The sequence below is a fragment of the Cupriavidus sp. HE11 genome (assembly GCF_056097175.1).
The window spans coordinates 287,063-344,733 of record NZ_CP184464.1 but is presented as its reverse complement, the minus strand read 5'-3'; the positions used below and the strand labels follow the sequence as shown (position 1 = coordinate 344,733).

51 protein-coding genes and 1 tRNA gene (1 of these 52 cut by a window edge) are annotated in these 57,671 nt (G+C 61.5%); 33 read left to right on the top strand and 19 right to left on the bottom strand.

Annotation, left to right across the window (positions count from 1 at the left end; all coding sequences use genetic code 11):
• Both ACOABP_RS01565 and ACOABP_RS01560 read left to right on the top strand, forming a co-directional pair.
• Positions 1 to 517: the 3' portion of a phage adaptor protein gene (locus ACOABP_RS01565; RefSeq protein WP_474226678.1), read on the top strand. Its footprint begins 161 nt before the window's first position; 517 of the gene's 678 nt are visible here — the last part of the coding sequence; its start codon lies off the left edge, out of view; the stop codon is at positions 515 to 517.
• Positions 514 to 741, top strand: coding sequence for a hypothetical protein (locus tag ACOABP_RS01560; protein WP_474226677.1), 228 nt, complete (start codon positions 514 to 516; stop codon positions 739 to 741). The genes ACOABP_RS01565 and ACOABP_RS01560 overlap by 4 nt, the downstream gene beginning before the upstream one ends.
• Before the next feature lies 1 nt (position 742).
• Here ACOABP_RS01560 and ACOABP_RS01555 read toward each other — a convergent pair whose 3' ends face one another.
• Positions 743 to 1,243 carry an endonuclease VII domain-containing protein gene (locus ACOABP_RS01555; RefSeq protein ID WP_474226676.1) on the bottom strand — a complete coding sequence of 167 codons (501 nt, stop codon included), beginning with the start codon at positions 1,241 to 1,243 and terminating at the stop codon, positions 743 to 745.
• Between the two features lie 152 nt (positions 1,244 to 1,395).
• Here ACOABP_RS01555 and ACOABP_RS01550 point away from each other — a divergent pair, with 152 nt between their 5' ends.
• The 11 genes from ACOABP_RS01550 (at position 1,396) to ACOABP_RS01500 (ending at position 15,245) form a co-directional block, all read left to right on the top strand.
• Positions 1,396 to 1,779, top strand: coding sequence for a hypothetical protein (locus ACOABP_RS01550; protein ID WP_474226675.1), 384 nt, complete (start codon positions 1,396 to 1,398; stop codon positions 1,777 to 1,779).
• A 416-nt stretch (positions 1,780 to 2,195) separates the two neighbouring features.
• Positions 2,196 to 2,678 (top strand): hypothetical protein, encoded by a 483-nt coding sequence (locus ACOABP_RS01545; RefSeq protein ID WP_474226674.1) that lies wholly within the window; start codon positions 2,196 to 2,198, stop codon positions 2,676 to 2,678.
• Positions 2,668 to 2,871: an HNH endonuclease gene (locus ACOABP_RS01540; RefSeq protein ID WP_474227885.1), complete on the top strand. Its 204-nt coding sequence runs from the start codon at positions 2,668 to 2,670 to the stop codon at positions 2,869 to 2,871. Before ACOABP_RS01545 ends, ACOABP_RS01540 begins: the two co-directional genes overlap by 11 nt.
• Positions 2,868 to 3,176: a hypothetical protein gene (locus tag ACOABP_RS01535; RefSeq protein WP_474226673.1), complete on the top strand. Its 309-nt coding sequence runs from the start codon at positions 2,868 to 2,870 to the stop codon at positions 3,174 to 3,176. The genes ACOABP_RS01540 and ACOABP_RS01535 overlap by 4 nt, the downstream gene beginning before the upstream one ends.
• The gene (locus ACOABP_RS01530; protein WP_474226672.1) at positions 3,169 to 4,419 is read left to right on the top strand and encodes a hypothetical protein; all 1,251 of its coding nucleotides are present in this window, start codon (positions 3,169 to 3,171) and stop codon (positions 4,417 to 4,419) included. Before ACOABP_RS01535 ends, ACOABP_RS01530 begins: the two co-directional genes overlap by 8 nt.
• Positions 4,420 to 4,422: 3 nt before the next feature.
• The gene (locus tag ACOABP_RS01525) at positions 4,423 to 7,743 is read left to right on the top strand and encodes a hypothetical protein (RefSeq protein ID WP_474226671.1); all 3,321 of its coding nucleotides are present in this window, start codon (positions 4,423 to 4,425) and stop codon (positions 7,741 to 7,743) included.
• On the top strand, positions 7,743 to 8,933 hold the full coding sequence (locus tag ACOABP_RS01520) for a hypothetical protein (RefSeq protein ID WP_474226670.1): 1,191 nt from the start codon (positions 7,743 to 7,745) through the stop codon (positions 8,931 to 8,933). The genes ACOABP_RS01525 and ACOABP_RS01520 overlap by 1 nt, the downstream gene beginning before the upstream one ends.
• 69 nt (positions 8,934 to 9,002) lie before the next feature.
• On the top strand, positions 9,003 to 9,593 hold the full coding sequence (locus ACOABP_RS01515; RefSeq protein WP_474226669.1) for a hypothetical protein: 591 nt from the start codon (positions 9,003 to 9,005) through the stop codon (positions 9,591 to 9,593).
• A 180-nt stretch (positions 9,594 to 9,773) separates the two neighbouring features.
• On the top strand, positions 9,774 to 12,194 hold the full coding sequence (locus ACOABP_RS01510; RefSeq protein WP_474226668.1) for a hypothetical protein: 2,421 nt from the start codon (positions 9,774 to 9,776) through the stop codon (positions 12,192 to 12,194).
• Positions 12,187 to 13,353, top strand: coding sequence for a hypothetical protein (locus ACOABP_RS01505; protein ID WP_474226667.1), 1,167 nt, complete (start codon positions 12,187 to 12,189; stop codon positions 13,351 to 13,353). The genes ACOABP_RS01510 and ACOABP_RS01505 overlap by 8 nt, the downstream gene beginning before the upstream one ends.
• The gene (locus ACOABP_RS01500; RefSeq protein ID WP_474226666.1) at positions 13,353 to 15,245 is read left to right on the top strand and encodes a hypothetical protein; all 1,893 of its coding nucleotides are present in this window, start codon (positions 13,353 to 13,355) and stop codon (positions 15,243 to 15,245) included. Before ACOABP_RS01505 ends, ACOABP_RS01500 begins: the two co-directional genes overlap by 1 nt.
• A gap of 333 nt (positions 15,246 to 15,578) precedes the next feature.
• Here the strand turns inward: ACOABP_RS01500 and infA are convergent, their stop codons facing one another.
• Positions 15,579 to 15,800 carry a translation initiation factor IF-1 gene (gene infA, locus ACOABP_RS01495; RefSeq protein ID WP_474226665.1) on the bottom strand — a complete coding sequence of 74 codons (222 nt, stop codon included), beginning with the start codon at positions 15,798 to 15,800 and terminating at the stop codon, positions 15,579 to 15,581.
• 27 nt (positions 15,801 to 15,827) lie between these two features.
• Complete coding sequence (locus ACOABP_RS01490; RefSeq protein ID WP_474226664.1) at positions 15,828 to 16,091, bottom strand: isochorismatase; 264 nt, start codon at positions 16,089 to 16,091, stop codon at positions 15,828 to 15,830.
• A gap of 871 nt (positions 16,092 to 16,962) precedes the next feature.
• On the opposite strand from ACOABP_RS01490, the gene ACOABP_RS01485 reads away from it, so the two are divergent.
• From ACOABP_RS01485 to ACOABP_RS01460, 6 genes are all read left to right on the top strand, one after another.
• On the top strand, positions 16,963 to 17,166 hold the full coding sequence (locus ACOABP_RS01485) for a cold-shock protein (protein WP_027693588.1): 204 nt from the start codon (positions 16,963 to 16,965) through the stop codon (positions 17,164 to 17,166).
• A 1,199-nt stretch (positions 17,167 to 18,365) separates the two neighbouring features.
• Positions 18,366 to 20,234: a hypothetical protein gene (locus tag ACOABP_RS01480; protein ID WP_474226663.1), complete on the top strand. Its 1,869-nt coding sequence runs from the start codon at positions 18,366 to 18,368 to the stop codon at positions 20,232 to 20,234.
• Entirely contained in the window at positions 20,234 to 28,150 is a 7,917-nt protein-coding gene (locus tag ACOABP_RS01475) for a PLxRFG domain-containing protein (RefSeq protein ID WP_474226662.1), read from the top strand. Before ACOABP_RS01480 ends, ACOABP_RS01475 begins: the two co-directional genes overlap by 1 nt.
• A gap of 147 nt (positions 28,151 to 28,297) precedes the next feature.
• Positions 28,298 to 28,513 (top strand): holin, encoded by a 216-nt coding sequence (locus tag ACOABP_RS01470; protein WP_474226661.1) that lies wholly within the window; start codon positions 28,298 to 28,300, stop codon positions 28,511 to 28,513.
• Complete coding sequence (locus ACOABP_RS01465; protein ID WP_474226660.1) at positions 28,494 to 29,036, top strand: glycoside hydrolase family protein; 543 nt, start codon at positions 28,494 to 28,496, stop codon at positions 29,034 to 29,036. The genes ACOABP_RS01470 and ACOABP_RS01465 overlap by 20 nt, the downstream gene beginning before the upstream one ends.
• Positions 29,033 to 29,542 carry a hypothetical protein gene (locus ACOABP_RS01460; RefSeq protein ID WP_474226659.1) on the top strand — a complete coding sequence of 170 codons (510 nt, stop codon included), beginning with the start codon at positions 29,033 to 29,035 and terminating at the stop codon, positions 29,540 to 29,542. Before ACOABP_RS01465 ends, ACOABP_RS01460 begins: the two co-directional genes overlap by 4 nt.
• Positions 29,543 to 30,785: 1,243 nt before the next feature.
• Here ACOABP_RS01460 and ACOABP_RS01455 read toward each other — a convergent pair.
• The 6 genes from ACOABP_RS01455 to ACOABP_RS01430 all read right to left on the bottom strand — a co-directional run bounded on the left by ACOABP_RS01455 (position 30,786) and on the right by ACOABP_RS01430 (position 35,793).
• A complete protein-coding gene (locus ACOABP_RS01455) occupies positions 30,786 to 31,127 on the bottom strand; it encodes a hypothetical protein (protein WP_474227895.1) in 342 nt (113 codons plus the stop codon).
• Positions 31,091 to 31,774 carry a nucleotidyltransferase domain-containing protein gene (locus tag ACOABP_RS01450; protein WP_474226658.1) on the bottom strand — a complete coding sequence of 228 codons (684 nt, stop codon included), beginning with the start codon at positions 31,772 to 31,774 and terminating at the stop codon, positions 31,091 to 31,093. The genes ACOABP_RS01455 and ACOABP_RS01450 overlap by 37 nt, the downstream gene beginning before the upstream one ends.
• Positions 31,775 to 31,779: 5 nt before the next feature.
• Entirely contained in the window at positions 31,780 to 32,808 is a 1,029-nt protein-coding gene (locus ACOABP_RS01445; protein WP_474226657.1) for a pentapeptide repeat-containing protein, read from the bottom strand.
• Positions 32,809 to 32,868: 60 nt separating this feature from the next.
• On the bottom strand, positions 32,869 to 33,357 hold the full coding sequence (locus tag ACOABP_RS01440) for a hypothetical protein (RefSeq protein WP_474226656.1): 489 nt from the start codon (positions 33,355 to 33,357) through the stop codon (positions 32,869 to 32,871).
• An 11-nt stretch (positions 33,358 to 33,368) separates the two neighbouring features.
• Positions 33,369 to 34,484: a HigA family addiction module antitoxin gene (locus ACOABP_RS01435; protein ID WP_474226655.1), complete on the bottom strand. Its 1,116-nt coding sequence runs from the start codon at positions 34,482 to 34,484 to the stop codon at positions 33,369 to 33,371.
• A gap of 199 nt (positions 34,485 to 34,683) precedes the next feature.
• The gene (locus tag ACOABP_RS01430) at positions 34,684 to 35,793 is read right to left on the bottom strand and encodes a site-specific integrase (RefSeq protein ID WP_474226654.1); all 1,110 of its coding nucleotides are present in this window, start codon (positions 35,791 to 35,793) and stop codon (positions 34,684 to 34,686) included.
• A 102-nt stretch (positions 35,794 to 35,895) separates the two neighbouring features.
• On the opposite strand from ACOABP_RS01430, the gene dusA reads away from it, so the two are divergent.
• The 3 genes from dusA (at position 35,896) to ACOABP_RS01415 (ending at position 38,207) form a co-directional block, all read left to right on the top strand.
• Positions 35,896 to 36,924, top strand: coding sequence for a tRNA dihydrouridine(20/20a) synthase DusA (gene dusA, locus ACOABP_RS01425; RefSeq protein WP_474226653.1), 1,029 nt, complete (start codon positions 35,896 to 35,898; stop codon positions 36,922 to 36,924).
• Between the two features lie 821 nt (positions 36,925 to 37,745).
• Positions 37,746 to 38,006: a hypothetical protein gene (locus ACOABP_RS01420; protein ID WP_066733608.1), complete on the top strand. Its 261-nt coding sequence runs from the start codon at positions 37,746 to 37,748 to the stop codon at positions 38,004 to 38,006.
• A 125-nt stretch (positions 38,007 to 38,131) separates the two neighbouring features.
• Positions 38,132 to 38,207 (top strand) — tRNA-His (locus tag ACOABP_RS01415).
• A 125-nt stretch (positions 38,208 to 38,332) separates the two neighbouring features.
• Here ACOABP_RS01415 and ACOABP_RS01410 read toward each other — a convergent pair.
• From ACOABP_RS01410 to ACOABP_RS01400, 3 genes are all read right to left on the bottom strand, one after another.
• Positions 38,333 to 39,028: a hypothetical protein gene (locus ACOABP_RS01410; protein ID WP_474226652.1), complete on the bottom strand. Its 696-nt coding sequence runs from the start codon at positions 39,026 to 39,028 to the stop codon at positions 38,333 to 38,335.
• 121 nt (positions 39,029 to 39,149) lie between these two features.
• Positions 39,150 to 42,224, bottom strand: coding sequence for a family 78 glycoside hydrolase catalytic domain (locus ACOABP_RS01405; RefSeq protein WP_474226651.1), 3,075 nt, complete (start codon positions 42,222 to 42,224; stop codon positions 39,150 to 39,152).
• Between the two features lie 88 nt (positions 42,225 to 42,312).
• A complete protein-coding gene (locus ACOABP_RS01400; protein ID WP_474226650.1) occupies positions 42,313 to 42,699 on the bottom strand; it encodes an acyltransferase family protein in 387 nt (128 codons plus the stop codon).
• A gap of 549 nt (positions 42,700 to 43,248) precedes the next feature.
• On the opposite strand from ACOABP_RS01400, the gene ACOABP_RS01395 reads away from it, so the two are divergent.
• The 3 genes from ACOABP_RS01395 to ACOABP_RS01385 all read left to right on the top strand — a co-directional run bounded on the left by ACOABP_RS01395 (position 43,249) and on the right by ACOABP_RS01385 (position 45,487).
• On the top strand, positions 43,249 to 43,485 hold the full coding sequence (locus ACOABP_RS01395) for a hypothetical protein (protein WP_474226649.1): 237 nt from the start codon (positions 43,249 to 43,251) through the stop codon (positions 43,483 to 43,485).
• A 370-nt stretch (positions 43,486 to 43,855) separates the two neighbouring features.
• Positions 43,856 to 44,905 carry an acyltransferase family protein gene (locus tag ACOABP_RS01390; protein WP_474226648.1) on the top strand — a complete coding sequence of 350 codons (1,050 nt, stop codon included), beginning with the start codon at positions 43,856 to 43,858 and terminating at the stop codon, positions 44,903 to 44,905.
• Positions 44,906 to 45,232: 327 nt separating this feature from the next.
• On the top strand, positions 45,233 to 45,487 hold the full coding sequence (locus ACOABP_RS01385) for a hypothetical protein (protein WP_474226647.1): 255 nt from the start codon (positions 45,233 to 45,235) through the stop codon (positions 45,485 to 45,487).
• Between the two features lie 272 nt (positions 45,488 to 45,759).
• On the opposite strand, the gene ACOABP_RS01380 is transcribed toward ACOABP_RS01385, so the two are convergent.
• Positions 45,760 to 45,933, bottom strand: coding sequence for a hypothetical protein (locus ACOABP_RS01380; protein ID WP_474226646.1), 174 nt, complete (start codon positions 45,931 to 45,933; stop codon positions 45,760 to 45,762).
• Positions 45,934 to 46,086: 153 nt separating this feature from the next.
• Positions 46,087 to 46,743 carry a transcriptional repressor LexA gene (gene lexA, locus ACOABP_RS01375; protein ID WP_029051057.1) on the bottom strand — a complete coding sequence of 219 codons (657 nt, stop codon included), beginning with the start codon at positions 46,741 to 46,743 and terminating at the stop codon, positions 46,087 to 46,089.
• Between the two features lie 235 nt (positions 46,744 to 46,978).
• On the opposite strand from lexA, the gene ACOABP_RS01370 reads away from it, so the two are divergent.
• The 8 genes from ACOABP_RS01370 (at position 46,979) to ACOABP_RS01335 (ending at position 52,887) form a co-directional block, all read left to right on the top strand.
• Positions 46,979 to 47,989 (top strand): asparaginase, encoded by a 1,011-nt coding sequence (locus tag ACOABP_RS01370; RefSeq protein ID WP_474226645.1) that lies wholly within the window; start codon positions 46,979 to 46,981, stop codon positions 47,987 to 47,989.
• 116 nt (positions 47,990 to 48,105) lie between these two features.
• Positions 48,106 to 48,480: a 30S ribosomal protein S6 gene (gene rpsF, locus ACOABP_RS01365; protein ID WP_029051059.1), complete on the top strand. Its 375-nt coding sequence runs from the start codon at positions 48,106 to 48,108 to the stop codon at positions 48,478 to 48,480.
• 20 nt (positions 48,481 to 48,500) lie between these two features.
• A complete protein-coding gene (gene priB / locus ACOABP_RS01360; protein ID WP_474226644.1) occupies positions 48,501 to 48,800 on the top strand; it encodes a primosomal replication protein N in 300 nt (99 codons plus the stop codon).
• A 3-nt stretch (positions 48,801 to 48,803) separates the two neighbouring features.
• Positions 48,804 to 49,082, top strand: coding sequence for a 30S ribosomal protein S18 (gene rpsR, locus ACOABP_RS01355; RefSeq protein ID WP_006163606.1), 279 nt, complete (start codon positions 48,804 to 48,806; stop codon positions 49,080 to 49,082).
• 30 nt (positions 49,083 to 49,112) lie between these two features.
• Positions 49,113 to 49,565, top strand: coding sequence for a 50S ribosomal protein L9 (gene rplI, locus ACOABP_RS01350; protein ID WP_066733498.1), 453 nt, complete (start codon positions 49,113 to 49,115; stop codon positions 49,563 to 49,565).
• Between the two features lie 128 nt (positions 49,566 to 49,693).
• Complete coding sequence (locus ACOABP_RS01345; RefSeq protein WP_066733496.1) at positions 49,694 to 51,085, top strand: replicative DNA helicase; 1,392 nt, start codon at positions 49,694 to 49,696, stop codon at positions 51,083 to 51,085.
• Between the two features lie 151 nt (positions 51,086 to 51,236).
• Entirely contained in the window at positions 51,237 to 51,863 is a 627-nt protein-coding gene (locus ACOABP_RS01340; RefSeq protein ID WP_474226643.1) for a DUF47 domain-containing protein, read from the top strand.
• A gap of 13 nt (positions 51,864 to 51,876) precedes the next feature.
• Positions 51,877 to 52,887, top strand: coding sequence for an inorganic phosphate transporter (locus ACOABP_RS01335; RefSeq protein WP_474226642.1), 1,011 nt, complete (start codon positions 51,877 to 51,879; stop codon positions 52,885 to 52,887).
• Between the two features lie 56 nt (positions 52,888 to 52,943).
• On the opposite strand, the gene ACOABP_RS01330 is transcribed toward ACOABP_RS01335, so the two are convergent.
• The 5 genes from ACOABP_RS01330 to ACOABP_RS01310 form a co-directional block, all read right to left on the bottom strand.
• Entirely contained in the window at positions 52,944 to 53,657 is a 714-nt protein-coding gene (locus ACOABP_RS01330) for a C40 family peptidase (protein ID WP_474226641.1), read from the bottom strand.
• 80 nt (positions 53,658 to 53,737) lie between these two features.
• Complete coding sequence (locus ACOABP_RS01325; RefSeq protein ID WP_474226640.1) at positions 53,738 to 54,238, bottom strand: hypothetical protein; 501 nt, start codon at positions 54,236 to 54,238, stop codon at positions 53,738 to 53,740.
• Between the two features lie 169 nt (positions 54,239 to 54,407).
• On the bottom strand, positions 54,408 to 56,105 hold the full coding sequence (locus ACOABP_RS01320; RefSeq protein ID WP_474226639.1) for a PhoH family protein: 1,698 nt from the start codon (positions 56,103 to 56,105) through the stop codon (positions 54,408 to 54,410).
• Between the two features lie 386 nt (positions 56,106 to 56,491).
• The gene (locus ACOABP_RS01315; RefSeq protein ID WP_474226638.1) at positions 56,492 to 56,953 is read right to left on the bottom strand and encodes a peroxiredoxin; all 462 of its coding nucleotides are present in this window, start codon (positions 56,951 to 56,953) and stop codon (positions 56,492 to 56,494) included.
• Positions 56,954 to 57,158: 205 nt separating this feature from the next.
• Positions 57,159 to 57,545, bottom strand: coding sequence for an Mth938-like domain-containing protein (locus ACOABP_RS01310; protein ID WP_474226637.1), 387 nt, complete (start codon positions 57,543 to 57,545; stop codon positions 57,159 to 57,161).
• Positions 57,546 to 57,671 lie beyond the last annotated feature (126 nt).

The window sequence follows — 57,671 nt, the reverse complement described above, 5'->3', positions numbered from 1 at the left end:
TTGCCAGATCGCGGTGGAGGCGGAGCGCTCGACCTACCCGCTGCACGAAGCGCTGTTCGAGCTGACCTACGTCGGTTTCCTTGATGCCGGCGCGTTCAGGTCGCGCACGATCCGCCTGGTGTCGACCGAGTGGCTGGACGCCAGCATCCGCGAATGGCGCACGTGTCGCGGGTATCCGCAGTACGCCGTCCAGTCGGACAAGGGGCTGCGGCTGGTTCCGATGCCGTCGGCGCCCGGCAAGCTGGTCCTGGAAGGCTACCGGCTGCCGCTGGTGGCCATGGACCTGCAGAAGAAGGACGAGGATGAACCCGAGATCGGGCAGGCGCACCACCCGCATCTGGTTCATTGGCCGCTGCATCGTGGCTTCAGCGTGCCCGACATGGAGGCATTTGATGCACGGCGCGCGGGGGAGGCGGAGGCGGCATTCACTGCCTACTTCGGCTTCCGGCCTGACTCGGACCTGCGGCGCATCACGCGGGAGGATGTGCCGCATCACGTAGAGGCGTTTTGGCCATGACCAAGCTGGCCGTTGATCTGAGAATCGGTGAGGTGCTGACGATCGGCACCGCCACCGTGCGGCTGGAGAAGAAATCCGGCCAGCTTGCCCGGCTGGTGGTCATCGCCGACGAGCACACCCCGATCGTTACCCCAAAAGCAAGGCGGGAAGCCGCCGGCGAAGCGCGCATGAGTGCGCTCCAACCTGACATGGAGCCCACCTATGGCCGTCCTCTGCCTCTATAGCCTACTCGCTTGGTTTGTGCTGAGCCAGGTAGGCCAGCGCCGCGCCCAAGCGTTCGGGATCATCGTTGAAGAGGCCGAGAGCGGTATTGCAGCGCGCACAGAGCAGCCCACGTATCGACCCGGTCGCGTGATCATGGTCTACCGCAAGGCTCTTTGTGCCACCGGTCGGTGTCTTCATGGTGCAGGCGCCCTTACAAATCGCGCATACGCCGCCTTGTTTGATAAACATGACGTCGTATTCCTCTGGCTCAATACCCAAGCGCTTGCGGCGATGAACGTTGTTTGCTGTTCGGTTCGCTTTCTCTCGGTTTTTCGCACGCCATTGCGACTGTTTGACTCTCCCGCAGGCGCGGCAGAAGGACTGAAGCCCGTCGATTTGCCTGGAATTTCCGAAGAACTGCTCGACGGGTTTCAGCGTGCCACAAGTACCACACCACTTGGTTCCATCGGGCGCTTCCGGGCCTCTCTGTGCTGTCCGGTTGTGTCCGCGCAAGTAGTTCAAGGGTTCGCCCTTGACCCATCCCAGGGCCGCCTTGTTCCTGGGAGCAATCCGCGTAGATCGGCCGCAGCCGCATTGGCACATGCCTTTCGGTATTTCGGTAGTCACGCTTCCCTGTCCCTCCTTGAACTCCAACTTAGCAAAGGTAAAGCGTAATGGCCAACACTTTGTTCGATTACTGTCGTCAGCGCTTCCTGGAAGGCCAGCTCAACTGGCTGACCGACACCGTCAAGGTGTACCTGGTCGACACCGGCGCCTACACCCCGCAGACGGCGGTTCACCAGTACCTGTCGGACATTCCGACGTCGGCGCGTATCGCTGGCCCGGTCACGATCACGTCGAAGACCACCACCGGCGGAGCGGCGGACGGCGCTGATATCACGTTCACGAGCGTGTCAGGGGCCAGCATTGAGGCCATCGTGATCTACAAGGACACCGGCACCGAGTCGACCAGTCCGCTGATCGCGTATATCGACACGGCCACTGGCCTGCCGATTACCCCCAACGGCGGTGATAAACGAGATGTCACCCTGCACTGAGAGGTGCAGAAAAAAACCGGGAGAATTGCTGGAAACCCCTGAGAGCCTTCACCCCACAACGCAGCCTGGAAGGGCAGTCGTGACGGGCGGAAAAGTTGAAGGATTGGGCAATCAGCAGCCGAGCCGCCAGACCGGCGGAAGGTTCAGAGACTAGGCGTAAGCCGTAGGCCCAAGCGGGCCGAAGTACCCGGCCCCTGCAAATCGGCAGGGTGAAGATATAGCCCGATCTGCAGCGAAAGTTGCAGCAGCCGAAAGGCGGCATAGGTGTAGCGAGCCAATGCGAACATGATCGATCATCGTTACCTGGGACAATGGAACCAACAAGATCTTCAGAGTTTGAGTCCATTGTCCCGATTGTTGCGGTTCTCTTTCGTATGTCACGATGGAGCTTCAAATTCAGTTAGGAGCTTTCCATCGTGACCGCCTTGCGTCAGCTTCCAGACCTGCATTGCGCAGGGTGCGGAAAGAAATTCCGACCGCGCCGCGCTGAGCAGAACTACTGCACAAGAGAATGCTGGTACTCCCGTATCAGAATGAACGTGAAGCCGTGTGCTGCATGTAGTGAAACGTTCAAAGCTCGCTATGCGCAGCAGAAGTACTGTTCGGTTCAATGCAAGATCAAGGCAACCACTAAAGACAAAACCTGCGTCTGTGCGCAGTGCGGTGCAAGCTTTAATAGGCCGCATGGAAAGACGCGCGCCTACTGCTCGCGCGTGTGCGCAATCGAAGCGCGACGAGCCGGGCTATCCAAGCCGGAGACTGCTTTGGACGGGCGGGAAATTGGCGTCAGAACAAAGACGACGCACGGCTACTACACGGTGCGTGTCGAAGGAAAAAAGGTCTTGGAGCACCGAATGGTGATGTCGAAGGTTTTGGGGCGGCCAACTTCTGGAGAATGAGCGTGTTCACCACAAGAATGGCGATCGAGCAGATAACCGTCCCGAGAACCTTGAACTGTGGACTGGTGTGGGTACGAGCAAGAAAGATCCCCATGGGGTTCGACTTGTCGACCAAGTCCTGGACATGATTGAGTCATTAAGCAAGGCCGAGCGGAAGCGGGTCGCTCACAGACTGGAGGACATGGACGCATGACCGTTGAGAAGAAGCCACCACCCATCGTCGTCGGTGTCAGCGGTATTGAGCCGCGCAAGCAGGATGTAGCGCCCGCTGCTGCGATTCCATGGGGCCGCGTCTGCAGCCTTCCTGCGTTCGAAATGTTCGTCGCGGAGCGCAGCGGGCGGCCGCTGGCCAACGTCGCCGATGCGATGCGCCCCTTCATGGCGGAGCAGATTGCGAAGCTGGGGGAGCAGGGCCTGTTTGACGCCTATGGCCAATGGCACAAGGAAAAGGGAATGTGGCCTGGAGAAACGCCGCTTGGGGAAGTGGCTGATGCCTAAACGACTGGTCGGGATTTTCTATAACGAGACGATTGCTGGGCGGATTGTCCATTTGCGCCAAGGCCTCGACCCGGTCGCGAAGTTGGATGTCAATCCGGAGTACAACGTCTCTGGCAATGGCAATTCGTTTGCGATTGCCCCGGATGGAAGTGCCGCTGTTGCCGGGGCAAATCTAAGCAGCGGCAACATGCGGTATTACTCGGATCCGGCCAACCTCGGATTGTCTTTTGTCCCGTCCGCCAGTTTCGCTGGTGGTGTCACGTGCTGTGCGATCAATGCTACGCTTTATGCATTTGGCGGTTCGTCGCCGTTTCTCTATGTATTCGACCGCGCAACGCACACGCTCAAGACTTTGAGCACGTCGGGCTTGGGGACTGTCTATGCGATGGATTTTTCGCCAGATGGCACCAAGTTGGCGGTGACGCATTCGGTCACTCCGTTTGTTCGAATCTACAACACGTCGGACTGGTCGATAGTCAACGCTGCCACGGCGGCGCCTAACGCGCCTTATGGCTGTTGCTTCTCCAAGGACAGCAGCAAGCTGGTGGTGTTCAATTCCGTTTCGCCTTATGTCAGCGTCTACAACTCCACGATGGGAAGCCGTGATGTTGCGCTGACTACGGCTGGATATGCCATAAATACCGGCACAGTTGGCACACGCGCGTTGCGATCTCCGTTGCCGGGCGACAACCGCATTTTCTTCTGCGTGACAACTTCGGGCTGGATTGCCACATTCGACACGGTCACCAATGCGCTGACCCGTTGGGCCGGCCAAAGTCCGGACATATCCTATGTCAACCACATTGCTGTAGATCCGGACCCGGATGCCGACACACTTTATGCGGTCCATTACATCGGCAACACCAGCCCGTCGCGCACGTTGACCGCGTACAAAATCTCGACAGGCACTGCATATCCTAATATTCCGCCTATCTTTCGAAATTTGCTCTATGGAGCAGGCAACAATCCTTACAATGCACTAGGCGTCGTGCAGACTGATATGCATACCCTTACCGGTACCGTGCGCAACATCAACAATGCGCCGGCTGCACGGGTGGTGCGTGCTTATAGCCGGGCCACCGGTGATCTGCTGGCACAAACGACGTCGGATGCGACCACAGGCAACTACACGCTGAAGGTGTACGACGCTGGGCCGTACGACGTTCAGTTCATGACGGCGGACGGGGAGTTGCTGAACGACCTGTTCTTCGCGCGGGCAGAGCCACAGGCTGTGAGCGGGTAACGCATGGCCGACTATGTGGCGCCGGCGGGGACGCTGAGCCCATCCTGGTCGGGCAAGAACGCCTATCGAGGGCCGGTCACCCGGCTGAATCCATCGTGGGCGAGCCCGCTGCAGACGATTACGCCCGTCGGCTGGTCCGCACTGCAGCCCGGCGCGATCACGCTGGTGCCCCAGCAGGTTGCAAGGCCTGCTGGGCTGGATTCGTCGGCTTTCGGTCCTACCTGGGCGCTCACGAGCCGGTTCAACTATCGGCCGCCCCAGTATCGAATCAATGGCGCGTGGGCAGGCGCGCAACGGTACACGCGGCCTACGGGCACGCTGAACGTCACCTTCGATAACGCCGTTGGCTACATCTCGCCAAACGGCTACGACGCATCCGACTTCGGAGCGACAACGGTATTCGGCACGCAGTTCGTCCGGCCCGCGGGTTTCGATCCGCTGGCCATGGGCACGGCGGTCTATGCGCTCTTCAGCTACCAGTACGCACCGCCACAGTGGACCATCACGGCTTCATGGGTAGGGAAGGGCAAGTACACACCGCCGCGCGACACGCTGAATGGTGCCTGGACGCTGCCCATCGAAGCGAAGATTGTTGCGCTGACGGGCTGGGTGGATGGCGCGATCGGCGGCGTCGGACTCTACAACCGGACGCAGTACGCGATTCCCCCGGGCATTGCTCCGGATGCAGTTCCTGCACCGGTCGTCGCCAATGCCGCGCGTGCGCTCCTGCCAACCGGCTTCAACGGCTTGGCCATGGGCTCGCAGGTGGTCAGCGCGGCCACACGCACGCTGTCGCCGGCTGGTGTCAATCTGCTCGGCATCGGCGCTCTGACCGCGCAACTGCAGCATCGGCCAATTGCGCTGGCCGGGTTCGACAGCCTGGCTGTGGCAAACACCTTGTCGGTGGCCAACCGGAACCGCTATGTGGCTGCGGGAAACATCGGCACCGCGGCCTACGGCACGCCGTCGGTGGTTCTGTTCTCGCGCTACCTGCTGCAGACGGGCTTTGTTGCCACCGGATACGGCGTGCTGCGCGTCAGCCACGGCAAGCAGACCGTGCTGGTGCCCAGCATCGCGCCGCCGGCGCTGGGGACGGCGTGGGTCAGCATGTCGCCGCGCATCATCGAGACGGCCGGTCGCGACACGGCAGCAGTCGCGATTCCGCTGGTAGGCGGCACGCGCTATCTGCTGCCGGCTGGCATCGATGGGCTGGCGTTCGGTACGCGGATCATCCCGGAATCGCAGACCGTGGCGCCGCTGGGCTTCCGTGAGCAGTGGGGCCAGCAGGAGATCAAGAACCGCCTGACCTACGCGGCGCCGAAGGGCTTCCAGACCACGGGGCAGGAGGAATTCCGCTGGGGCCGCGCCAACGTCTGGAACCTGCGGCAGTACGTCACCATGGTGTACGACCCAGACAGCGCGCTGAACCCGCCGCCGTGGTCGCAATGGACGCTGATTGAGAACCGGAATCGAGTGGTGGGCGCCATCGGCGTGACGCCGCCGGCGTGGGGTTACACCCAGATCGACAACAATGCCCGCGTGATCCAGCCGGCCGCGATGACCCCGCCTGGCTATCCGGGCAACGACAAGGTCGGCATGGTGGCCTACGGCGTGCGCCGACTGCCGATCGACGGGGTGGAGCCGCCGCTGATCTCGACATGGCACGCCGTCTTCAATGCCGCGAAGGTGCTGGCGCCGCCCGGGGCAGCCACGGCGGCCTTCGGCACGGCCGCGCTGGAAAACAATCGCCGGTACTTCGACCGAATCGGCAATTTCGACTCGGCCACGATCGGCACGGCGTTTATCGACTTCGCCATCCGCACGCTGGCCATCGAGCCGCGGTACAGCATCGCGCCGCCGGACGTGAAGCTGCCCGAGGTGAAGCTGTACACGCGCTACCTGGAGCCGCGGGGCACCGACATGCTTGGCGTCGGCCTGGCCGCGCTGTCGATCCACTTCAACAAGATCGAGCCGAAATGGGTCCATCGCGACCTGGTCGGCGAGCCGAGCGCGTACAACGTGACGCCGGAGATGCGCGGCTACGGTTGGAACTCCGAAGAGTTTGGCGATGCCTTCGTGCGCCTGCAATGGCGGCCCGTGAAGGTCGACGGCACCAGCATGCAATTGTTCGGCCAGGCCAAGATTGCTGACAAGAAGCAAGGCATCACAGTCGCGGGCACCAACCTGATGAAGCTGGGCGACAAGCTGGTGGTCACGAAGACCGGTGCGCCGCCGAATACGCCGCAGACCATCGAGGTGGACACCCTGGTGAACTCGGAAAGCGTCTTCGGCACGCCAGGCCTGAATCAGTACGTGCTCTATACCTTCGGCGTCAGCCCGCCGGATACCGGCAGGCCGGCGGTGCGCATCATGGGCGCCACCGTTGACGCGGGTATCAAGGTGGACGGCTACGGCACGCCGACGGTCGGCCTGAAGAACCGGGGCATTACCGTGCCGGCGTGGGATGACGCGCAGGTCTATGATCCAGGCCGGCCCATCATGAGCCCGCTGACCATCTGGGCGGTGAAGGAAGCGCCGGCACAGGCCAAGGCGAATCACCCGGTGCCCAACCTGCACTATGTGGGAGAAACGAACATCTACCCGCCGGGCGAGCGCTTCGGCACGGCGCGGATCAGCACCTACCGGGGCATTCTTCAGCCCACGACGGTGGGCAGCATGGTGTTATTCGGCGTTCAGAGCGTCTACCTGAAGCGGCGCTACATCTTGCCGGAAGGGCTCCAGGCGTATCGCATGGGCTGGGTGAACGTCGGGGACGGCAAGCAGACCCTGACCCAGTTCGGTGGCGCCGATTCAATGCTCACTGGCAGGCCGACCGTGGCGCGTGCGCCGTACACCGGGCCGCAGACGGTCGCGGCCGCAGGCATCGCGTCAATGGCGTTTGCGTCCACGAACTGGGTTTCGCCGCTGCATCGCACCTACCAGTTGACCGGCATCAACGCGCTGGTGATGGGCAGTTCTCGCGGCGACTCGCCGTACCAGTGGCAGACGCTGCACGTGGGGCCGCTCATGCCGACCATACCAGCGGGTTTCGATGCGTCGCAGTTCGGCGCGACCTGGGTGTCGCTACGCGTGCGTGGCCTGGAGGCCAAGGGTTTCGAGACGTTCAGCATGGACTACGACCCGGCGCGCTTCGCCGATCGCCTGCGGGTGCGCAACGCCTTCGTGCCGCCGGGTCCGGCGGGGCAGGCGATTACGGCTGTAGGTGTAGACGCGCTGAGCGCCGGGGTGCCCAATGTGCGGCCAGGCGTCCACTACATCCGGCCGGATGGCGACGCCGACCAATTCCGCAAAGGAGCCTTCTGATGGCCGGAACTTCCCTGATGCCGCTGGCGGGCATCAACACCGTGGCCGAAGACGCGGCGCTAAAACAGGGCGGCGACAACCCGAAACTGTATCTCCGCGATGCGCTGAATGTGGACCTGTCGCCGGCCGGCAAGGCAAGCCTCCGATCCAGCACGCGCCGCGTTTCCGACCAACCATTCCGTCATATCTGGCAAAGCCCTCTGCATGGGGACGCCTTTGGCGTGCTGGGCGACCAGTGGGGCAGGCTGAATACCGGTGATTGGTCCTTGGAGCCTCTGGCGCGGATCGGTGATGGCGATGTGTCGCACGAGATGCTGAACAACCTAGTGTACGTCGCTGGCCCTGCGGGCATTTTCGCTTTCAACGGTCAGCGGGCGGAACGCATGACGCTGGAGACGCCAGCGGCGCCGCTGGTGCTGGCCGGCCAGGGTTCGCTGAGCCAGGGTACCTACGGCGTGGCTGTTGCATGGCTGCGCGGCCAACTGGAATCGGCACCCTCAGCCATCGCTTTCGCGGACATGGGCGACAGCGGCGGGCTGGAGATCACGCTGCCCATGTGCCTCGACGCGAGCGTGACCGGTGCGCGGCTCTATCTGACCCGCGCGAACGGCGGCGAGCTGCTGCTGGCCGGCGACTACCCAGTCGGCGCACCGCCGATCGCCATGCCTACGCTGCCCGAACTGGGGCGGCCGACGCAGTTCCGCAATCTGTCGCCGATGCCTACAGGGAAATTCCTGAAGTACTGGCGCGGCCGGCTAGTGACTGCTCGCGCCAACGTGCTGCGGTTCTCCGAGGCACTGGCGTACCACCTGCACGACGAACGCTATGGGTTCGTTCAGATGCCACAGCGCATCACCTTCGTGCAGCCGGTGGACGGCGGCATCTGGGTGGGGCAGGTGGATCATGTGGCATTCCTTGGTGGCACCGAGCCCGGGAACCTGTCTATCGCGCGCCGGCAGTCGCGGGCGCCGGTGCCAGGCAGCGCCATCCTGGTGGCAGCCGAGATCGTCGGCACCAACGCTTCGCCGGACGGATCACCCGTGGTCGTCTGGCTGGCGGAAAATGGCTATGTCATGGGCACCAGTTCGGGTGCCATCGCCGAGGTGCATGCGTCGGTGCTGGCCGGCATCACCGGCCGGGCTGGAACCTCTGTAGTGCTGGATCGCCGTCTGCTGACGGCAGTAACCTGAACCATCCCGATCATCCGGGCCTTCAATCGCTGCGCATGAGTGCGGCATAGGAAAACTGGAGTGAAACCTATGCAACGCATCAGCAAAGCCCTGCGCATCGAAATGGCCACCGCACTGGCGGCTGGCAACTTCAACGTCACCGAAGCCGGCATCGTCTTCCCGCAGCTTTCGGCCCTGGCCGGCGGCGAGTACTTCGGCCGCGTCAACGGCGCCGAGTGGGAAAAGGAAGGCGACAACCTGATCCCGACCGAGGGACTGGCGCACATCCTGAACGTCGCGCTGGGCGGCAAGGCCAAGGCTTCGTGCTTCCTGGCCCTGTTCTCCGGCAGTGCTGCGCCGGCGGCCAACTGGACGGCGGCCAACTTCGCCGCGGTGGCGTCGGAAATCACCAGCCTGACCGAGGGCTACACCAGCGCGACGCGCCCGGCGTGGACGCCTGTCGACACTGCCACCGGCTCCATCGACAATATGGCCGCGGTAGCTTCGGTCACTATCGCGACGGCGTCGCAACTCAACGTGAACGGCGCGGCGCTGCTGACGAACAGCACGAAGGGCGGCACCACCGGCGCGCTGGTTTCGGCATCGAAGTACGCCGCCACCCGCGTGTTCCAGAGCGGCGACACCTACGACATCGGCTACCGGCTGAATCTGACCGTCTAAGCGATGCTGTCGCCGCGCCCTTACGGACGCTTCGCAGAGGATGCGGAGCTATCCGTTGTCGATGCCGCTGCCGTCGAGCTGCTGGCCAGGAACCTGACGAACTTCAAGCAGGCGTCTGATCTCGCCAACCTGAAGCGCGTCATGGATCTGCCCAGCGGCCGGCAGGCGGTGGCCACCGACATGGGCGGCGTGTTCCGGATCCTGATCCTGGAGCGCCACGAGCACCCTGAACACCAGTTCGAGGGCGTGGCCGAGACCAACATTCCCATGCTGTTCTGCGGGGTCGTCACGAAGGCGCAGGTGCTCACACAGGGGGAAGGCGTAGGCCTGCGGCTCACCGAGCAGACCCGGCGCCGGCTCGTGGCGTACAGCGGCGACGTGGCGCTGCCGCCCAAGGATGTGGCGCTTCAGCGGTTCAAGATCGATTACGAAGCGCGCTTCCAATACTTCCAACCGACCAATCCGGGCATCTACACGTTCACCCAGTACGTAAAGCAGCGGCCGACCTGGTATAGCGGCGCGATGGCGGAAGTCATGCAGGTGGCGGGCGGCTACGGGCGCCAGAATCTGCAGGAACTTCCCGAGGACGACATTGAGCGCGCGCGCATGCTGGTCCCCGAGAGATATATGCGGCTGGTGCGCCAGCAGCTTGGCAACGTCCGGCTGCCCGGCTATACCGGCTTCCCGGATCGGGAGGGGCAATTCAAGTGCGAGTACGGCGCCAGCCAATGCAACAACGTTGCCTTCGACACGTCCGGCGGCCCGTGGCTTCTTCAGGTGAATGCACGCGGCGTCTATGCCATGCCGCTGCCCGTGGTGCCCGCGACGACCACCGCGGCGTTTCGCCGGTATGTCATGGACGTGGGCGACGGCGAGCTGCTGAAGCTGCTCGATCGCTTCGGCGGCATGCCCACAGGCGAAGGGTTCCCGCAGTCAGAGGGCGATTTTGAGGCGTGGCGCCGGGCCGGCGTGATCATCCAGGTGTGCGATACCGCGGATTTCTACAGCTTCAGTGCGATGTATTCGGCGGGCGGCTGGGCGATGAATCGCAGCGGCACCGAGGGCTTCAGTACCTGCTGGGGCTACGACGGCGCTGGGCTGATGCAGGTGCATGCCTACAAAATGAACCTGTACTTGGCGCCAGCGCTGGAACAGGGGCGGCTGCGCAACACATGGGAGTACGACCACCCCGAGGACGCGCGCAGGCTCAACGGCTACCTGTCGAAAATCTATGAGACGTTGAAGGCAGGCACCGCGCGCGAACTGGCCATCAAGTACAAGATTCGCCGTGTCCCGGTCGGCGAGATCCTGGCGCGCGCGCAGAGCAGCAGCGGCGCCGATCTGGACTACTGGGAAAACCTTGAACTGCCGCCCATCGCGGCGCACGCCGGCCGTGTCTCGCGCGTGGGCACGGGGCCGTTCTACTGGTTGTCGAAAAACCCGCAGTCGTGCATCCGGCTGAAGTTCCCGGAACTGACGGGGCAGGGCTGCGAGTCGTTCATTCATGTGTCGCCGGACTATATGGGCGACCCGGTGAAGTGCGACACCATCGTTTTCGGCTGTTACGTCGAGGACCAGTTGCGGGTGATCAAGTACTTCTACGACGAACGGAAGTTCAAGCGCGAGACGCAGAGCACCTTCGAGAAGAACATGATTGTCGGCCAGTGGGAGAAGACGGAAACGACCGGCAACAGCGGCCTGATGGGCTACTTCTACACCACCGATTTTGACGATCGGCAGGAGCAGCCGCCCGTGACGACGCACACGAATATTGTCGGCACTGACATGGGCTACGGCAACCCCATGTACCGCACGCCTGGGATTCTGGAGTGCGTCGGCAGTGTCAGCCGGGCCCGCTATTACATGCACCGCACGACAGTGGACACCACTCCGTCGTTCAGCATCGATGTGGCGGCGCTGGTGCCCGTGTTCGAGCGTGACTGCATCTTGTACGCCTATCAGGACCACACGGCGGGCCGCACCCGGTCGGAAGAAACGTCCCAAGGGTCCGTGGCTGACCCGACGTCCTATCAGCTATGGTGCTATGACAGCATCTTCCACTACATCGGGCGAACGAATAACAACAATCGGGGCGAGCCGCCGTCGGTGAATGGGGTGCCCGTCTACGTCGATACCCTGGTCTATGCCCCAACTGAGGTTAGCGACTTTGCCGAAAGCGGCAACTGGTTGCAGTTGCCCGGCGGCGGGTTCCTTGACGTGACCAGCATCTGCGGGCCGTACACGGCGCGCGGGTCACCGCACAACGCCAATGGCGTGATCATCGGCGGCGAGGCGCCGGGATTCAACCCGTATTCGAACACAGTGAAGTACCCGGACACCAGTTCCGGGCAACTCAGTGTGAGCCTGGCTGTGGCCGGCGCCACGGTCGTCAGTCGCGACATGCCGCACACCTGGTACTGGGGCTTCTCGCCGGCGAACGATTTCTATTTCTACCGCGACGCTGTGCATAACGCCATCGGCGACGCCGACTACGCCAGCATCTACGAGACCGCGCCGGACGGCCTGCGCCGACGCTGGGGATACACCACGCTGGCTGACAACAAGACTGCGCATCACTTCATAGGCGTCATCAATGAGTAAATACCGCGACGATTCGAACGACACGGCCGTGGCAAGGGACTCGGTCTGGATCGGCCTGAAAGCGATAACCGAGGGCACGGCGAGGATCACCGAAACCGTGCTGTTCGGCCTGCTGGTGCTCCACGCCGCCGCCGCCGTGGCGGCAGACCAGGTCATCGACTGGCCAGCGCACATGCTGGCGGATCAGGCCCGGGTCAGCGACGCCGCAAGCGATCTCCTGCACGCGCGCTTGCTCATTGCCGAGGCCATCACGATCGGCGAGCGCATCACCGGCACGCTGCGGGTCATGCACAGCGACAGCGCCGGCGCGACCGATGCGGTTGTCGACCGCGTGCGAGGCCTGGCCGTGGATGGCGCGCGCGCGGCCGAAGACGTGCTGGCCAGCCGCCGCGTGCGCACGCTTGCGACGGACACCGCGCGCGTCGGCGACAGCACCGGCCAGGCCACCGCCGTGCTGGTGGTCGATACGGCCACGATCGGCGAGGACGCCACCGGGCGACTGCGCGCCCGAGCGCTGCTGGTGGATACAGCCGTGCTGGCCGATGAGGTGACCGACGGCCATCAGGCTGTCGCGCCGCTGCTGATCGATACCGCGCGCGTGGCGGCCGCGGTGGTCGATCACCTCGCGGCGCGTGACCTGGTTACCGACTTGGCGCTGATCGAGGACGCCCCAGTGGGCGGCGACCAGAACACCGGGCAGGCATGGACAGCCAACGTAGATAGCTGGGCCATGAGCCGGTACGCGCCGTACACGTTCACTTCGATGGCTGTGATCGACGGAAGGCTCTACGGCCTGGCGCCGGATGGCGTCTATGCGCTGGACGGCGGCGAGGAACCGGTAGCTGGCGCGCTCGTGACCGGCAAGATTGACCTGAGCAAGGGCACGCTGGTGCATCCGGTGGCCGCCTATCTGGAATACGAACTGGATGCGGACGGGACGGCCGTCATGGACGTCACCACCACGCAGAGCGGCGTGCAGGCGGACACCTACAGCTATCCGCTGGAGCGAGAGCCGGCCGCCGTCCTGACCAACGGACGATTCAAATTCGGCCGCGGCCTGCGTGGGCGCCATTTCAGCTTCGCGCTTCGTCTGACGGGCAAGCACGCCTATATCAATGACCTGCGCGTCGAATCGGCGCCGACCAAAAGGGGAGTGTGATGGGTATCGCACCAGACAGCATCCTTGGCGTGGCGGTGGATACCGTCACCGAGAAAATCAGCAGCTTGGACAGCCTGGCGCGCACGTACAGCACGCAACTGAGCCAGGCGCTCGCCCAAATCGGCGACATCACCGTGGCCGACGTGCCGGCGCCGACGCGCCCGGATGCGCCCGTAGCGGCGCCCGCGCCAGTGTCACTGGACAACCAGCCAACCTACAGCCCGTCGCCGCTGGTGCTGCCGGACGCGCCGGGCGGCCTGAACATTGACGACCTGCTGAAGGATCTGGACGTGGGCGACATGGACGACCTGCCCGACGCCCCGACCATGATCCCCATCAACATCCCGGATGCACCAAGCATGGCGGTGATCCAGGCGCCGGAGCGGCCGGACATCGACACGAAGGTGGAGATTCCCGAGCCGCCGCAGATTGTCATGCCGGACATGGAGGCGCTGGAGAAGATCACGCTTCCGGATTTCGTGTTCCCGGATCTGCCGACCTTCGATGCGACGCCACCGGATGCCAGTGGCATCACCGTCCCCAATGTCTTTATCAACTGGGCCGAGCCGGTCTATGCGTCCGAGGTGCTGGACGACCTGCAAGCCAAGGTCAGGGAGATGATGGCCGGCGGCACCGGGCTGCCGGCGCCGATCGAGGCCGCGCTGTTCGCCCGCGCGCGGGAGCGCGATAGCGGCGAGACATCGCGGCAGGTTCAGGAGGCAGTGGATACCTGGGCTGGCCGCAACTTCTCGATGCCGCCGGGGATGCTGGCCAAGCAGGTCGACGTGGCGCGCGAGCAGGGCAGGCTGAAGGCGGCCGAGTTGAATCGCGACATCCTGGTGCAGGCCGCGACGTGGGAGATCGAGAACCTGCGTTTCGCGGTCCAGCAGGGCCTGGCGCTCGAACAGTTGACCGAGAACATGCACGAGAACGCGGCCAAGCGCCTGTTCGAGGTTGCCCGCTTCCACGCGGAAAGCCAGATCAACGTGTTCAACGCGCAAGTCAGTCTCTTCAACGCCCAGAACGCCGCCTTCCAGACCCTGGCGCAGGTGTACCGGACCAAGCTCGACGCAGCAATCTCGAAGCTCACCGCCTACAAGACTGCGGTGGAAGGGCAGGTGGCGCTGGGCCAGATCAACCAGCAACGTGTGGACGTGTTCAAGGCGAAGCTGCAGGCGGTGCAGTCCAACGTCGAGGTGTACAAGGCGCTCATGCAGGGCGCATCATTGCGTGCGGACACCATCAAGAACCAGTTCGATGCATACCGGGCGGACGTGCAGGCCTATGCGGAGCAGATCGGCGCAGAGAAGGTGAAGTTCGACGCCTACGAAGCCCGCCTGAAGGGGGAATCGGCCAAGGCCGATGTTCTGGATTCTCAGGCGCGCGCCTACGCGTCGACCATCCAGGGGCTGGCCAGCAAGGCGGACATCAAGGTGAAGGGCGCCCAGATCAGGATGGAGGCGGCGCGCACCAAGGTGTCGAAGTTCCTGGCCGACGTCGACGCGTACAAGGCTGCCTTGCAGGCAAATCTCAGCAACGTGCAGTACGGCACGTCGGTGTTTCAGGCACGGGTGGAGGCCTGGCGCGCCGGCGCCAGCGCCAACGTGGCGAATGCTGAGATGCAGAGCCGCTTCGCGGACATGAATAGCCGGACGAACATCGCCTACGCCGAAATGCAGATCAGCGAGTACACCGCGAAGATGCAGAACGCTGTCCAGCAGGCTCAGATTGCGCTGGAAGGCGCGAAGGCGCTGGGGCAATACACGGCCCAGCTTGCGGCGGGCGCGATGTCGGCTGCGCACGTGTCAGCTAGCATCAGCGGTTCTGGCAGCGCGAACACATCGGAGAGCACGAGTACAAGCACCTCCACCGGCTACAACTATCAGTACTAGGCAAGTCCCGCAGCTCTCTTGTCAGAGGACCGTGGGCTGGCTGGCAGTCGCAGAACGACCGTGGATTCAATGACTCGATGCGCGACAGGACAGCCGTTTTGCATGTAACTCCGGACGGTGACTTATTGGATTGCTAGGCGGGGCTGTCCCAGCGGGTCCCTAGATCGCGCCAAACCGAGGGCTGACTAAGCGGCAAGGCAGTGGTCTTCTTCTCCGGTGAAGGCATAGAAGTCCGTTCCTTGGATGCGCTGCTGCCAGTAGTCCAGCCGGTGGGAGTGAGATGCATCTCTTCCCACTCGTCGTTGATAGACATCTTAGTGTCTCCCTTGACAATCAAGACTTGTGGCGATAGTTGATGCGCCCCTTTGTGAGGTCATATGGCGACATTTCCAATGTGACACGATCTCCGGCGAGCACGCGTATGCGGTTCTTTTTTAGCCGACCTGAGGAGTAGGCCCAGACCGTGAAGCCGTTTTCGAGTATGACGCGAAAGCGGTTGTCCGGAAGCACTTCCGAGACCCTGCCACCAAATTCCACCAGTTCTTCTTTAGCCATGTACGCCTCGATAAATGCTACGTTTTCTCACGCGAGCGGTGTGGAGAGGTACCCGCGGCGCAGCCCGTATGATTGGGGTTGCAAATGCGCGACCGCGCGGTTGCCGGCGTAGCGAGCCGCCTGCTTGGCCTTTGACTCCGAGCCATAGGTGGTATGGCGCATCGAAACGTTTGCGACGACGCGTTCAGCGCCGTCTCGATACTCCGAAATCATGTAGTTCGCGAACCACAGACCTGGTTCTTGCTGAATTGGGAAGACGGAAACGGTGAAGGGGGTGTATTCGTAACTCAAATTGTTCTCTGTTCGGCAACACGGCGAACGTGTACAAAAGTGCCGAGTCATGTTGACTGTCACTGATGCCGTGGTGTTTGTAGTGAAAAAACGGATGGCGCCGCCGAAGCTTCGTTTTTGTGGAAGCAGAGAGGCAAAGACGCAATCGAGACCGTACTTTCGCGAGTCAGCGCTTTCTGTACATACGCTGGCTGCGGTGCGGCTCTGCCGCTGGTCGGATAGGTTAGGGTAAGAGGCTACCCACAAAATCCGGTGTACACCGGAGTGGCCGATAACGCTCTTCTAGTCATGATGTCGCTTCGGCGCGGCTGTCGAACTTTGTCGACAACAGGGATATCGTAACACCTTTAATCGATATCCGCTGCGGCGACGATCGATGTGAGGGCATGGCGAGCGTTGCCCGGCTACAAGATCAAGGCTAGCGCCTCACTGCAACTGCAAGCACCTACGCTTTTTTACCAAGCACCGACCGCTGCATTGCACACTTGCGGACGGTCATGTGCAGCGGCAAAAGCGAGCTTTACCGTACAGCGTTCTTCGATTTTGCAGCGAACGAGCGCGGCCGGACGGTTCGACATTCCTATGGGATCGTGTCCGCAACCGCCCGCCGAAAGGCACCTTTCTTCTTCAGCGCGTTTGCGGAAATTTGGAGAGCCATCCCGTACTCAATGGCAACCAGAACGACAGAGCGGCTAGAGTTTTTGATTGACCGCGTACGACTGCACCTGTATAACCGACCTCGCAGGATCTTCAAGCTAGTCTCGCAGCGTCAGTTGCACCCCGTTAGGGCCACTTTCTCTCCATGTATCTTCCTTGATTGTCGTGCCTCGTCTGCATCCTTCGCTGGCGAGAATCTCTAAGGAGTCCTCACATGGAAACCGGTACTGTAAAGTGGTTCAACGATTCGAAAGGCTTCGGCTTTATTTCCCCCGATGCAGGGGGCGAAGATCTTTTCGCACATTTTTCTGAAATTCAGGGCGGTGGTTTCAAGAGCCTCCAGGAAGGACAGAAGGTTCGTTTCGTAGCAGGCAAGGGCCAGAAGGGTCCCGCAGCAACCAAGATCGAGCCAGTCTAATCAGGTTTGCTAGATTGATGAAAAACCCCGCCAGCAATGACGGGGTTTTTTATTTCCTTTGTCCCGAGTGCAAACACCGGTTAAGTGATCGGCTCTCTTTTGCACTGCGTCGGACCGATTGAAGTTTTTTTGGTCCATAGGAAGCCTAACTAGGCGTGCATCAGGCGAGCACCCTTTGAAGGCGTGGAAATCCGGCCCGCCGCCTTCCCTTTGATCGCCGAAATTGATTGACCATTGGAACGGATGGCGACTGAAGCTCAGGCCACTCCGCATTGACCTTGCTATGCGAGTCGATGAGCGTTGTCACAGCACTGTGAAGGCGAGTCGCCGCAAGGCGGATGAAGGCAAATCGATTTCCTCCGGGCTTCTTCAACGACATGCGGCCTGGGCGGTGTCGCATCAGTGGCATCAACTCCACGTGTCGATAGTTGAAAGTAATGGCGCGGGTAGGCATTGCAAATCCTTCTTTGTTAGCGCGCAGTCTCTCATGTGACGAAGTCGCATGATTTGGTCGTTCGGATGACCGCTGATCGACGACGGCAACGGGGAACGTGTACTGGTCTGGCAGATGATTCACCGTCGGAGCATACGCCCCAACTCTACTGTGCGAGGTAGCCGTAAGAGTCCTGCACCGAATAGGCTGGAAGCCGGGCGAGCAAGGCATTCGAACTCCGCCCCCAGACATGTCGGAGACTAAGATGAAGTCACGAGGCAGAAGCAGGAATCGCTAAATGCACCTGGCGGCATTGAAAGCGCATGTCAAATTGTAGGTGGCTGTGGCTTGGCGTCATAGGGCACTTACAAGTTAGAGCAAGAGGGTCTCCCCGTGTCCCCTGTGAGGCGCTCACCTCGCGACGCGCACCGCGCCAAAGTCGCACCGCATCTCGTTGCCGCAACAGAGCGTGGCCGAAGTTCGAGGAACGGAGCTGCAAATGGCCGCTGCATGCCATATTTCAGTCGTCAAGCTTCCGATGTTGATAACTGGCCGATCTTAGACATCGGCGCGCCCGGTAGAGTCCACATGCACGGATAGCGGCGACTGCCGCTGGTACGGATCCACAGTAACGAATTCGCCCCCTCGCCTCTGAATTTCGTCCCATCAGCGGACTATATGTCACTACCCCTGTAGGGCTGGCCCCTCTGACGAAGGGCACAGAAGATCGCCGGGTATCCGGTCGAAATTCACTCAGGGGCATCCCATGCATGGATTCAAGAAGGGCGCCAAACCGCCCAAGGCGCAGAACTATGCCGGCGGCGGCGAGGTCCAGGGGCCAGGCACGGGCACGTCCGATGATGTACAGGCCACGGTCCCGAACGGCAGCTATGTCATGCCCGCCGACTCCACCGCGCAGATCGGCAGTGACAAGCTGGCCGCGATGGGAAAGGGTGCCCCGGTCGACGTGAACCTCAGCAATGGGGAGAACGTGCTGCCGCCCGAGCAGGTGCATGCCATCGGCGTCCAAGCGCTCGATGCCATGAAGGGCGCCACCCATGCGCCGGCAGGGCCGGCGAGCCTGGGCTTCGCCGCCCAGCCTCAGACGGGCGGCAAGCCTGAACTGTTCTTCGCCGACGGCGGCGTGGTTGATGACCCGAGGAAGTCGCGCGGTCTCACGGGTGTGCCCGCCGCTCCGGCTGTCAATCCGACAGTGGCCGCGGCGCTTTCGCAGCCGGTGACCACATACCCGGCGGATCCTCGCGCCTCGACGTCCACGCCAGCCGTGCCGACAGCGCCAGCCCCCGCGCGCGCCGCGGCGCCGACGGGAGCACCCACGGCAGCGCCTGCACCGGCGCCAGCGGCCTCGCAATCGTCCTTCGGCTTCGTGCCGCAGATGCGGACGGAAGGATCCGGCTGGCGCACGGACTCGGTGCTGCGCGGTACCGGCGACGACGTGGCCAGCCAGTGGGCCAGCGGCGAATATGCCCGCGGCCTTGGCACGCTGGTTCGCGGCACGGCCGCGGTAGTGCCGGCGGCGCTCGCAGACGCCAGTGAAGACCTGTACAACGTGGCCGGCCGGCCACTGATGAATTTCGGCAGTGGGCTGCTTGGCCTTGACCAGCAGGCCGCTGCCGCAACTGCACCCAAGGCGCCGGCAGCCAGTCCAGCCCCATCCACGACGCGCGCCGGCGCGTCGGGGCAGGCGCCTGCGCCAGCCGCTGCCGCGCCAAGCGCGCCAACGCCTGCCCCGACGCCCCAACAGACCGGCAATGGCTTCTCCCCGACTGGCGTTGCCGGTGTTGTCGGAAAGCGTGAGGCGAACGGCACGTACTCGTTCACGAACGACGCAAACACCGTCGCAGGCGCAGCAGGCGGCAACCTGGGGTTCAAAGGCGCCGGCGGGACCGTCAGCACGGTTCCTGCCATGACCGCGAGCGCGCCCAGCACCGGCGCTGGCTTTGCCCCGGAAGGCTTCCCCGCCTACTTCGAGGCAGGCCGCAATGACGACGCGCGCACCAGGGCGCTGGCCGCCGCATCGACTCCCTACCGTGGCTCCCCGAATGGCCAGCTCACCGCCAGCCAACTGCGGGTGCTGGCCGGCCTGCAAGAGAACGATGACAGGACCGCACTCGCCCGCGAGCAGAACGCTTCCGGCATCGCGCGCGAGCAGATCCAGCAGCAGGGTGCCAACCAGCGCGCCGCGGCGCAGGAACTGGGTCAGAACGCTCGTTTCGCTGCCAGCAACGCGCTGGATCAGCAGCGCACGGCGTCCGACGTCGAAGCGCGCGGCTTCCAGACCCGCAACGCCCAGCGGATGGAAAAGCTGTACCAGCAATACGACGCCGCAAAGCCTGAGGACCGCAGCGCTATTGCCGAGCAAATCCGCATGCTGACCGGCAAGGACGCACCGAATCGCTTCACCGTCGTGCCTGGTGGCCAGGAGTACGACCCGCAAGCCATGTCGGTGGTGACACGCCCATCGCGTGTCATCAACAACCAGACAGGCCAATTCATGGACCAGTCGAGCAGTGCGGCCGCCGCCCGGGGCTCCCCGCAGATCGGCAGCGTGCGCGGTGGCTACAAATTCAAGGGCGGTAACCCCGCCGATCAGAAGAATTGGGAGAAGGTTTAATGTCCGATCAGAAGCCGTGGGAAGACTTTGCGCAACAGCCGGCCGCTAGCGCTGCACCGAAGGCAGCACCGAAGCCTTGGGAGGAAATCGGCGGTACCACCCAGCCCGAAGGAAAGGGCGTGCTGGGCCATGCGCGCGACTTCGGGCTGTCCGTTGCTCAGGGTGTCGTAGGTGTTCCCGAAGCGGCTGTCGGCCTTGCTGACATCGCCACCGGCGGCCAGGTAGGCAAGTTCCTGGAGAACCAAGACGGCGCCATCGGCTTCCGGCCCAAGCAGACGCGTGAGTTCCTTGGCTCGCTGATGACGGACGCGTCCAAGCAACAGCAGCAGGAATTCCAAGATGCCGACGGCGTGATCGACAAAACCAAGGTCGCGCTCTCGAATCCGTCGCTCATCACCAACGCCGTTGGGCAATCTCTGCCGCTGATGGGGGCGGGCGGTGTGGCTGGCCGTGCCGTGAGCATGATCCCGCGAATTGGCGGCGCGGTTGCGGGTGCCGTGGGCGAAGGCATCGCCGGCGCAGGTTCGGCGGCAGAACAGATTCGCCAAGAGACCGACGACGGCCTGCTCACGGGCAAGCAAGCCGGGCTGGCCGCAGCATCCGGCGCGGGCACGGCGCTGTTCGGCGCCGTTGCCGGCAAGGCCGCCCAGCGTCTGGGCATCGGCGACATCGATACCCTGCTGGCCACTGGCGGCCCGTCCGCCGTGGCGGCGACCGCGCGAACGGCTTCCAAGAGTCTGCCGCGAAAGGCGCTGGAAGGCGCGATTTCCGAGGGCTTCCTGGAAGAACTGCCGCAGTCGCTGTCCGAGCAGGTGTTGCAAAACCTGGCACTAGACAAGCCGTGGACCGAAGGTCTCAGCGATCAGGCGGTGATGGGCGTACTGTCCGGCGGCCTGATGGGCGGCATCGCCGGCCCGATCCATGGCAGTGCCCCCGCTGCGGCGGCGGCGCCGACCCTGGCCCCCGCGCAGAACGAGCAGCAGCGCCCCGTTGCGTTGCTGCCCCCGCCTGTCTACGACGTCGGCGCTGACGGTGTGGTGCGGACCACTGAGGACCGGAACACGGCACTGGATCGGGCTCGCCGCGGTGAGTTCACCGACGTGACGCCGATGCCAGCGGAACCGACGATCGCTGAACAGCCGCCGCTGCAACTGCCGGCGCCGGTTTACCAGGCAGATGCTGATGGCGTCGTGCGTACGACCGGCGATCTCAACAATGCCACTCAGGCTGCAGCACAGGCCAGAGCAGATCGCCTGGGCCGCATTCGCCGCGGCGACATTCTCGACGTGACGCCGATCGAGGGCGCGCCAAGCCCGTCCGAGCAAATGGGCCTCAACCCGGCGGCCGGCCCGATGTCCACCGCGGCCGCGCTCGCCGTCGACAACGGGGCAAGCCAGCACATGGCGCAGCAGACCGCGCTGCAACAGGCGGCGGACGTAGCGCAGGAGCAGGACAAGGGCACGAAGGGCAACAAGATCGACCCGGAAACGGGGGAGATCACCGGGGCTCAAGGCAGCCTGTTGGCCAACGATCCGGCCACCGAGTTGCAGGGCCGCCTGCACTTCATCCAGCAAACGGCGCGCGCCAACGGCTGGGACATGCGCCTGGTCGCCGAGCGCGACCGCGTGCAGGCTGAACTGGCGAAGCTACGGCCCCAGCAGGAGCAGCAGGCCAAGTCGTCGGCCGCCTCGCAACAGGCGCCGATCACCACGCAGGAAGGTGCCCGGCAGGCTTCGGCCGTGCCCGCGGCAAACACCAATGCAACGCCAAGCGCGCCGAATCTGGAGGCAGCAAATGCGGGCCAACCCCAGCAGCAACCGCAAGCAGCGCCGCAACCTGAAGCTGCTGCGGCGCAATCGCAACCAGCACCTGCCACGGCCACGCCTGCCGCTCTTACCCCGGCTGATCCGAAGCCGGCCAATCTAAAAGAGGGCATCGCTAAGGCTCGTCAAGCCAAGGCAGCGCAGCAGAACGCAGGCCAGGCCGCTGTGCCGCGGCAGGGTCTGGTCGGCGACAAGCTCGCTTCAGGCGAGGCGGTGCTGACAACTTCGGGCCGGCAGACCACGCCGTTCCCGAAGGTGAACATGGGCACGAATCGCCAGGCGTCGCGGACTGCCAAAGCGGCCGCCCAGTGGCTGATGCAGAACGCCCTGGACGAAGCGCGGTCGCGTGGCGACGACTTCAATGCCCGGCAGTTCGAGGCGAATCTGGCGAAGCCGCAGCAGGCAGACAAGGACTCTGCCGAGGAATATCTGTTTGGCACTCCGCTGGCCGTTCAGCCGAAGGCGCTCAAGCCGCTGGCTCCGCAGAGCCCTGCGTCGGCGCAGATCGAGGCCGCTGCGCACGAGGCCGCAACCAGCCAGCAGAACGACCGTCCGGAGCCGACCGACGCGCAGAAAGAAGCCGGCAACTACGCTAAGGGTCATATCCGCGTCCAGGGCCTGGACATAACGGTGGAGAACCCGCGCGGTTCCGATCGCACGGGAAAGCGCCCAGACGGCACCGAGTGGCGCCACACCATGAGCGATCACTACGGCTACATCAAGCGCACCGAAGGGGCGGACGGCGAGCAGGTCGACGCCTATATCGGGCCCAATCCCGAATCACGTCATGTGTACGTTGTAGATCAGCTGGACCAGCAGTCCGGTGGCTTCGATGAACACAAGACGATGCTTGGCTTCGATCAGGAAGCCGATGCCGTTGCGGCGTACCGCTCCAACTTCGATGCTGGCTGGAAGGTCGGACCTGTTCGTGCTATGAGCATGGACGAGTTCAAGTCGTGGCTGAAGGACGGCGACAACCTGTCGCCGGCGACCGATGCTGCGGCCGGCACTCCGGACGAGGCGCAGGAGAACAGGGGCACCCGGAAGGCAAAGCCGGCTCGGGGCGTACTGGCAAAGAAGGCCAAGGACGATGCCCCGGCGCGCGCGAAGACCCGGGCGCTGGAGCAGTCCACTTCTGCACCATCACCGCGTGCAGCATCCGCGAGCGTCGAGGCCGTCCAGTTCTCGTTTGCTGGCCGCAGTGCCCGGGGCGCTGACCTGCATGCTCTGGTGTCGGCGCAGCAGCGGCTGGCAGCCGGCGAGGACGGGGAAGCGGTGCGTCGGGAGACGGGCTGGCACTTGGGCGCTGACGGAAAATGGCGCTTCGAGATCAGCGACCACCTGGCCAGCATTGCTGTGCCGGGTAGTACGGCACGCTCCGTTGTGGACGCAGCGCGCGTCAATGCGATCAACTCGGGGCGGAGCGGTCCGATGATTTCCGACGTGCTCGTGCATCCGCGCTTGTTTGCGGCATACCCGCGACTGGCGCGCATTCCCATCGCCATGATGCCGGCCAATGCGACTGCCGATGCCCGTATCCGACATCTGGCCACTGGCCCAGTAGTGGAGGTGCAGCCGAGCATGCAGCGCGACATGCTCGCATCAGCGATCCTGCACGAATTGCAGCACGAGATCCAACACGCCGAAGGCTTCGCAAAGGGTGGCTCGGTGGACCGATTCACCAGCGACTTCGACAAGACCGGTGCGGTGACGTACCGCCGTCTGGCCGGCGAGGTGGAGGCCCGCAACACGCAGGCGCGCATGCGCATGACGCCGCGCCAACGGCTCGAAATCTCGCCCGAAGAATCGGCAGACATTCGCGCAAGCCGTGTGCTCGTGACGTTCAACGGCCGCGACATTGTCGATGGCGAACTGCCGCAGAACATCAACGGCCTGCCGCTGATGGATACGCAGAAATTGGTACGCGCCTTCGATTTGCAGTATCCGCAGCTTGGCAAGGCGGTGCGCGTGATGCTGGAGCGCGGCCGACGTGGCATGCGCGGCGGCGTCGTGATGATCGACAACAACGATCCCCTACAGATCGCAAATGCCTTCGCAACCAAGACAGGCACTGCGCTGACCAGTGCCATCCAGAAGTTCGAAGACGGCGGCCTGATCAATGGCTTCTACGATTCGAAGTCCGGTCTGACGTTCCTGGTAGGGCCAAACCTTGACCCGATCACGGCACCGGCAGTCCTGCTGCACGAAATGACGCATGGCCAACAGCGCAAGAAGCTGGACCAGCACGCCGCCGACATGCTGAGCAAGCGCGCCACCGTACGGGACCGATCGCTGCGCGAGTTTCTTGACCGCGCTGCCGGCCGGATGGCAGCCGCTGGCGAGGAAGGCAACAGCCGGGAAGCGGCTGCCTACATTGTTGAGCAGGCAGTTATCGAAGGGCGGAGCCAAGGCTTCTCCTTCGCTGACAGCCGGTTTCTCGCGTGGGTCGACCAGACCATCGGCCAGCGCGTCGGTGACCTCCTGCGCAGCTTCCTGGTCACGATCCGTCAGTGGATGCTGCGAAACGGCGTGGGCCTACGCCAGGTCAGCGTTGATGATCTGGTCGGATATGCGATGGTCGGCATGGAGCGCGCGGCGCGCGGCGACGTTCGCGGCGAGGGCGTGGCCCTGAGCCAAGACGATGCCCGCAAGGCGCGAGTACTGCAGGGCGCGCCCGTGGCGGTGCTGACGGGGAAGGAAGCGCCGATCGGCTTTGCGGCAGTGCGGGAATGGGCAACGAACCTGTTTAAGGAGCAGGGTGGGCAGGCAGTGAGTCCGGATCTGGGCGAGGTGGTGCTAGACGGCCGTGCGGTGCGCGATTCGATGGCACATGGCAAGGCCAGCCCGTACAAGTTCGCCGCCTTCGCCGCAGTCAAAGACGTGCTGGAGCGTGGCGCGCTGGTGCATCAGGCGCAGTATCACAAGGGGGAGAGTTTCTACGTGTCGGCACCGGTGGTGATCGACGGGAAGGACGACATTGTGACCGTCCTGGTGCGGCGCGACTCGAACATGCAGCGCATGTATCTGCATTCGGTAGCCACAAAAGAATATCTCCTGAAGAGTCAAGTATCCGGTGCTGATACCGCGAGGGTAGAGCAGCCTTCCGGCTCGTCCAATTCAGGAGACGTGGCCAGTGTACTCCACCGGTTGCTGAATGCAAGGGTGGGTGATGAATCCGACACTGGGCCGCAGTTCAGCCGTTCCGGGATGCGGGCAACGGCGGGCCGGGCCGTACAGGAACTGAACAAGACCTTCAGCGCGCCGGGTGGCCTGTCCTGGTGGCACAAGACGATCGGCACGATGTACAACCTTGCGCAGCGTTCGCCCGCCTTCCGGCCGGTGTTCGAATCGGCGCAAGGCTTCATTGACGACGTTTCGCACTATGCAAACGACGCTGCCGACATGGCGCCGAAGCTGCTGCCGAAGCTGGACACGTGGCGCGATATCGCCAAGGCGCCGGTCAGTGCCGCGGATAACAAGGCCGTGGCCGCACCGATCTTCGAAGGAACCCTGTTGTGGACGCGCGACACGTCCGGCAAGCCGGCGCGCGTTGCCGACCTGGCCGAGGCCGCGGCGCGCCTGAGCACCGAGGACAAGGCCGCCATCCTGCTGGAAAACGGCAAGATCCCTGAGGGGATGCTACGTGCCTGGCGTGGCCATTCGGACGAACAGTTTGCGCGGTTGATCGACAGCCGTTTCGAGTCACAGTTGCTGAAGGCCGGCATCGTCTGGACGGACGCCGAACTGCGCAGCCAGTTCAAGCTGAGCGACGCGCAGGTGGCGCTGTACCACGAGTTCCGTGCCGCGACCGATCGTAGCCTGGACACCATGGCTCGGGCGGACATGCTGCGCTACGCCGGCGACGACGTGAAGGAGCTGCGCGACCGGGTAATGGATGCGCCCGACGTGCGGGCGGCCGCTACGATCCTTCGTGACCATCTGGCGGAGATGGCAGACGCCCGCCCAGACCGCGCAAAGCACCTGATGGAACTGGCGCACGGGGTGATGGACCGGGCCGAAAAGGTGACCCAACTGCAGGCGGAGGGGTACGCCCCACTGTCCCGATTCGGCAAGTACACCGTCGACGTGGTCGATCAGGCCGGCGAGCGTCAGTACTTTGGCCTGTTCGAGACGCGGCGCGAGGCAAATCAGATGGCTGAGCAGATGCGCGGCGCTTTCCCCGATGCTGCGGTCAACCAGGGCACGCTGTCTGAAGAGAGCTACAAGCTGTTCGCCGGCATCACGCCGGAGACGCTGGAGCTTTTCGGGAACGCGCTGGGATTCGATTCGCAAGGCGATAGCGAGCGAGACCAGGCCTTCCAGGAATACCTACGGCTGACGAAGACCAATCGAAGCGCCATGCGCCGGCTGATTCACCGCAAGGGGATTGCTGGCTACAGCGAGGACGTGGGCCGCGTGCTGGCTTCTTTCATCTACAGCAACGGCCGCCAGACAGCGGCAGGCCTGCACATGGGCGACCTGTCGGAAGCCGTCGATGCCATCCCGAAGGAGCAGGGCGAGCTGAAGGACGCTGCCGTCAGGCTGGCCGACTACATCAAGAATCCGCAGGAGGAAGCGCAAGCCGTCCGCGGCCTGCTGTTTGCCCAGTACCTTGGTGGATCCGTGGCGTCGGCGCTGGTCAACATGACCCAGCCGGCCGCGGTAACCTTCCCGTGGCTCAGCCAATTCGGTGGTGCGCGCAAGGCCGCCGCGGAGCTTGGCCGGGCGGCCCGGCAGATGGCCACGAAGGGCTTCCAGTACGAGGCTGACCTGGCGCGTGCGCTGCACGATGCCGAAGAAGATGGCACGGTCAGCCCTCAGGAAGTCCACCAACTCATGGCGCAGGCGCGCGGCAGCGGCTCGCTGCGCGCCGGTGACGGCACGCGTCGGGGCGATGCTCGCGCACTGGGCTCAAACTCGCTGTCGCGCCTGTCTGTCGCGTGGGGCAAGTTGTTCGGCGCCGCCGAACAGGTGAACCGCCGTGTGACGTTCATTGCGGCGTACCGTATGGCCAAGGCGCGAGACATGGCTGATCCTGCTGCGTTCGCGCGCCGGGCCGTCACTGAGACTCAATTTGTCTACAGTAAGGCAAGCAAGATGCAATGGGGTCGGGGCGCCGTCGGCGGCACGCTGTTGACGTTCAAGACCTATTCCATTGCATACCTGGAGCTGATGAGCCGCCTGTGGAGCCAGGGCGAAGCTAGGTCGCAGGAACGGAAGGACGGCCGCAAGGCAGCGCTGCTGATGCTGGCCACGCTGATGCTGCTCGGTGGGGCCGGCGGCCTACCGTTCGCGGAAGATGCGGACGACCTGGTCGATGCCATGGCGCAGATCGCCGGCTACAACTTCTCTGCGAAGAAGGCCAAGCAGGAATTCCTGGAAAGCGTGTTTGGCCGTGATATCGCGTCCTTCATCGACAAGGGCATCACGGGCCTGCCGGGCATGCCGCTGGACGTCTCCGGCCGCCTTGGCATGGGGAACCTGATCCCCGGCACCGGCCTGCTGCGGGAGAGTAACGACCACACCCGCGATGTGTTGGAGATCGTCGGCCCGGCCGGTGACTTCGCCAACCGCATCGTGTCCGGCGCGCGCAAGGTGGCGGGCGGCGATATCGGAGCGGGGCTGCTCGACGCAGCGCCGACAGCCGTGCGCAACCTGGCCAAGGGCGCGGACATGGCGGCAACGGGGATGTACCGTGACACGAAGGGCTACAAGGTGCTCGACACCAACGCCCTCGAAGCAGCGCTGAAGGCCGTCGGGTTCCAGCCGTCCAGCGTGGCCACCATCCAGGAAGCCAACGGCCTGAACCAGCAGGCCAAGGCGTTCTACAACCTGCGGGCGCAGGAGATCCGGGCTCTGTGGGCTCAAGGCATTTTCGAGAAAGACCAGGCGAAGGTGCAGGAAGCCCGCGACGCAGTTGCGGATTGGAACTCGAAGAATCCGGATCAGCAGATTGTCGTGCGCATGCCCGACGTTCTCCGCCGCGTGCGTGAAATGGCGAAGCCGAAGGACCAGCGCATTGCCGATACGGCACCGAAGGCGATGCGTCAGCAGATGCGGGAGGACGTTGCGCGGGCGCGCGCCGATCTTTAGCGCCACCCCTGTAAGTCTTGGCCGTCGAAAGCTGATGGCCAAGACTTCGGTTCCATTGATGGGGGTGCAGCAGCCCCCTTACTTTGGACGGGACGGGGAGCTATGTCGGAAAGAGCCGATCTTGCGATTGAAGTGGTTGGGGCATCGATGGCCAACAAAACGACCGTGGCCGGCGCAGTCACTGGCGCCGTGGGCTGGTTGACTGATATCAACTGGGTGGGGCTGATCGGCGTGCTGGTCGCCGTGATCGGCCTGGTGGTGAACATCTACTTCCAGATCCGCCGCGACCGGCGTGAGGCCGCGGAAAGCGCGGCACGAATCGCAGCGATCAAGGGGCAATTCGATGTCGGACAGCATTCGTAAGCGCTTCGCTGTCACGGCCCTGTCCGTAAGCCTCGCTGGCATCGGCGCTTGGATGAATTCGGAAGGCTTCGCCGATAAGCCCATGATCCCTACCAAGGGGGACCGGCCGACGATCGGTTTCGGTTCCACCCGCTACGAGGATGGGCGGGCCGTCAAGCTGACCGACCCGCCTATCACCCGCCAGCGCGCCGAGCAGCTTGCACGGAACCTGATGTCGAAGGACGAACAACGGTTTCGGGCATCGCTGGGGGACGTCGAACTGTTCCAGGATGAGTACGACCTCTACCTGAATTTCGTCGGTCAGTTCGGTAGCGGCAACTGGCAAAAGCCAAAGTCGCCGCGCACGTGGTTGCTCAAGCGGGAGTACCGCAGCGCCTGCGAAGCACTGTTGAACTGGCGATTCCAGGCCGAGCGCGATTGCTCGCTGCCGAAGAACTGGGGGCCGCAGGGTTGCAAGGGCGTCTGGACCCGGCAACAGGAGCGGCACGCCAAGTGCATCGCAGCGCAAGGGGGTGGGGCATGAAGGACTGGCTTTCCAACGCATGGAATGTAGCGGTGTTGCTGATGCTCATCGCGCTGGCCACCTCGACGCTGACGTACCGGCACCTCTACCAAGATTCCGACCTGGCCCTGACCACGCTGCAAGGCCAGGTGAAGCGCCAGAACGAAGAGGCCACCGCAAAGCTGGCCACGCTGACCACGGAACGCAATGCAAAACAGGCGGCGCTCGAAAGGGCGGCCGCGGCTCAGGAGAAGAAAGATGCTGAAGCAAAGGCTGAAATTGCTCGTCTTGGTGACGAGCTTCGCAACCGCCCTGTGCGCGTGCGAATCGTTGCCGCAGGTGGGGGCGGTAGTGGAAGCGCCGCAGGTAACGGAGCCCCCGCCGCCGGTTCTGGTGCAGAAGACTCCGGCGCGTCCTACGGGGTATTGGCGCCAGAGAATTCTCGACGCCTTGCAGATGCCATAGTCGACATTGAAACGCTAAATGCAGCGTATTCGTCGTGTCGAGCCCGCCTGATCCCCGGGTGACTAGCGTTTGAAGCGCTCACGCGGCGCCGGACCGCTTGATTTTTGCCAGCCCTGCGAGCGGGCAAAAAAAATGCCGCAGCGCAGGGACGCCGCGGCGAACGATTTAGGATTAAAGGTGCTGTTTCCAGCAGCGCAATGCTGCTTGATTTCGCTTAGGCCTGGGAGCACCCTTTTGGGGTAGGTGTTTGTCCTACACCCGGAACCCAAACGCTCGTTGTGTCTTCCTCAACTCCATCACGTACTGATGGAATTGTGACTTTCCATGCGCTGTTCATCTTCCGTATCGCGTCGATCGACTTATCGCGCTCGGTTCGCAATGCTGCCAGCGCTTGCCGCATGCTTTTTATATAAATGCGCGCGCGGGAAGCGTCCCCTCCGCGCGATTCCAGCTTCGCAATGTAGCGCGCCAGCCGTTCCACTTCCCGCGAAACGTCCACGATGTATCTCTCCGTCGCGAGCAAGTGCTGAAAAATGTCCGGGGCCAACTTCTGTCTCCACCCTATTTTTTTTCAGCGTAGTTACTTGGATAAGCGATCGGTGTAGGAAGAGATCTGATTTCATCGACCGTCGGTTGCGCTGCGCATGCCAGCCTTCTCCCTGATGGGTTCTGCAGATCGGATCAGTAATAACCCTAGTTCGCTGACCTGCCGCCTCGATACTATTTTGAAAAATCCATGCTCTTTGGAGAAATTGTATGGACACGAAAGTAACTTTCAGGGCACTTGCGATCGCTGATCGGAACATTCGTGAGGTCTCGGCCAAGGTCGATCTTCAGCGCCAACTCGTCGCCCAATTGGAAGAGGAAGGCGGGGACGCGGCGCTGGCGCGACGCAGCTTGGAGTCTATGATTGGCGCGTTGGAGGCGCTAAAAACTCGCCGAGATGATGTGCGTTTGTCCCTGGCGCGCCGAGATCGAAAGGGCGAATCAGACAATCGCCTTGACTCAGGCTCTCGATCGCTGGGGGCCGCAAATCAGACGGACACTGACGTCTCCGATTCCGTGCGGCGACTAGGGTAGAAATACACCGGTCTCCATCAGATCCCCCGATGGAAACTCTTTGGCCCACCTCGCAGTGGGCCTTTTTGTGACAAGGCAGGCAACGTCACAGAGGTCGAAAATTCTCGACGCCTTGCAGACGCCATAGTCGACATCGAAACGCTCAATGCGGCGTATGCTTCATGCCGCTCGCGGCTGATCGCCAGATAGCCTGCGCTGGTTCGCCCGATGTCAGTTGGCAAAATCCTATCTCACGGCAAGCATCCGCTCGAGGTTTGAAATTGCGTCTTGGATGCTTGTTGCCGGGTGAAGTTTGCCATCCTCGAAAACGTCACGGCTTTTGTCCGACTCAAGCCGAAAGCGCTCCATCAGTTCCCGTAGACATATCAATATTGGCTCTTCGGCACTCAGGCGTTCGCGTTGCATCCATGCCGAGATTGCGGCATTTGACAGCCCCAGTAAGGGGTGTTTGAAAGGCCTCTTGGAGTTGATAAGTTCAATGATTCGTCGTTCGAGTAGCACCTTTTCTCTAAATGAAAAATTCATTTGTGCTAATCCTTTATAAAACTGGTAATCGATGTGATCCACCTATGCGCGGCGACAGCAATCCTCTGCGCTGTGGTCCAATCTATTGTAGGCGGGAGGCCGCCACGTGTTGATGCGTGCCGCGCATTCATGAGAATCCTATATTCCGATTCTGTGAGTAAAAGCGGGACGCTGGATGGCGCTAGTATTAGCGGGGAGAAAGGCGAGAAAATAGGTCGGTCGGATAGGCGAGTGGATGCTAGCATCGCGATGTTGCGAAGGCAAACATAAATGATCCCAAGATCATAAATGAGTTTTGTCGGGCTATTTTCTAAGGATTCGATTGTGTCCGTTGAGATTGCTGTAAATTCTGATATGTCGCTTTCCAAATTTCCGTATTTATTCGGCTTCCCGAGTTGGTTGATTAGGCTCCCATTTTTTCCTGCCCACATCAATTTTGATTCTAGGTGTAGATGCCACGCAAAAAGATGACCCTCTGCGAAAAGTTGCTTGATCCTACCTTCCGTATATATGGAGAGGTCTTTCTCGCTTGTGGAAAATTCCGAGGCAACTTTATGGGCGTAGGAAGAATCATGAGTAGCTTCGGAGTCGACAATGCAGAGAATATCGACGTCGCTGCCGGCCCTCGCGTCGCCTCGTGCGTGGGAACCAAATAGCCGGACTTCCACAGGTGGCAAGATGGTTGGCATCGATGCTATCGATGTGAGAGTAGCCGGAAGACCATGCTGGTAAACAGCCCGATTGCTACGTACCTAAAGACCACAATGAGGACGCACAATAACGCGGGGATCTTGTCGATGGAGGTCACTGGAAGCGGGACGTCCAAGAAAATGTAGGTCGTCGAAACTAGACTCCACCACACATGCTCGCCAATTTGGCTTGTTAGGCTGAGGCCGCCACTACCTAGGAAGACGAATACTGAAAGTAGGAGAAGCGAGGCGATCGTGCCAAACGCGAACTGCGTCGGGTACTCGCCATGACCCCAAAACCACCAGTCGAGAGTTAAGCCAATCGAGCGAAAAAAATGCTTCAATCTTTCGACGGGTCCATACTTGTTGACTAACCATTGAGTCGTGCCGCGCCAAGCGGCGGCATGAAATTCCCGAGATGCGCGAAGCTCTTCGCGAATAAAAATGCGAACCGCTCGTGTGTCACCCAAGCTCTCCGCATTAACTCTTGCGGAAACCATTAATTCACGTCTCAAGTTCGGTGCGACCGGGGCGCTAGCTATAAGTTCTCTCGCGTCGATGAGTGTCTCTGAAAATTGAGCGTACTCGAATTGACAGCTCGAAAATTGTGCTCTTTTGAAACTTGTTCGCACGCAGCGGGCAGATTTGAATTTACACTCAATAAATTGCGCTTCGCGGAAATAAGCATCATCGAACTCACAGAATGAAAAATTGCAATTTTCGAAGATCGCCTTCGCACCCGATACATGCTTGAATTTTACATGTTGAAAATCTCTGTTCTTTATCCTGCCAGAGAATTTTATCCCATCAATATGACGGATATCGAACCTGGATTCGCTTCCTTCGTTGACACCATCGTCGGAGGTTTGTGTGTCGATTTTTGAGGGATTCTGTACCATCGGCGTGTAGGTAGGATAGTAGCCAGTCCACCAAATCCCCTTTGTGGCAGGGGCATTGGATCGATATTTACCCCTGGGGCTGGCGCGTCTTTGGTTGATGCGGTATTGAGTCGCGGCGGCGATATAGCACGGCAAGCGGGCGACCCATTGACAGGTCGCCCGTAGCAGGTTGTTTGGCCCTTATCCTTTGGTCGCCTATGCCGCAGCGTCACCCGTACCGAATCCAGGAGAATTCAGTCGTTCTTCGACGTCCTCCGTGAAGTCCATGACTTGTTGGATGGGCTCTTGATCTGGGTGGTGATTATTCCAAATCATTTCATCAATCTTGAGGTGAACAGCGTCTCCCACCATTTGCTGTCGCCGATTTGTCAGCGATAACAGCATTTGTGGTCTCGTTGCATCCTCGATGTCAACCCATAAGGTCAGTTGCTTGCCATTTGCCTTGGTAACTCGTAAGGCATGATTTGCACGATACGAAAGGCCGGTTTTCGGGTCCTGTCGATATTCGGCCCTGGCAGCATCAGAGAGCTGTGCAACAAGAAGATCCCGCGCCGATTTTGGCCTTGGCAGAGCGACCCCACGTTTGATGCACCAGTCCGCCATGGCGTCCATATCGACGACCTTGTTCCCGGTCTCAGTCTTATACAGCTGCATCAAAGCCTGATACTGTTCATTTCGTGTCATAAATGCCTTACTCAACTAACGGGTGCAATATCACCCCATCCATCGACAATGGCACTTGGCAAGACACAGCGACGAATTTTTGCCAAATGTCCTCTAAAAAGTTCATACCGACCTGTCTTGAATTGAATCTGACCTGCGACAAGGCTTGGATGAACTCCCAGAATTTTTGCTAGACCAAGAAAATCTCGTTCAGGAAAGAGGGGCGCCTTGCGAGCTATGAAGCTATCGATCTTTGCTTTGGGCGCGCAAAATTCCGATGCAGCTTCATTTGCGATCCGCTCTTCTTCCTCTATCGATCCACTGGAATTGATATCGACATCCAGCTTTGCTTTGACTTTGCCATGTCCTTGAAGCACGTGTTCTAGTTCATGGCGCAAAACAAACCAGAAATTATCCATGCGATCATAGCGCAAGGTCATGCCAATAACTGGTGATTTGCTATCTAGCCAAAAACAGGCGCCATCAATTTTGGATCCCTTGAGGCCTTCAACAAAAACCAGACGAATTCCGGATTCGATAAGCAGGCGAGGGACGTGTCTTGCCTCTTCCGGTGCGCTCAAAAACGATTTAAGTTTCGGTAAGACTAGTCTTGCACGTTCTTCGCTATAAGCCGGTGCAAGAATTTCTCTGGCAATTTGTTTGACGCGATATAGCCAAGCAAGCTGAGCGGGCGTTACGTCATCACCAACATCAGTTTTCTTTGCCGCATGAGTCAAAAATTCAATCTCATTGACGCTGGAGGCGCCAAAAAATTTGGCGAGCGCTTCTTCCATCGCCGGCATATTTTTGATATCAGACGTCTCCAGCCAGCCACGCTTGATCATATCGGCCACCGGCAGGCCGCTGAAGAGCTTGGCTCGTGTCGCTCGACCGTGGTCCGGACGGACCACAAGCCGGGCTCGGGCCAAGTCATAATCTTTTTGGAGGGTAAGGAATCGTTCAGCTGCGACACCGAAAACCTCTTCCAACACGAGCGCAATTTCAGCGGTGACGGCTTGGCTGCCTGAGATAAGTTTGTTAGTGGTGGACTCACTCATATCAAGCACCGCTGCAAGCAGTCGCTGTGTCCAGCCGCGCTCGGCTAGCAAGGCTTCTATAAGTTGGCCGGGGGTCTTGTACTCATCCATGGAGATCGATTCTAGCGAAATTTCGAAATTTCGCAAGTTTTAGTCTGATTGTGGGAGCGACTACGTGGCGGCTGCTTTGACTCTTGACGCGTGGCGTGCCTGCCGTGCAGATGGGCGCTGCTCTGATAACTGTATATGCATACAGTGTATCTGCAAGCTGGGAGAAAAGCGCCGATCAGGTGGTGCTCACAGCGCAGAGCTACGCGGGTGTTGTCTTATTGGATTCCTTCCGCAGCTTGAAGCCGCTGATTGAGTCTGGCGGCTTCTTCCTTTGCAGAGGTTTCGGGCGAGCCGTAGGCGGGCGGTGCAGGCTTTGAGCCTTGATCTGGGTGTAGCGCTGCAACTGCTTCCAATCGCGGTGGCCGCTGACTAGCGCGACTTGCTCAATCGAGTAGCCGGCCTCGAACAGCCGTGATACCCCTTCGTGTCGCAGGTCATGGAACCGTAAATCTTGGATTCCAAGATCATTGCAAGCGCGGGGGAAGAGCGTAGAAAACGACCTCTCGTTATAGGGAAAAATCAACTCCCCATCCCGCGGCTGCCGCATGGCAATAGTCCAGGCGTCGCCCAAGAGGGGTACCAGCTGGTTGTTACCGATCTTCTCTTCAGGGTCCTTGCGGTCCCGGATCAGGATCGTCCGGTCGGTATTGTGGACGTCTTCCCAGCGGAGCCGTGTGATTTCGCTGGCGCGCATGGCAGAGGCCACGGCAAACCGGATGATGTCTGGCATCGGGATGCGCTGGCGTGTTTTTTGGGCGAACCAGTCACAGATGGCGTCCAGTTCGGCCGGAGTGGGTCGCCGGTCGCGTTTCTTGGACTTGCCGATGAGCCCCAGATAGCGGAGGTTCTTCCGGGCAGCGGCAACAGGGCTCGCGGGCAGGGGGAGTTTCCAGAGTGACCGCGCCATTTCCAGCACACCGTCCAGATAGGTGAATTCCATTCCGACAGTGACGCCGCCGGCGCCCATTTGCTGGCGACGCTTGGCGTAGTCGACCACTGCGACTTCATTCAGCTGAGTCAGATTGGTATCGCCAAAGTGACGCTTCAGCATCGACAGGCAGCCGGCCTTGCTCTTGCCAATCGGGCGGAGCTTCCCGACATCCGTCTCGTACCGCTCGATCAGCCCGCGAATGGTAAACTCCGCAAGCTTTCGTTCATCCTGGAATGAGCCGCCCCGGACCTGCATCTCGGCGTCATGGGCCCATCGTTCGGCTTGGGCTTTTTTATCGAAGGTGCGCGTGACAGTGGGGTGGCCTTTGCGCCGGACCTGTGCGCGCCACTTCTCACCAACCTTGATGATCGAAGCCAATTTTTCCCTCTCGCTCGTAGCAATTTCGTAGCAATCGTAGCAGAAATGAGGGTAGTTTTTAGGAATATAGGGTAAGAATCGGTCCAGCCGATTCGGCAAGAAATGACTGATTTACAAGGAAAAACTACTGCTACCAACGCCCGGCGCATCTCGGTTGCCCCGATGATGGACTGGACAGATCGCCACTGCCGCACGTTTCACCGCTCGCTGAGCCAGCACACCTGGCTTTATACCGAGATGGTGACGACGGGCGCGTTGCTGCATGGTGATGTGGCGCGGCACCTGGACTTCGACGCGGCCGAGCAGCCCGTGGCGCTGCAACTGGGCGGCAGCGAGCCTGCCGATCTTGCGCAGGCGGCTAGGCTGGGCGAGCAGTGGGGCTACAAGGAAATCAACCTGAACTGCGGTTGCCCCTCCGAGCGCGTGCAGCGCGGGGCGTTCGGCGCATGCCTGATGGCCGAGCCGCAGCTGGTTGCCGATTGCGTCAAGGCAATGCGCGACGTGGTATCGGTGCCGGTGACGGTAAAGCACCGGATCGGCATCGACACGATCGAGCATTATGATTTTGTTCGCGATTTTGTTGGCACCATCTCCGAAGCGGGATGTGAAACGTTTATCGTTCACGCCCGTAATGCAATCCTGAAAGGCCTGAGCCCGAAGGAAAATCGCGAAATTCCGCCGTTGCGTTATGAGGTTGCCTATCAATTGAAAAAGGAATTTCCGAGCCTGGAAATTCTGATTAATGGAGGCATTGTTTCGTACAGCGAAATGGAGGAGCATTTGCGTCACGTGGACGGGGTAATGATCGGTCGCCAGGCGTACCACGATCCTTATATCCTGTCCGAGATGGACAGCCGTTTCTACGGTGTCGAAGCGCCAATTCCATCGCGTGAGGACGCCGAACTCGCCATGCAGGCCTATATCGGCCAGCTGGTGGAGCAGGGCGGCTATATGGGGTCTGCCACCCGTCATATGCTGGGCCTTCATCGAGGTGTATATGGCGGGCGCGGCTGGCGCCGGGTGTTGTCTGATGCGCGCCGCATGAACGCCGCCCGTACCCGCGCCGATGTGGATGCGCTGTTCAAGGAGGCGCGCTCGCATCTACGTCCGGATCTGCTCGAGGCAGCCTGAATGCCTGGCGTATGCGACGATCGTACGCGAGACGCGCTGGAAGAAAAGCTCTAATTCCGAACGATCGTTCTATGCAGGATGCCGCAAATGTATGCCCCAAGGGGGTTTGCGGCGGTTGGGTGGCTGGAAACCCGCGCGGGCAAAGGGATTCCCCTAATTCGCCAGTTCTGCGGCATGTTCTTACACTGTGCCTGCCCTCGAATACAGGGCTTTCTTCAACTGATTTTTGAGCCCGCCGTGTGCGGGCTTTTTTTTTGTGCCGTCTCGTTGTCGCCACAGTACCCGTGGGTTTGCCCGGATAGTGCCCCGCGTCTTCGACGACTACATTAAACATGCCTTCAGGGCATTGAGATCGCTAATTTAAGAGTCCGCTCGTGAGCGGGCTCTTTTTTTTTCGTCCCTCGCTTTCGAGCAGATCGGCTTCAGGTGCAGTCGTTTCGGGCGCAGAAAAAAAAGCAGGCGATGCTCGTCGGGAGTGATCGCCTGTCGGGAATGTCGAGGGGGTCAATATCCCTCGGGGAAGAGTATCCAACAGCATTATTTCCGGCAGAACCCTGCCTTGGTGGGGCAAGGACTCCGCTTTTTGGCGGATTGGCCGATATTGCAATTTGTGGCTATTGTTAAGACATGTGCCCGCCGAGCGGCGGGTAGGTCATGTTACGATGCGCCAAAAATGCCGCGACAGTCGGCGTGGGACGCGATCCGTATCGATTACGTTACGGTTCCAAGTGGGGGGAAAGCAGGTGGGCTGGCCGATCCAATTGGCGTGACGGGGATTGTTGAGCGCCAGGGAAGCGGAAGCGAGCCCTGAAGGAAATGAAATGGAAGCAGAAGAACCATTCGGTGAAGTCTTCGAGGACTACCGGGTGATCTGGGTGGCCGAACAGCTGCAGGACGGCAAATGGACTGCGCGCTATTGCTGGCACCCAGGCACATCCATCGACGCGGGCAAGGCGCTGCAGCGAGATGTCCTGAACGGCAAGTCAAAGCGCTTGCTTGGACTTTTTCCTAGCGAGGCGGACACCATCGCCGCGATCAAGGAAGCAGTGCTGCTGGAGGCCAAGTGGGTGGGCCCCCGATGAAGTCGCAAAGCAGTCCATCGGTGAGTTAGAAATTTTTTTGTGCGGGATACTAGCCATCTACCGAGAATCCTTGTATAGTCTTGTTCTTCGCTGATCGACACATCGATTGGCGAAAAATCTCTACGGTGGCTGTAGCTCAGTTGGTAGAGTCCAGGATTGTGATTCCTGTTGTCGCGGGTTCGAGTCCCGTCAGCCACCCCAAGAATTCTCCTTGTAAAACAGCCGCTTACACAAGCGGCTGTTTTGCTTTCTGTATATCCATCCAGTGCTTTGTTCCCGCAGTATTCCCACGGTGGGAATACTCGCCACTCAAGGCGCCTTCCGTTTTACCACCCTATTTCGATCGTAGACCCGTGCCGTAATGGCGGGGTTCGCATGCAGATCGGGCAGGCTGCCACGCTCGGCCCTGTGCGTAGTGGCATAGTTTCGTGGAACGTGAACCGGTCCACGATTACCGTGTCGGCAAGCGGCTGCCAGCCACGGCCGCGTATTCCGCAGCTAGGTCGATGATGCGCCGCTGCGGTCCTTGCTTCGACAGCCATTTCAGAAATGCCGCTAGGGCGGCAGGGTCGGGAGCCTTGGAGCGAGGTTGCTCCGTGTTTCGCCGCACCTGCCGGCACGGGTGCCTCGGCCTCGCCGCGTTCGATCGCCAGATTGATCAGGTTGGAGAGCCGGGCGACCTCGCGGTTGGCACGCACCGGGGCATCCTTGAGCTCGACGCGCAGGTACCGGGCCACGTCCGTCGCTCGGATGTCGCTGGCCTTCATCTCGGCAAAGACTTTCAAAAGCGGCATGCTGCACTGGGTGTAGCCGGTCCTGGTGCCGTCGGAGAGCTTCGCCCAGTCGCTCGTCTCCTGGTACTGCTCCCACAGCCGGTTGATCATCCCGATGTTGTCGCCCTTGCCAAGCATGTCCAGCACGCGCTGGATGGCTTGCAGTCGGTCCGTCCCGAGGTTAATTGGCTTGGCGCCTACGGGGCGGTACCGGTACGTCACCAGTTCGTCCTTGCGCGGACGGACCATCGCGCTGGCAACGAGATGGTTGTACTTGATCGGATGGCATCGGCAATAGCATGCTGATGTGTCCGGCAGCTGGTGTTTCTGAGCGCTGTAAGTCCGGCCAGTAGAGCGATCAGAGGGACGGTTATCTATCCGTCGAGAGGCGATACGTCCCTGAGCCGACGGCATAGACCGCATATCCTTCGGACCGGTGAAGGAACGTTGCGCCATCTGCTTTGACTTTCTGCGAGCGTTGGACTGGTACCCAGATCTGTGCGCTGGTATTGACCGGGATCTTTGTGTCGATGCTGAACTGCCCGTTTTTCAGCTCCCAGTTGGCCTCAATCGGGCCATAAGCTGATTCATATCGGCCGCGGGCGCTGAGAACAGTGCCTCCTGGCCGAGGCTTGATGACGATATTCCGGAAACCTGGCGTGCTGAAGCCGATGCCGGCGATGTTCTGGTACATCCATTTGCCTACCGCCCCGAATGCATAGTGGTTGAACGAGTTCATGTTTGGATCCTGGAACGTGCCATCTGGTCGAATGCCGTCCCAGTGCTCCCACATGGTGGTTGCGCCCAACTTGATCTGGTAACCCCAAGAGGGGTAGCTCGTCTGCAGCAGCAACTTGTACGCAACATCAGCGCGGCCGTTCTCTGAAAGTACCTCGAGAATCCGTGGGGTGCCGAGGAAACCGGTGGAAAGATGCCAGTTCCTCTTTTCAATCAGCTCCACCAGATGTTCAATCGCAGGCCTGCGCAATTCGAGAGGCAGGAGATTCATGGAGAGCGCGAGCACATATCCAGTCTGGGTGTCTCCCGCGATTCGTCCGTCCCGCGATACAAATGTCCGGTTAAAACTATCTCGGATCTGCCCGAAAAGGACCTTGTACGGTACGGGGTCCTTACCCAGCTCAGCCGCCGCTTTGGCTACGATTGCTGTGCTATTGGCAAAGAATGCCGTGGCGACGAGATCCTTGGGGGTGTCATCTCCGAGATTCAGCCAATCTCCGTAACCGGTCTTGGGACGCAAGTATCCGCTGCTGTTCGCCTTCAGAAACGAGACCCATCGAGCCATGGCCTCGAAATTTTCTTCAAGCAGTCGCCGATCCCCGTATTGCTCATAGAGGGCCCATGGAACAATTACACCAGCGTCGCCCCAACCGGCCTCTGCTTTGCCCACTGGCATCATGGGCCCAATCGGTGCAACGGCAGCAAATTCGCCTTCGCGAGACTGCGTGTCCCGAAGGTCGATCAGCCACTTCCCTAGAAACTTGGCCAGTTCCATGTTGTAAGTGGCCGTACCGGCAAAGGCCGCTATGTCACCTGTCCAGCCAAGCCGTTCGTCTCGCGCTGGCGTGTCCATTGGCACTGACAGGAAGTTACCTCTTTGCCCCCAACGGACATTGCTTTGAAGGCGATTTAGCATGGGCACATCGGTTGCAAACGACAGCGTCATCGGCGCATCAGTCTGCATAACGCGTCCCACAACCTCTGGCTGAGCACTGGCGCCAGAAACTTCGACGTAGCGGAAGCCGTGGAAAGTAAAGATCGGCTCGAATGACTCTACGCCCTTGCCCTTTAGGATGTAGGTATCCGTTGCCTTCGCCGAGCGGAGGTTTGCTGTGTATGGCGTGCCGTCGCGATTCAGTACTTCGGCATGGCGAATCGTGATTTTCTGCCCGAGTCGTCCAGAAAGACGCAGGCGAACCGCGCCAACCATATTCTGGCCGAGGTCGTAAACGTACGTCCCGTCCTTCGTCTTGCTGACCGATACCGGCTTGAGTTCTTCCGCGACGCGAACTGGTTGATCAACCTGAGCCACAACCTTGGCGGTTACTCCTTTCTTAAGCCGCACGGACTTCCAGCCTGCATCACGAAAGTTCGGCAAATCCCATCCCGATATTTCTTTGCGAGCGTCGTAGTGCTCTCCCATGACCAGGTCTGCCTGACTTCTGGGGCCGGAGTGGCTTTTCCAACTGCCATCAGTGACGATTCGTTCGTTGCTGCCGTCCGAGTAGGTGATTTCTAGCTGCATCAGTACCGATGGTGCCAAGCCATACTGGCCTGCTCCAAAAGCCCCTACGTGCCCGGCGTACCAACCTGGTGCGAGCGTGACTGCAATAGCGTTCCTTCCAGTTTGGATGAGGTCAGCTACATCATAGGTTTGGTACTGCACCCGTTTCCTGTAGTCGGTCCAGCCGGGGGCAAACAGATCCGAACCAACTTGCTTACCGTTGATATGAACCTGGTAGACGCCAAGTGCAGTCGAATACAGTCTGGCGGATTTGATGGACTTCGCTACTGGAAACTCCTTGCGCAGTATCGAATCGGCGTTCTCGATAGATTCTGTGCTTTGGCTATTCAATTGAAGCTTGCGAAAGCCGGGGACAGGCGTCCCATTCAGATACGCGTCGCCGAAGTCGTAGCTAGTGGCGGTGGAGGTGTACCAGCCGATTTGCCCTGAGACTTCCGATTGTTCGATGTAATATTTTCCCGGCGGTAGGGGCCGTTGCGGCTTTAGCGTGAGCCAAATACCGTCACGAATGTTCTCAAAGCGCTGTCTGGCGATCAATTGGCCGCCTGGCTTGTCCCGATAGAGCGAAATTGTGGCGCTTGAGTTCGTTGTTTGAAATGTGGGAACGAGCAAAGCAACTGAATTGAGCACCGCCGTGGCAGCGAAACTCTGACCTTGCGTGCCACCCCCCGCAAGTTTGTCGGGGCGATCTGTAGATCCGAATGCAGGGGAGAAAGGCAACGGCTGATCGTGGCCTATCCACTGTGCTCGCCAATCGCTATCGGAAAGAAGTCCCATCTCCCACCAACTGGGGGCGCTCCATGCCGATGGCTGGCCGCGCGAATCCCAGACACGAACCATCCAATAATATCGGCTACGCGACGACAGTGCGGGGCCGCCATATGTAACCAGGATCGACTGGTCCGACTCGATCTTTCCGCTGTCCCAAATATCAGGCGTCGCGAGTCTGTCGGGCGTCGAAGCTACTCTGACTTCATATGCGCTCTGAACCTGGCTCCTTTTGTCGGACCCGAGTATCCAACTCAGTCTAGGCTTGGCAATATCAATCCCAAGCGGATTGGACGCGTACTCCACCGACGTACTTTGGATCCGGAGGTCCCCCGAGCTAAAGGCGGGGCTTGATGCAAGGCATGAGATGAGCAGTGCAAACGCCAAGGCCGCGACAGATCTTGCTGTTTTCATTTGTATCTTCGATTCTCTAAGGCTGGAGCTGATTCTCTACGGCTGGAGCTATGTGCGCTCCTTGTGCGGGGGCGGGGCGTTATGAGATTCAGCGCCTCCACCAGCGATGCCCAGTCCGAGACTCTTGTACTCGCCAGACAGAAGCGCAAACCATGCCGAGCGCATAACACGAGACCAGAACGCCAAGGAGGGCAGGGAAAATCCGCCTTACGTGGCGGCTGTAGAAAGTCAGTAGGCTAAACCTGTTCTTCTCAAGGTCTTCGATCAGGATGCCGGAAATCAGGAATCCAGAAATGACGAAGAATATGTCGACTCCTACGAAACCGCGTGGCGTCAGCTGCGGGAAAGCATGAAATATGACGACGACCAGTACCGCAACAGCGCGTAGGCCGTCTATCTCTCGGCGATAGGCGGATTCGGCTGGCGCAAGCGCTGAGCCGGATGCTGGTTGCGCTATTGGTTCGTAGAGTTTCATGCGTCTTAAAGTGCGCTTTTAGATGCCTATGGATACGAGGCGCGAATATAGCAGACGAGCCGATGACGGCGTGGTTCTGGTACAGCCGCAACTTGAACGCGCTGGCCGATTCCGGCGACTTTGTAACGCTGACCCGGCGCATCAATGGGGGCACGAACGGACTCGCCGACCGACAGGACCGGTGGGCGCGTGCGACGAGCGCGATGGGAATTCAATAATGCCGCGGCAGCGGTGACCGGGGCATCAATGAATGAAGAATCAATCGTGGTAGCGAAGGTCGGCGGTGAGGCGGCGCTGGGCGCGGCAATCGCATCGAAGTTCATTCCGGGGAACTGGTGGCAGCGCGGCGTCTCCTTTCTGGGGAGTATGGGCGTCGGTTGCCTGGTTGGCGGCGCGGCAGTGGAACGCTTCGGCCTGATGCCAGGCAGCATACCCACATGCTTGCAGTGGCCGCTTCAGCGGTGTTCGGGTTGGCGATCGTCAACAACGGGATGCGGCAGATCCCCGAGTGGATGAACGCGGTCCGTCGCCGCTTCATCGGGAGCTGAGATGCAGGCGATCAACCTGATGGCGAACGCCATCATCTTTGCCGGTTCGATCTGGGCAGTACTCACGCAGAAGGTGCCTAACCGGACGGGCGGGGCGCTGATCCTGTTGCTGGTGAACTTTGCAGCTTTCGGCAACATGGTGTCGCCGTGGTTGTGGGCGGCTTGTCGTCTTTCAGGCTGGCCCAGCCCAAGAAGTAGGTCCAGACGTCGACCGCGTAAGCTGGCAGCATGTCTTTGATCTGCCACGCCTTGCCCTCGCCGGACTGTCACATGGAATGTTCGGCGTAGTCGAAGCAGCGGACCGGCCGGCTTCGTCCAGAGCGTAGTAACGGTCGTAGTCCGGCCTGACAGGGTTGACCGGCTGGCCGCCGGGTGGAACTGACGGGCGAGGCTTCGGAGAAAGGCGGGGCGTGTCTGCGATATACTGTATATATATACAGTATATCGCAGACAAAGGCAGGCTAATTCTTCGGCGCTTCCCAGGGCGTCGCGTGGCCCTTACCGCCGGCCCGGAGCAGCGCATCCTCATCTGTTTGGAGCGGTCGAGGTATATCAGGCCGCTTCGGGTAACATAGCGCCCTGATCAAGGCACCAGCGGCAAAAACGGAATGAAAGCGTCTGCACCACGAGTAAATGAAATCGATTTTTTGCGATTCTTCGCCGCGTTGCTGGTGGTCGCTTTTCATTATGCGTTCCGGGGCAGTGCGGCCGACGACCTTTCTACGTTCAGTTACCCCGCGTTAATCCCCGCAGCGAAGTATGGCTATCTAGGCGTCGATCTGTTTTTTATGATCAGCGGCTTCGTCATCCTCATGACGGCGGCCAGCGGGTCGCTGAGGCACTTCGTTGTTTCGCGTGTGACCAGGCTATTCCCAGCGTTCTGGGTGTGCTGCACCATCACATTTATCACTGCGCTAGTAATCGGCGGAGCGCGCTATCCCGTCACGTTTGGGCAGTACATCGCAAATATGCTGTCGCTCGGTTCGGGGCCAGGCGTGGCGCCCATCGATGGGGCGTACTGGTCGCTTGCGATCGAGATCAAGTTTTACGCGCTGGTGGCAATCGCGATGGCACTCGGCGCGACAAAGAGAGAGGAAGTGCTGCTGTGGGGATGGGCCTGCGCAACTGCCTTCGTCGATGTGTTTGGGCTGGATGCGTTCAAGCCATGGCTGCTCGCTGACTACGCGCCATACTTCATCGGCGGTGGAGCATTGTTCCTCACGTGGTCGAGAGGTCTATCCATTTCCCGCGGTGCACTGATAGTCAGTGCGTGGGGTTTGGCGACAGTGCATGCCATTAGCAGGGCATCAGGCATTGCTGCGTACTATAAAACGCCCATCAGTGGGACGGTGGTCGGCCTGATCGTTGCCCTGTTCTTCATTACGATGCTGCTGATTGCCACAAAGCGCACCGGGCCTTTCAAGGCATGGCGGACTACTACCCTCGGCGCCATCAGCTACCCGCTTTACCTTCTGCATCAGTTCATCGGGTACATGCTGCTCAATGCCGCCCCCATTCAAAGCCCGATTATGTTCTGGGCTCTTGTCGTGTTGATGATCGCTGCGTCCTATGCGGTGCACATCTTTGCGGAACGCCCGATCGCAGCCCATCTGAAGCGTGTCCTAAACAATGCGCGCCGGACCAACCGCGCTTACTGAGGCTGGCTGGATACTACGCGGGGGGGGGCGCCGGTCGATTTGCCAGCTTTTTTGCCAGTATTTCTCAGAAAACCGCATGGTTGAGCCAGATCGCTGGGGTTCGAGTCCGCGGCGCCCGGGGAGGCGACGAAGCCCCCTCAATTCCGTGGGAATACCCTGAGAAAAACACGGGAATTTTCGGTGTTTTAGGGCTTCGAGTATTCCCGCGAATCGCCCGGAAACCGGCTCTGGGCAAGGCTTCGCGGCGCGTATATCGTTGGGCTTCCGGCGCCTGTTGATTTCCTATGCTGTACTGGATACCAGAACCAGATGCCAGTGGAGGCGATCATGGTCCAGCGCTTCTTCGATCTTCCTCAGCAAGAGCAGGACGCGGTTGCGGCCGCGTGTGCAAAGCACGGGTTTGTGCCGGACGACTTTGAATTTGTCGTGGATGGTGTTGACGGCGGCCGTCAGACCGTTGCCGTCGAGCGGGTCGTGGGTGGGCACTTTCAGAAATACAAGGTGCCCGACGGCTCGGGTTGGACGGTGGCCTTCGAGGCTGATCTCGATGCCGACTGGTTCGGCGCGCCCTTGGCAGACTGAGGATCGGGTGGGCCTTCTTCGGGCAGACCCCCTAAGCGATCGGCCAAAAAAAACCGGCCCTTGGCGGGGTCGACAAGGTCCGGTCATGCGCATGACGCGAATACGCCAGTGATGCAGTGCGCGTCAGTGAGTTTAATCAGGCTTCTGTCAGTTTTAAATGAAGCCTTAATTACACGTTGTGGGCTCGCAACTCCACTTCTTACAAAGCGGGGCGTCTGACCTCTGAAGAGGCGGGCCGTTTGCCCGCGTGGCACGGCGCGGGCGAAAAGACGTCAGTCGAGCAGCTTCGTGCTCGGTTCGGCGAGTTCCAGCATGCGGCAGATGGCGGCCATGTTGCCGACCATCGTGCGGCGTTGCGCGCCCTGGTAGACGCGGACGCCCTTGATTTGCCGGAACGGGACCGGCTTGACCGGGCGGCGGGAAGCGGTGGGATTCGATTGCAGCATGGCAACACCTCGTTATTTGCGACAGCAGTGGTCCGCGCCCGTCGTCCAGCAAGGACGGGGCGGCGTGGGCAAAGCAAAGCGGGTGACCAGGGCAGACGGCCGTGCTGCCTAAGTCTCGGGAGTCGGAGACGCTGTCAGGCGCCTCCGGTCACGCTAGAAGCCTGATGATCGGATCAGGCCGACAGCGATACCTTCCAGGGAGAATTCATCGCGGCCCGAATGGAGCACAATATTCTGGAAATCGGGGTTTTCGGCGATCAGTTCGATCGTGTCGCCGCGTTTCTTCAGGCGCTTGACGGTGACATCTTCGCCAAGGCGGGCCACGACGATCTTGCCGTTGGCGGCCTCGCTGGCCTTCTTGACGGCCAGCAGGTCGCCGTCCAGGATGCCGGCGTCGCGCATGCTCAGACCGCGTACTCGCAGCAGGTAGTCAGGGCGCTCGTCGAACACGGAGGCGTCCACTTGGTATTGGCGATCGATATGCTCCGCGGCAAGGATCGGGCTGCCTGCAGCGACGCGACCGACCAGCGGTAGTGTCAGTTGCAGCACGCCAGCCATCGGCAGCGTGAACTGGTCGGAACGCTCCGAATCGCTGCGTGCCACCTTGAGTCGGATGCCGCGCGATGCGCCGGGCGTCAGTTCGATCACTCCCTTGCGCGCCAGCGCCCGCAGGTGTTCCTCGGCCGAATTGGGCGAGGAAAAACCGAACTCGGCGGCGATCTCGGCGCGTGTGGGCGGAAAGCCCGTGTTGCGGATCGTGTCGCGGATCAGATCGAAAATCTGCTGCTGCCGGGGTGTCAGGGTCGCCATGGTTCGCCGGTCTCTCGTGCCGAAGCACTGTATGTTTAAACAGTATGCTGTGATTTTATACAGTATCGTGTGAAGTGCAAGCACAATTTGCGCAGCGGGCTCTACATGGACCGAACCCGGCCCGGTGGCTTCGCGGGTTTGTCATGGGGTAGCCGGCGCGGCGCGGCAGTTACAATCGTTGGTCGGATCCAGGGTAGTGCGCCCCTAAAGCCAGTCCATAAGCCAGCCTTCATTCATGCCAGCTTCCTCGTCATTGCCGCCCCGCGTTGTTGTTCTTGCCACTGGCGGCACCATTGCCGGGACGTCCGGCGATCCCGCCAGTAGTGCCCAGTACCAGGCCGCCACCGTGCCGGTGTCGCAGCTGGTGCAGGCGGTTCCCGCGCTGGCCGATGTGGCGCACGTGGCGACCGAGCAGGTGGCGCAGATCGACAGCAAGGACATGGCGTTCGGTCTCTGGCAGCAACTGGCGGGGCGCGTGGCGTACTGGTCGGCTCAGCCGGATGTGGCCGGTATTGTGATCACGCATGGCACCGATACGCTTGAGGAAACGGCGATGTTCCTGCACCTGACGCAGACGTGTCCGGTGCCGGTGGTCATCACGGCGGCGATGCGGCCGGCGACCTCGCTGTCGGCCGATGGCCCGCTGAACCTGCTCGATGCCGTGCGCGTCGCGGCCAGTCCGGATGCAAGGGGTGGCGGGGTGCTCGTGGTCCTGAACCAGCAGATCCATGCGGCTCGTGACGTGACCAAGGCGCACACGTCGGCTGTCGACGCGTTTGTCTCGCCGAATACGGGGCCGCTCGGTTACGTGCAGGACGCCTATATTCGATTCACGCGCATGCCGGCGCGGCGCGACATGGCGATTTTGCCGGTGCCGACGACCTGGCCGCTGGCGGAGATCGTGGTCAGCCATGCCCAGCCGGGCAGGGTGGCCATCGATGCGATGGTGGCGGCAGGTGTGAAGGGGCTGGTGGTGGCCGCCACGGGGAACGGTTCGATTCACGAAACCCTGGCGGCGGCGCTGGCCGATGCGGCCGGTGCCGGCGTTGCTGTGGTGCGCAGTTCGCGTACCGGAGCGGGGCATGTGTCGATACCGGCGCATCCGTCGCCGCGGGCCGGTTTGTTCGTGTCGGCGGGCGACCTCAACCCGTACAAGGCGCGCGTGCTGCTGCTGCTTGCGCTGGCGGCCGATCCATTGCTGGGCTTCGATGCCGGGCGCCTGCAGTCGGTGTTCATGGCCTGCTGAACCCGCCCTGCGCCCGAGCCTTGCGGATTTGCAGGGTTCCGGGCTATACTCGCGGGCTATTCAACCTTGCCGCACCGGACGTGACGCCCGGGTGGCTCATCCCAAAAGGAGCGTCAATGCGTCATTACGAAATCGTATTTATCGTCCATCCGGACCAGAGCGAACAAGTGCCGGCGATGATCGAGCGCTACAAGCAGCTCGTCACGTCGCAAAATGGCCAGATCCACCGCGTGGAAGACTGGGGCCGCCGTCAGATGGCCTACATGATCCAGAAGCTGGCCAAGGCTCATTACGTTTGCCTGAACATCGAATGCGGCAAGGACACGCTGGCTGAACTCGAGCACGCGTTCAAGTTCAATGACGCCGTGCTGCGTCACCTGATCGTCCAGACCAAGAAGGCTGAGACCGCTCCGTCGCCGATGATGAAGGAAGTGCAGCGCGAAGAAGCCCGCAAGGCCGCGCAAACGACCACGGAAGGCCAGGCCGCCTGAGTGCGGACTGCTGTGTCGCGGTGAACCAGCTCCGGCTGACCGCCACGCTCGCCGAGCGAGATACGCTTCGCTATACGCCGGCCGGCATCCCTGTCGTCAACTGCATCCTGCAGCATGTCGGCGAGGTGATGGAGGCGGAAACGCCCCGGCAGGTGGAATTCGCAGTGGTGGCCATGGGCATCGGCCCGATTGGCCAGCGGCTCGAGCGCATGCCGCTCGGCACGCTGCTCGACTGCGAAGGCTTTCTGGCCCGCAAGCACCGCAACAGCAAGACACTGGTCTTTCACATCACTCGATGTAAAGCATTCGAAAAGGATTGAATCATGGCATTCGTCAAACGTGACAACAAGAACAAGAAGCGCTTCCAGCAACAGAACCCGCTGTTCAAGCGCAAGCGCTTCTGCCGCTTCACCGTGGCTGGCGTCGAACAGATCGACTACAAGGATCTGGACACCCTGAAGGACTTCATCGGCGACAACGGCAAGATCACGCCGGCTCGTCTGACCGGTACCAAGGCTCACTATCAGCGTCAGCTGGATACGGCCATCAAGCGCGCCCGCTTCCTGGCGCTGATGCCGTACACCGACCTGCACAAGAACTGATAGTCCCAGGACCGCAAGGAGAAATACACGATGCAAGTCATTCTGCTGGAAAAAGTCATCAACCTGGGCAACCTGGGCGATATCGTTCGCGTGAAGGACGGTTACGCACGTAACTTCCTGATCCCGACCAAGCGCGCTCGCCGTGCTACGCAAACCGCCATCGCCGAATTCGAAGTGAAGCGCGCCGAGCTGGAAAAGGCCGCCGCCGAGAAGCTGGCTGCTTCGCAAGCCGAAGGCGAGAAGCTGAACGGCCTGACCGTCCAGATCACCCAGAAGTCGGGTGTGGACGGCCGTCTGTTCGGTTCGGTGACCAACGCCGACATCGCCGTGGCCCTGGAAGGCCAAGGCTTCAAGGTCGAGAAGTCGCAAGTGCGTCTGCCGAACGGCCCGCTGAAGCTGGTGGGCGACTACACCGTTGGCGTGTCGCTGCACACCGACGTGCTGGTCGACATCACCGTTTCGGTGCTGGGCGAACACGTCTAAGCTGTACGCGTCTGTGATGCGCCGGTCCGGACCGGTGCGTCGGATGCACGAAAAGGCAGGAGCCATGCTCCTGCCTTTTTTCTTTGGGCGCCGTCCCGTGCAGGCCCACCCCGCTATAATTGCCCCCCATGAACGCGCCCGCCGCAGATCCCCAACTAGACAACCTCAAGGTTCCTCCGCACTCGATCGAGGCCGAACAATCGGTGCTTGGCGGGTTGCTGCTGGATAACGCCGCCTGGGACCGCATTGCCGATTTCCTGTCTGAGGCCGATTTCTACCGGTTCGACCACCGGGTGATCTTTCAGAGCATTGCCCGGCTGATCTCGGCCACCAAGCCGGCCGACGTGATCACGGTCTACGAAATGCTCCAGGTGGCCGGCAAGGCCGAGGAAGTGGGTGGGCTGGCGTACCTGAATTCGCTCGCACAGAACACGCCGAGCGCGGCCAATATCCGTCGCTATGCCGAAATCGTTCGGGAGCGCTCGGTGCTGCGCAAGCTTGTGACCGTTGCCGACGATATTGCCTCGGCAGCCTTCGCGCCCAAGGGGCGAGAAGTGCGCGAACTGCTCGACGAGGCCGAATCCAAGGTTTTTGCGATCGCGGAAGAGGGTTCGCGTGGTCAGAAGGGCTTCCAGGAGATCCAGCCGCTGCTGACGCAGGTAGTGGAGCGGATCGACGAGCTCTATCACCGTGACACCACCACCGACGTGACCGGCGTGCCGACCGGCTTTATCGACCTGGATCGCATGACCAGCGGTATGCAGCCGGGTGATCTGATCATCGTCGCCGGCCGTCCCTCGATGGGCAAGACCGCGTTTTCGCTGAACATTGGCGAGCACGTGGCGGTGGAGCAGGGCCTGCCCGTCGCCGTGTTCTCGATGGAAATGGCTGGCGTGCAGCTGGCCATGCGTATGCTGGGCTCGGTGGGTCGGCTTGATCAGCACCGGCTGCGTACCGGCCGCCTGCTGGACGAGGACTGGCCGCGCCTGACGCATTCGATCCAGCGCATGAACGATGCGCAGCTGTTCATCGACGAGACGCCGGCACTGAACCCGATGGAACTGCGGGCCCGTTCGCGGCGCCTGGCGCGCCAGTGCGGGCAGCTGGGCCTGATCATCATCGATTACCTGCAGCTGATGTCGGGTTCGGGCGGAGGCGAAAACCGCGCGACGGAAATCTCGGAAATCTCGCGGTCACTGAAGGGGCTGGCGAAGGAGCTTCACTGCCCGGTCATTGCGCTGTCGCAGCTGAACCGAAGCCTGGAACAGCGTCCGAACAAGCGCCCAGTGATGTCCGATCTGCGTGAATCGGGCGCCATCGAACAGGATGCCGACGTGATCCTGTTCATTTATCGCGACGAAGTGTACAACCCCGACTCGCAGGACAAAGGGACTGCCGAAATTATCATCGGCAAGCAGCGTAACGGTCCGATCGGCACCGTTCGGCTCACGTTCCTGGGTCAATTCACGAAGTTCGACAACTTCAGCGGCGGCCCGGCGTTCTTCGACAACGACACCTGATTGTCAGGGGGTTACACCGCTGGGCGGTGCAACCCTGTAAAATATTGCGCTTTGATGACAGCCGCCCACGAGGCGGCTGTCGTGCAATTGCTCTGCCTCCCATTTGCAACACAACCGAGCGCTGCCGTGAGGCGCGCCACAAGGACATTTCATGTTCGGCCGTTTCATGCCCACCGAGGGCAAGTTCTTCGAATACTTCAACCAGCACGCCGACTGCGCCGTCACCGCCGCGCACGAGCTGGAAGCGTTGGTCAATGACCTGCCCAACGCCGAAGGCCATGCCCGCCGCGTGCAGGCCACCGAAAAGAAGGCAGACCGTATCACGCACGACACGATCGATCTGCTGCACAAGACCTTCATCACGCCGCTGGACCGTGACGAGATCCACAAGCTCATCACGACCATGGACGACATCCTGGACCTGATGGAGGACGTGGCCGAGACGATCTCGCTGTACGACGTCACGCACCTGACCGAAGAAGCCCGCCGCCTGGCCGCGATCTGCGTGCAGTGCTGCGAAGCCGTCAAGATCGCCGTGGGCCTGCTTGAGGACATGGGCAACGCCAGCACGATCCTGAAGACTGCCCAGCAGATCGACCAGCTCGAATCGGAAGCCGACCGCGTGATGCGTTCGGCCATGTCGAAGCTGTTCCGCGACGAGACCGACGTCAAGCGCCTGATCAAGCTGAAGGCGATCTACGAGCAGCTGGAGTCCATCACCGACAAGTGCGAGGACGTGGCGAACATCATCGAAGGCATCGTCCTGGAAAACGCCTGAGGCTCGCACTGGCATGCAAACAGTACAAATGAGCTTGTGGGTCATCGGGTTGCTGGTGGCACTGGCGCTGCTGTTCGACTTCATGAACGGCTTTCACGACGCGGCCAATTCGATTGCCACGGTGGTTTCCACGGGTGTGCTGAAGCCACACCATGCCGTGGCCATGGCGGCCATGTGCAACGTGGTGGCAATCTTCATCTTCCACCTGAAGGTGGCGGCCACAGTGGGTACGGGCACGGTCGACGTGAATATCGTCGATCACTACGTGATATTCGGGGCGCTGGTCGGCGCCATCGCCTGGAACGTGATTACGTGGCTCTACGGCATTCCGTCGTCGTCGTCGCACGCGCTGATCGGCGGCCTGGTGGGCGCTGCGGTTGCCAAGGGCGGCACGGGCGTGCTGGTGGGCAACGGCCTGCTGAAGACCGTGGCGTTCATCCTGATCTCGCCGCTGCTGGGCTTTATCCTGGGCTCGCTGATGATGGTGATCGTGGGCTGGACGTTCTTCCGTACGCCGCCATCGCGCGTGGACCGCTGGTTCCGCCGGCTGCAGCTGGTGTCGGCATCGCTCTACAGCCTGGGCCATGGCGGCAATGACGCGCAGAAGACCATCGGCATCATCTGGATGCTGCTGATCGCCAGCGGCCATGTGGCCGTGGGTGGCGCCGAGCCGCCGATGTGGGTCATCGCGAGCTGCTACGTTGCCATCGGCATGGGTACGCTGTTCGGCGGCTGGCGGATCGTTCGGACCATGGGCCAGAAGATCACCAAGCTGAAGCCGGTGGGTGGCTTCTGCGCGGAGACCGGCGGCGCGATTACGCTGTTTATCGCTTCGGCGCTGGGCGTGCCGGTGTCGACCACGCATACCATCACCGGCGCCATCGTCGGTGTCGGCTCGGCGCAGAAGATGTCGGCCGTGCGCTGGGGCGTGGCAGGCAATATCGTCTGGGCGTGGGTGCTGACGATTCCGGCATCGGCGTTTATGTCGGCCATCGCCTGGTGGATTGGCAAGCAGATCCTGTAAGCCTTATCCGGCAGATACGCAGACAGAAAAGCCAGGCATTGCGCCTGGCTTTTTTATTATTGGTTGGCGAATGCTGCAATCGGATCGTCTTCCGGCGGCGGGGCCGTGGGTACGGCGGGCACCGGCATGGTCGGAGCGGGGGTGATCGAAGGCGACGGTGCCGGCGTCATCGGCAGGTTGCTGGCCGCCACCACGCGCCGTGCGCCGTTGTAGCGCGAGGCCCAATAGGACTTGCCCATGTCTTCGAGCCGGACCGTGCCACCGGTGGCCGGCGCATGCACGAAGCGGTTCTGTCCAACATAGATGCCGACATGCGAGTTGGCGCGGCCAGTGGTGTTGAAGAACACCAGGTCGCCCGATGCCACTTCGCTGCGGTCGAGCGATACGCCGCGCTGGCCCATCTGTTCGGTCGTGCGCGGCAGGTTGACGCTGGCGGCGCGCAGCACCACATAGCGGACCAGGCCGCTGCAGTCGAATCCGGAATCGGGCGTGTTGCCACCGTAGCGGTAGGGCGTGCCGACCAGCGACATCGCCTGGATCGAGATTTCTTCCAGGCCGGCGCTCGGGTCGATCATGGGCTTGCCCGGCGTGCGGGGCAGCGAAGACGTATGGCGGGCAGGGGGGCTACCGGCGCAAGCCGCCAGCAGCAGGGCGCCCGCACACAACGCGGTCAGGGCGAGCCGGGACGAACGCCGCGTTGACGTAGCCGGGGGCAGCGTGGAACGCGCGGAACGCGGTATTGGGGGCAATGGAAGCGGGCGCTGCGGCATCCTTCTTGTGGTTCGGTTGCCGGGTCAGGCGTCCGCCCCACCGTACAGGGTGGGACTGCCAGCGAATTTCTCGGCGGAAACTACCAGCGCAGCTGCGCGTTGCGCGTGCCGGTACTGATCTTGATAGACTTTGGCTGACCCTTGTAACTGGCCTCGATATTGTAGCTGCCTTCTGGCGCACGTATGAGGCAGCGCGGGCCGCCGGCGCGGAAATCGGCCACATTCTGGCCGTCGCGCGTCAGTTTTACATCAACATCGGCCAGGTATTCGCCATCGGCACCCCGGGTAAAGAGGATGCCCATGTTGAAGTTTTTCTCCTGCGCGGCCAGCCTGGTCCGTTCGTCCTCGGCGATGCCGCCGCAGACGTAGCTGATCGGGCCCATGGTGCGGATCACCATCTCGTTGCCGACGGGCGCGCTGGCGTCCGCAGCCTTGGCCGGGTGCAGGGCGGCCGCCACGATCACCGTGGCGCCAATCACTGCGGCCACGGCAAGGCGCTTGCGCCGGGTGGCGCGTGCGTTCTGGGAAAACAGGGTCCTGCTGGTGGACAGGTATCTGCTGAAAGTCGGTTGCCTGTTCATCGACGCCTCCGTATCGACATGAACACCCAGCCATCATAGCCGGGTCGTGCAGTGCTGGCTGTCGGCCAAACGCCGACGCTGCGTGATGCGCCACACTACGCGATGCGGCCACGGGCGGCCATGGAACAGGCCGGCCCGTGGAACTGCCAGGGTTGCAGTGACTGCCGCGTTACAGCACGTCCGCCGCGTGGTCGGCCAGTCGCGAGCGTTCGCCACGGGCCAGGGTTACGTGGCCACTGTGGCTCCAGCCCTTGAAGCGGTCCACCACGTAGGTCAGGCCGGACGAGCCTTCGGTCAGGTACGGGGTATCGATCTGCGCGATATTGCCCAGGCAGACGATCTTGGTGCCGGGGCCCGCCCGGGTGACCAGCGTCTTCATCTGCTTCGGCGTCAGGTTCTGCGCTTCATCGATGATCACGAACTTGTTGACGAAGGTACGGCCGCGCATGAAGTTCATGCTCTTGACCTTGATACGTGAGCGGATCAGCTCCTGCGTGGCCGCGCGGCCCCATTCGCCGGCGCTGTCGTCGCTCTTCTGCAGCACTTCGAGGTTGTCGTCGAAGGCGCCCATCCATGGCTGCATCTTCTCTTCCTCGGTACCCGGCAGGAAGCCGATGTCCTCGCCCACGGGCACGGTGGCACGCGTGACGATGATCTCGTTGTAGAGCTTCTGGTCCAGCACCTGTTCCAGGCCCGACGCCAGCGCCAGCAGCGTCTTGCCGGTGCCGGCCTGGCCGAGCAGCGTCACGAAGTCGACATCGGGGCTCATCAGCAGGTTCAGCGCGAAGTTCTGCTCGCGGTTGCGGGCCACCACGCTCCACACGTTGTTCTTGTTGTGGGTGTAGTCCCTCAGCGTCTGCAGCAGGGCGGTCTTGCCGTTGATTTCCTTGACCTGGGCGTACAGCGGCAGGCTGCCGTCCATGGGCTCCAGGTAGACGAACTGGTTGACCAGGAACGACGGCACCAGCGGGCCGGTCAGGCGATAGAACATCGTGCCCGACTTCGGGTCCTGCCAGCTTTCCACGCCCTTGCCATGCTTGGCCCAGAAATCGCTAGGCAGCTGCATCACGCCCGAGTAGAGCAGGTCCTTGTCTTCCAGGACCTGGTCGTTGAAGTAGTCCTCGGCGGGAAGGCCCAGCGCGCGGGCCTTGATGCGCATGTTGATGTCTTTCGACACCAGCACCACCTGGCGCTCCGGATACTGCTGCTGCAGCGCGCTGACCACGCCCAGGATCTGGTTGTCGGCCTTGCCCTGCGGCAAGCCTTCGGGCAGCTTGATATCGTTCAGGCGGGTCTGGAAGAACAGCTTGCCGGCGGCGTCGCGGTTGCCGAGCTTGGCCAGCGGCAGGCCCTCGTCGAGCACGCCGTCCGTGCCGCCCACGAGCTGGTCCAGCGTGCGGCTGACCATGCGCGCGTTGCGCGCAACTTCGCTCATGCCCTTCTTGTGGTTGTCCAGTTCCTCGAGCGTCATCATCGGCAGATAGATGTCGTGTTCCTCGAAGCGGAACAGCGAGCTCGGGTCATGCATCAGCACGTTGGTGTCGAGCACGAACAGCTTGCTTGGGCCTGCGGTCTTGCGCGCGCGGCGCGTGGGGCCGGCGGCCGGCTTGACCAGGCTGACGGATGGCGATGCCGGCGGGGTGGCGACCGGCGCCGGGGCGTCGGCGGTCTTGGCCCGGGTTGTGCTGCCGGCGCGTGCACGGGTGGCGGGCGCCTCGGTGTCGCCGGTCTCGAGCAGTGCCACACGCTCGAGGACCGGCACGGGTTTCTTACCCTGCGCGGCTTTGGCCTTGGGCAGTGTCACCGGAGCGAACTCGCTCGGGTCCAGCAGTTGGGCAGGCTTGGCGGGCATGGTAGGCAGCGGCATGCTTGGCTTTCCTTTCAGGGGAGCAAACGGGGGCGAAGAAAACGCGGGCGTACAGCCGGGCGTACAACCGGGAAACTGCAGAAAACGGGAAAACCGGAGTGGCGTGCGGTAGTGAAACCGAACAGGAAACAAAAAAGCCGCCAGGCCTGGAGTGCAGGGGTGGCGGCTTCTCTGCGGTCCCGCGACGCGGCAGGTCCGCTACCAGCCCTGGGACTGTGCCTGTCGGGCTGGGACGTTACTGCAGCGTGGCAACTGTGATCGGAACGCATTGAGGCCCAATCTACCCGAAGGTTTTCGCTTTTGCAATCGGTCAAATTCTCGTCGCGATTGCGCAACTGTCTTCGGGCCATGCGACGTACGGGTTGTCACGCCGAGGATGTTCCGGTTCACATCCCCTTGACGATCTCCAGCACCTCGTCCACGTGGTTCGGCACCTTGATGCCACGCATTTCATGGCGCAGCACGCCTTTGGCGTCGAGGATGAAGGTGCTGCGCTCGATGCCGCGCACTTCCTTGCCATACATCTTTTTCATCTTGATGACATCGAAGATGTTGCAGATGGCTTCGTCGGCGTCGGAGATCAGCTCGAACGGCAGCTCCAGCTTGGCCTTGAAGTTCTCGTGCGACTTCAGGCTGTCGCGCGAAATGCCGAAGACCGCCACCCCGGCCGCCTCGAAGGCATCGTGCTGGTCGCGGAAGTTCATGGCCTCGGTGGTGCAACCCGGCGTGTTGTCCTTCGGGTAGAAGTACAGCACCAGGGTCTTGCCGCGGTGGTCGGCAAGACGGAAATCCCCACCGGTAGCGGGGGCCTGGAAGTCGGGAACGGCCTTGTTGAGACTGACGGTCATGCTGGTGGCTCTCCTGGATGACGATGCATCGGTGACGGCGGCGGCCCATTATTGATGTGTGCGCCTGGACCTGCGCCATGGCGGGTGCAGATTGGGGCAGTCGGCCGGACTTCAAGCGTGACGCCGGCTCAACCCGGCAAAAAAGTGGTGCATGACCGGGTTGCCCAGCCCTGCCAGGCAACCGGATCGGCCGGGATCAGCCGGATCAGCCTTGTGCGGCGGGCTCCACCAGCAGCACCGCCGCGACCTTGCGGCCCTCGGCCATGAGGATATTGTAGGTGCGGCATGCAGCCTGCAGGTCCATGGCGTCGACCCCGATATGCAGGCGGGCCAGCGCCGCGGTCAGGCGCGGGTGCGGGAAGCGCAGGCGATTGCCGGTGCCCAGCAGCACGACTTCGGGCTTCCTGTCCAGCAGTGCCTCGAAGTGCGCCGGTTCGAGGTCTTCGAAGCGACCCACCGGCCAGGGCGCGACTTCGCCCTCGGGCATGACCAATACCGACTGGTCGTGGCGCACCGCGTTGATTTCGACATAGCCGGGGCCGTAGCCGGTCACGGTGTTCAGGTTCTGGGGTTGGTCGGCGTGGAGTTTCAAGGGGCGAGCCTCATGCCGCCCGGGGTGTCCGGAGGCCGCTCCCTGGGCTGGGACGGGCGGCCGGATCGGCCACGGAAGGGGCGGGCGGCGGGTTGGTGGCAGGATCGTGCGTGCGGGGGGCCAAAA

Bases quoted from the DNA above. Each gene is read 5' to 3' on its own strand.
- ACOABP_RS01440 (WP_474226656.1), bottom strand. From the start codon at position 33,357: ATGACACGAAATGAACAGTATCAGGCTTTGATGCAGCTGTATAAGACT.
- ACOABP_RS01340 (WP_474226643.1), top strand. From the start codon at position 51,237: ATGTTCGGCCGTTTCATGCCCACCGAGGGCAAGTTCTTCGAATACTTC.
- ACOABP_RS01345 (WP_066733496.1), top strand. From the start codon at position 49,694: ATGAACGCGCCCGCCGCAGATCCCCAACTAGACAACCTCAAGGTTCCT.
- ACOABP_RS01530 (WP_474226672.1), top strand. From the start codon at position 3,169: ATGCCTAAACGACTGGTCGGGATTTTCTATAACGAGACGATTGCTGGG.
- ACOABP_RS01525 (WP_474226671.1), top strand. From the start codon at position 4,423: ATGGCCGACTATGTGGCGCCGGCGGGGACGCTGAGCCCATCCTGGTCG.
- ACOABP_RS01380 (WP_474226646.1), bottom strand. From the start codon at position 45,933: ATGCTGCAATCGAATCCCACCGCTTCCCGCCGCCCGGTCAAGCCGGTC.
- ACOABP_RS01395 (WP_474226649.1), top strand. From the start codon at position 43,249: ATGCAGGCGATCAACCTGATGGCGAACGCCATCATCTTTGCCGGTTCG.
- ACOABP_RS01325 (WP_474226640.1), bottom strand. From the start codon at position 54,238: ATGAACAGGCAACCGACTTTCAGCAGATACCTGTCCACCAGCAGGACC.
- ACOABP_RS01485 (WP_027693588.1), top strand. From the start codon at position 16,963: ATGGAAACCGGTACTGTAAAGTGGTTCAACGATTCGAAAGGCTTCGGC.
- ACOABP_RS01405 (WP_474226651.1), bottom strand. From the start codon at position 42,224: ATGAAAACAGCAAGATCTGTCGCGGCCTTGGCGTTTGCACTGCTCATC.
- lexA (WP_029051057.1), bottom strand. From the start codon at position 46,743: ATGGCGACCCTGACACCCCGGCAGCAGCAGATTTTCGATCTGATCCGC.
- ACOABP_RS01330 (WP_474226641.1), bottom strand. From the start codon at position 53,657: ATGCCGCAGCGCCCGCTTCCATTGCCCCCAATACCGCGTTCCGCGCGT.
- ACOABP_RS01465 (WP_474226660.1), top strand. From the start codon at position 28,494: ATGTCGGACAGCATTCGTAAGCGCTTCGCTGTCACGGCCCTGTCCGTA.
- ACOABP_RS01370 (WP_474226645.1), top strand. From the start codon at position 46,979: ATGCCAGCTTCCTCGTCATTGCCGCCCCGCGTTGTTGTTCTTGCCACT.
- ACOABP_RS01390 (WP_474226648.1), top strand. From the start codon at position 43,856: ATGAAAGCGTCTGCACCACGAGTAAATGAAATCGATTTTTTGCGATTC.
- rplI (WP_066733498.1), top strand. From the start codon at position 49,113: ATGCAAGTCATTCTGCTGGAAAAAGTCATCAACCTGGGCAACCTGGGC.
- ACOABP_RS01400 (WP_474226650.1), bottom strand. From the start codon at position 42,699: ATGAAACTCTACGAACCAATAGCGCAACCAGCATCCGGCTCAGCGCTT.
- ACOABP_RS01560 (WP_474226677.1), top strand. From the start codon at position 514: ATGACCAAGCTGGCCGTTGATCTGAGAATCGGTGAGGTGCTGACGATC.
- ACOABP_RS01320 (WP_474226639.1), bottom strand. From the start codon at position 56,105: ATGCCGCTGCCTACCATGCCCGCCAAGCCTGCCCAACTGCTGGACCCG.
- ACOABP_RS01500 (WP_474226666.1), top strand. From the start codon at position 13,353: ATGGGTATCGCACCAGACAGCATCCTTGGCGTGGCGGTGGATACCGTC.
- ACOABP_RS01510 (WP_474226668.1), top strand. From the start codon at position 9,774: ATGGGCGGCGTGTTCCGGATCCTGATCCTGGAGCGCCACGAGCACCCT.
- ACOABP_RS01460 (WP_474226659.1), top strand. From the start codon at position 29,033: ATGAAGGACTGGCTTTCCAACGCATGGAATGTAGCGGTGTTGCTGATG.
- ACOABP_RS01515 (WP_474226669.1), top strand. From the start codon at position 9,003: ATGCAACGCATCAGCAAAGCCCTGCGCATCGAAATGGCCACCGCACTG.
- ACOABP_RS01535 (WP_474226673.1), top strand. From the start codon at position 2,868: ATGACCGTTGAGAAGAAGCCACCACCCATCGTCGTCGGTGTCAGCGGT.
- infA (WP_474226665.1), bottom strand. From the start codon at position 15,800: ATGGCTAAAGAAGAACTGGTGGAATTTGGTGGCAGGGTCTCGGAAGTG.
- ACOABP_RS01550 (WP_474226675.1), top strand. From the start codon at position 1,396: ATGGCCAACACTTTGTTCGATTACTGTCGTCAGCGCTTCCTGGAAGGC.
- ACOABP_RS01385 (WP_474226647.1), top strand. From the start codon at position 45,233: ATGGTCCAGCGCTTCTTCGATCTTCCTCAGCAAGAGCAGGACGCGGTT.
- ACOABP_RS01470 (WP_474226661.1), top strand. From the start codon at position 28,298: ATGGCCAACAAAACGACCGTGGCCGGCGCAGTCACTGGCGCCGTGGGC.
- rpsR (WP_006163606.1), top strand. From the start codon at position 48,804: ATGGCATTCGTCAAACGTGACAACAAGAACAAGAAGCGCTTCCAGCAA.
- ACOABP_RS01410 (WP_474226652.1), bottom strand. From the start codon at position 39,028: ATGGTCCGTCCGCGCAAGGACGAACTGGTGACGTACCGGTACCGCCCC.
- ACOABP_RS01480 (WP_474226663.1), top strand. From the start codon at position 18,366: ATGCATGGATTCAAGAAGGGCGCCAAACCGCCCAAGGCGCAGAACTAT.
- ACOABP_RS01475 (WP_474226662.1), top strand. From the start codon at position 20,234: ATGTCCGATCAGAAGCCGTGGGAAGACTTTGCGCAACAGCCGGCCGCT.
- dusA (WP_474226653.1), top strand. From the start codon at position 35,896: ATGACTGATTTACAAGGAAAAACTACTGCTACCAACGCCCGGCGCATC.
- ACOABP_RS01450 (WP_474226658.1), bottom strand. From the start codon at position 31,774: ATGCCAACCATCTTGCCACCTGTGGAAGTCCGGCTATTTGGTTCCCAC.
- ACOABP_RS01315 (WP_474226638.1), bottom strand. From the start codon at position 56,953: ATGACCGTCAGTCTCAACAAGGCCGTTCCCGACTTCCAGGCCCCCGCT.
- ACOABP_RS01335 (WP_474226642.1), top strand. From the start codon at position 51,877: ATGCAAACAGTACAAATGAGCTTGTGGGTCATCGGGTTGCTGGTGGCA.
- ACOABP_RS01435 (WP_474226655.1), bottom strand. From the start codon at position 34,484: ATGGATGAGTACAAGACCCCCGGCCAACTTATAGAAGCCTTGCTAGCC.
- ACOABP_RS01520 (WP_474226670.1), top strand. From the start codon at position 7,743: ATGGCCGGAACTTCCCTGATGCCGCTGGCGGGCATCAACACCGTGGCC.
- rpsF (WP_029051059.1), top strand. From the start codon at position 48,106: ATGCGTCATTACGAAATCGTATTTATCGTCCATCCGGACCAGAGCGAA.
- ACOABP_RS01420 (WP_066733608.1), top strand. From the start codon at position 37,746: ATGGAAGCAGAAGAACCATTCGGTGAAGTCTTCGAGGACTACCGGGTG.
- ACOABP_RS01505 (WP_474226667.1), top strand. From the start codon at position 12,187: ATGAGTAAATACCGCGACGATTCGAACGACACGGCCGTGGCAAGGGAC.